56 protein-coding genes (1 of these 56 running past the window's edge) are annotated in these 57,089 nt (G+C 74.8%); 6 read left to right on the top strand and 50 right to left on the bottom strand.

Annotation, left to right across the window (positions count from 1 at the left end; all coding sequences use genetic code 11):
- The 12 genes from ACZ4MO_RS14750 to rpsB all read right to left on the bottom strand — a co-directional run.
- Positions 1–714, bottom strand: the 5' portion of a protein-coding gene (locus tag ACZ4MO_RS14750; protein ID WP_255437331.1) for a GNAT family N-acetyltransferase. Its footprint begins 168 nt before the window's first position; 714 of the gene's 882 nt are visible here — the first part of the coding sequence; the start codon lies at positions 712–714; its stop codon lies beyond the left edge, outside the window.
- Positions 715–805: 91 nt separating this feature from the next.
- Positions 806–1,945, bottom strand: a complete 1,140-nt coding sequence (gene ispG, locus ACZ4MO_RS14745) for a flavodoxin-dependent (E)-4-hydroxy-3-methylbut-2-enyl-diphosphate synthase (RefSeq protein ID WP_021482273.1) — start codon at positions 1,943–1,945, stop codon at positions 806–808.
- 248 nt (positions 1,946–2,193) lie between these two features.
- Positions 2,194–3,504, bottom strand: coding sequence for a site-2 protease family protein (locus tag ACZ4MO_RS14740; RefSeq protein ID WP_175009602.1), 1,311 nt, complete (start codon positions 3,502–3,504; stop codon positions 2,194–2,196).
- Between the two features lie 58 nt (positions 3,505–3,562).
- Positions 3,563–4,762 carry a 1-deoxy-D-xylulose-5-phosphate reductoisomerase gene (gene dxr, locus ACZ4MO_RS14735; protein WP_175009603.1) on the bottom strand — a complete coding sequence of 400 codons (1,200 nt, stop codon included), beginning with the start codon at positions 4,760–4,762 and terminating at the stop codon, positions 3,563–3,565.
- A gap of 60 nt (positions 4,763–4,822) precedes the next feature.
- Entirely contained in the window at positions 4,823–5,038 is a 216-nt protein-coding gene (locus ACZ4MO_RS14730) for a hypothetical protein (RefSeq protein ID WP_186810470.1), read from the bottom strand.
- A gap of 271 nt (positions 5,039–5,309) precedes the next feature.
- Complete coding sequence (locus tag ACZ4MO_RS14725; RefSeq protein WP_175009604.1) at positions 5,310–5,861, bottom strand: DivIVA domain-containing protein; 552 nt, start codon at positions 5,859–5,861, stop codon at positions 5,310–5,312.
- The gene (gene rlmN, locus ACZ4MO_RS14720; protein ID WP_074809987.1) at positions 5,858–7,003 is read right to left on the bottom strand and encodes a dual-specificity RNA methyltransferase RlmN; all 1,146 of its coding nucleotides are present in this window, start codon (positions 7,001–7,003) and stop codon (positions 5,858–5,860) included. Before rlmN ends, ACZ4MO_RS14725 begins: the two co-directional genes overlap by 4 nt.
- A gap of 59 nt (positions 7,004–7,062) precedes the next feature.
- A complete protein-coding gene (locus ACZ4MO_RS14715; protein WP_021482016.1) occupies positions 7,063–7,920 on the bottom strand; it encodes a phosphatidate cytidylyltransferase in 858 nt (285 codons plus the stop codon).
- A gap of 32 nt (positions 7,921–7,952) precedes the next feature.
- Positions 7,953–8,510 (bottom strand): ribosome recycling factor, encoded by a 558-nt coding sequence (gene frr / locus ACZ4MO_RS14710; RefSeq protein WP_074809986.1) that lies wholly within the window; start codon positions 8,508–8,510, stop codon positions 7,953–7,955.
- Between the two features lie 75 nt (positions 8,511–8,585).
- Complete coding sequence (gene pyrH / locus ACZ4MO_RS14705; RefSeq protein WP_085951303.1) at positions 8,586–9,332, bottom strand: UMP kinase; 747 nt, start codon at positions 9,330–9,332, stop codon at positions 8,586–8,588.
- Between the two features lie 172 nt (positions 9,333–9,504).
- On the bottom strand, positions 9,505–10,344 hold the full coding sequence (gene tsf / locus ACZ4MO_RS14700) for a translation elongation factor Ts (protein ID WP_034652463.1): 840 nt from the start codon (positions 10,342–10,344) through the stop codon (positions 9,505–9,507).
- 133 nt (positions 10,345–10,477) lie between these two features.
- Entirely contained in the window at positions 10,478–11,461 is a 984-nt protein-coding gene (gene rpsB, locus ACZ4MO_RS14695) for a 30S ribosomal protein S2 (RefSeq protein ID WP_034652460.1), read from the bottom strand.
- Positions 11,462–12,085: 624 nt separating this feature from the next.
- On the opposite strand from rpsB, the gene ACZ4MO_RS14690 reads away from it, so the two are divergent.
- The gene (locus tag ACZ4MO_RS14690; protein ID WP_499279145.1) at positions 12,086–12,595 is read left to right on the top strand and encodes a murein hydrolase activator EnvC family protein; all 510 of its coding nucleotides are present in this window, start codon (positions 12,086–12,088) and stop codon (positions 12,593–12,595) included.
- Positions 12,596–12,692: 97 nt separating this feature from the next.
- Here ACZ4MO_RS14690 and ACZ4MO_RS14685 read toward each other — a convergent pair whose 3' ends face one another.
- The 32 genes from ACZ4MO_RS14685 to ACZ4MO_RS14530 all read right to left on the bottom strand — a co-directional run bounded on the left by ACZ4MO_RS14685 (position 12,693) and on the right by ACZ4MO_RS14530 (position 49,017).
- Positions 12,693–13,667: a tyrosine recombinase XerC gene (locus ACZ4MO_RS14685; protein ID WP_499279143.1), complete on the bottom strand. Its 975-nt coding sequence runs from the start codon at positions 13,665–13,667 to the stop codon at positions 12,693–12,695.
- Positions 13,668–13,862: 195 nt separating this feature from the next.
- Complete coding sequence (dprA, locus tag ACZ4MO_RS14680) at positions 13,863–15,242, bottom strand: DNA-processing protein DprA (protein ID WP_255437332.1); 1,380 nt, start codon at positions 15,240–15,242, stop codon at positions 13,863–13,865.
- Positions 15,243–15,273: 31 nt separating this feature from the next.
- Entirely contained in the window at positions 15,274–16,812 is a 1,539-nt protein-coding gene (locus tag ACZ4MO_RS14675; protein WP_175009606.1) for a YifB family Mg chelatase-like AAA ATPase, read from the bottom strand.
- Entirely contained in the window at positions 16,812–17,171 is a 360-nt protein-coding gene (locus ACZ4MO_RS14670) for a YraN family protein (protein WP_021483325.1), read from the bottom strand. Before ACZ4MO_RS14670 ends, ACZ4MO_RS14675 begins: the two co-directional genes overlap by 1 nt.
- A gap of 113 nt (positions 17,172–17,284) precedes the next feature.
- Positions 17,285–17,584, bottom strand: a complete 300-nt coding sequence (locus ACZ4MO_RS14665) for a DUF2469 domain-containing protein (protein WP_024840525.1) — start codon at positions 17,582–17,584, stop codon at positions 17,285–17,287.
- Between the two features lie 50 nt (positions 17,585–17,634).
- A complete protein-coding gene (rnhB, locus tag ACZ4MO_RS14660) occupies positions 17,635–18,465 on the bottom strand; it encodes a ribonuclease HII (protein ID WP_499279141.1) in 831 nt (276 codons plus the stop codon).
- The gene (lepB, locus tag ACZ4MO_RS14655; protein ID WP_425458019.1) at positions 18,462–19,277 is read right to left on the bottom strand and encodes a signal peptidase I; all 816 of its coding nucleotides are present in this window, start codon (positions 19,275–19,277) and stop codon (positions 18,462–18,464) included. The genes rnhB and lepB overlap by 4 nt, the downstream gene beginning before the upstream one ends.
- A gap of 143 nt (positions 19,278–19,420) precedes the next feature.
- Positions 19,421–19,780 carry a 50S ribosomal protein L19 gene (gene rplS, locus ACZ4MO_RS14650; protein WP_074809982.1) on the bottom strand — a complete coding sequence of 120 codons (360 nt, stop codon included), beginning with the start codon at positions 19,778–19,780 and terminating at the stop codon, positions 19,421–19,423.
- Between the two features lie 274 nt (positions 19,781–20,054).
- Entirely contained in the window at positions 20,055–20,873 is an 819-nt protein-coding gene (gene trmD, locus ACZ4MO_RS14645; RefSeq protein ID WP_175009607.1) for a tRNA (guanosine(37)-N1)-methyltransferase TrmD, read from the bottom strand.
- Between the two features lies 1 nt (position 20,874).
- A complete protein-coding gene (rimM, locus tag ACZ4MO_RS14640; RefSeq protein WP_175009608.1) occupies positions 20,875–21,465 on the bottom strand; it encodes a ribosome maturation factor RimM in 591 nt (196 codons plus the stop codon).
- A gap of 137 nt (positions 21,466–21,602) precedes the next feature.
- The gene (locus tag ACZ4MO_RS14635) at positions 21,603–21,842 is read right to left on the bottom strand and encodes an RNA-binding protein (RefSeq protein WP_061268928.1); all 240 of its coding nucleotides are present in this window, start codon (positions 21,840–21,842) and stop codon (positions 21,603–21,605) included.
- A complete protein-coding gene (gene rpsP / locus ACZ4MO_RS14630) occupies positions 21,842–22,279 on the bottom strand; it encodes a 30S ribosomal protein S16 (RefSeq protein WP_021482888.1) in 438 nt (145 codons plus the stop codon). The genes ACZ4MO_RS14635 and rpsP overlap by 1 nt, the downstream gene beginning before the upstream one ends.
- A gap of 179 nt (positions 22,280–22,458) precedes the next feature.
- A complete protein-coding gene (locus ACZ4MO_RS14625; protein ID WP_175009609.1) occupies positions 22,459–23,580 on the bottom strand; it encodes an amidohydrolase family protein in 1,122 nt (373 codons plus the stop codon).
- Positions 23,581–23,727: 147 nt separating this feature from the next.
- On the bottom strand, positions 23,728–25,341 hold the full coding sequence (ffh, locus tag ACZ4MO_RS14620) for a signal recognition particle protein (RefSeq protein ID WP_074809977.1): 1,614 nt from the start codon (positions 25,339–25,341) through the stop codon (positions 23,728–23,730).
- Between the two features lie 111 nt (positions 25,342–25,452).
- Positions 25,453–27,300, bottom strand: a complete 1,848-nt coding sequence (locus ACZ4MO_RS14615) for a [protein-PII] uridylyltransferase (protein ID WP_175009610.1) — start codon at positions 27,298–27,300, stop codon at positions 25,453–25,455.
- Positions 27,301–27,316: 16 nt separating this feature from the next.
- Positions 27,317–27,655, bottom strand: coding sequence for a P-II family nitrogen regulator (locus ACZ4MO_RS14610; RefSeq protein ID WP_021483028.1), 339 nt, complete (start codon positions 27,653–27,655; stop codon positions 27,317–27,319).
- Positions 27,652–28,965 carry an ammonium transporter gene (locus ACZ4MO_RS14605; RefSeq protein ID WP_175009611.1) on the bottom strand — a complete coding sequence of 438 codons (1,314 nt, stop codon included), beginning with the start codon at positions 28,963–28,965 and terminating at the stop codon, positions 27,652–27,654. Before ACZ4MO_RS14605 ends, ACZ4MO_RS14610 begins: the two co-directional genes overlap by 4 nt.
- Before the next feature lie 149 nt (positions 28,966–29,114).
- Positions 29,115–30,296 (bottom strand): signal recognition particle-docking protein FtsY, encoded by a 1,182-nt coding sequence (gene ftsY, locus ACZ4MO_RS14600; RefSeq protein WP_175009612.1) that lies wholly within the window; start codon positions 30,294–30,296, stop codon positions 29,115–29,117.
- A gap of 29 nt (positions 30,297–30,325) precedes the next feature.
- On the bottom strand, positions 30,326–30,709 hold the full coding sequence (locus ACZ4MO_RS14595; protein WP_074809973.1) for a hypothetical protein: 384 nt from the start codon (positions 30,707–30,709) through the stop codon (positions 30,326–30,328).
- A gap of 151 nt (positions 30,710–30,860) precedes the next feature.
- On the bottom strand, positions 30,861–34,415 hold the full coding sequence (smc, locus tag ACZ4MO_RS14590; RefSeq protein WP_175009613.1) for a chromosome segregation protein SMC: 3,555 nt from the start codon (positions 34,413–34,415) through the stop codon (positions 30,861–30,863).
- A 135-nt stretch (positions 34,416–34,550) separates the two neighbouring features.
- Positions 34,551–34,970: a nucleoside-diphosphate kinase gene (gene ndk / locus ACZ4MO_RS14585; RefSeq protein ID WP_499279193.1), complete on the bottom strand. Its 420-nt coding sequence runs from the start codon at positions 34,968–34,970 to the stop codon at positions 34,551–34,553.
- A 110-nt stretch (positions 34,971–35,080) separates the two neighbouring features.
- Positions 35,081–35,575 carry a DUF4233 domain-containing protein gene (locus ACZ4MO_RS14580; RefSeq protein ID WP_342779604.1) on the bottom strand — a complete coding sequence of 165 codons (495 nt, stop codon included), beginning with the start codon at positions 35,573–35,575 and terminating at the stop codon, positions 35,081–35,083.
- Between the two features lie 4 nt (positions 35,576–35,579).
- Entirely contained in the window at positions 35,580–37,298 is a 1,719-nt protein-coding gene (locus ACZ4MO_RS14575) for a DHA2 family efflux MFS transporter permease subunit (protein ID WP_175009614.1), read from the bottom strand.
- A gap of 134 nt (positions 37,299–37,432) precedes the next feature.
- Complete coding sequence (locus ACZ4MO_RS14570) at positions 37,433–38,131, bottom strand: TetR family transcriptional regulator (protein ID WP_175009615.1); 699 nt, start codon at positions 38,129–38,131, stop codon at positions 37,433–37,435.
- 65 nt (positions 38,132–38,196) lie between these two features.
- Complete coding sequence (gene dhaM / locus ACZ4MO_RS14565) at positions 38,197–38,934, bottom strand: dihydroxyacetone kinase phosphoryl donor subunit DhaM (protein ID WP_175009616.1); 738 nt, start codon at positions 38,932–38,934, stop codon at positions 38,197–38,199.
- Complete coding sequence (gene dhaL / locus ACZ4MO_RS14560; protein ID WP_175009617.1) at positions 38,931–39,575, bottom strand: dihydroxyacetone kinase subunit DhaL; 645 nt, start codon at positions 39,573–39,575, stop codon at positions 38,931–38,933. Before dhaL ends, dhaM begins: the two co-directional genes overlap by 4 nt.
- Before the next feature lie 69 nt (positions 39,576–39,644).
- On the bottom strand, positions 39,645–40,640 hold the full coding sequence (dhaK, locus tag ACZ4MO_RS14555) for a dihydroxyacetone kinase subunit DhaK (RefSeq protein WP_175009618.1): 996 nt from the start codon (positions 40,638–40,640) through the stop codon (positions 39,645–39,647).
- 144 nt (positions 40,641–40,784) lie between these two features.
- Positions 40,785–42,089, bottom strand: coding sequence for a bifunctional folylpolyglutamate synthase/dihydrofolate synthase (locus tag ACZ4MO_RS14550; protein ID WP_499279192.1), 1,305 nt, complete (start codon positions 42,087–42,089; stop codon positions 40,785–40,787).
- Positions 42,090–42,202: 113 nt separating this feature from the next.
- Positions 42,203–45,760 (bottom strand): isoleucine--tRNA ligase, encoded by a 3,558-nt coding sequence (gene ileS / locus ACZ4MO_RS14545; protein WP_499279134.1) that lies wholly within the window; start codon positions 45,758–45,760, stop codon positions 42,203–42,205.
- Between the two features lie 152 nt (positions 45,761–45,912).
- On the bottom strand, positions 45,913–46,164 hold the full coding sequence (locus ACZ4MO_RS14540) for a hypothetical protein (RefSeq protein WP_175009620.1): 252 nt from the start codon (positions 46,162–46,164) through the stop codon (positions 45,913–45,915).
- Between the two features lie 356 nt (positions 46,165–46,520).
- Positions 46,521–48,089 carry a molybdopterin-dependent oxidoreductase gene (locus tag ACZ4MO_RS14535; protein WP_175009621.1) on the bottom strand — a complete coding sequence of 523 codons (1,569 nt, stop codon included), beginning with the start codon at positions 48,087–48,089 and terminating at the stop codon, positions 46,521–46,523.
- A gap of 88 nt (positions 48,090–48,177) precedes the next feature.
- A complete protein-coding gene (locus ACZ4MO_RS14530) occupies positions 48,178–49,017 on the bottom strand; it encodes an SDR family oxidoreductase (RefSeq protein ID WP_255437333.1) in 840 nt (279 codons plus the stop codon).
- Between the two features lie 195 nt (positions 49,018–49,212).
- On the opposite strand from ACZ4MO_RS14530, the gene ACZ4MO_RS14525 reads away from it, so the two are divergent.
- From ACZ4MO_RS14525 to ACZ4MO_RS14515, 3 genes are read left to right on the top strand one after another with little or no spacing between them, the layout of a single operon-like run.
- Complete coding sequence (locus ACZ4MO_RS14525) at positions 49,213–50,268, top strand: putative F420-0 ABC transporter substrate-binding protein (protein WP_175009623.1); 1,056 nt, start codon at positions 49,213–49,215, stop codon at positions 50,266–50,268.
- Complete coding sequence (locus tag ACZ4MO_RS14520) at positions 50,265–51,359, top strand: putative F420-0 ABC transporter permease subunit (RefSeq protein WP_186810471.1); 1,095 nt, start codon at positions 50,265–50,267, stop codon at positions 51,357–51,359. The genes ACZ4MO_RS14525 and ACZ4MO_RS14520 overlap by 4 nt, the downstream gene beginning before the upstream one ends.
- Positions 51,335–52,177 carry a putative F420-0 ABC transporter ATP-binding protein gene (locus ACZ4MO_RS14515; RefSeq protein ID WP_499279131.1) on the top strand — a complete coding sequence of 281 codons (843 nt, stop codon included), beginning with the start codon at positions 51,335–51,337 and terminating at the stop codon, positions 52,175–52,177. Before ACZ4MO_RS14520 ends, ACZ4MO_RS14515 begins: the two co-directional genes overlap by 25 nt.
- Positions 52,178–52,184: 7 nt before the next feature.
- Here the strand turns inward: ACZ4MO_RS14515 and ACZ4MO_RS14510 are convergent, their stop codons facing one another.
- The 4 genes from ACZ4MO_RS14510 to ACZ4MO_RS14495 form a co-directional block, all read right to left on the bottom strand.
- Positions 52,185–52,610 (bottom strand): TIGR03667 family PPOX class F420-dependent oxidoreductase, encoded by a 426-nt coding sequence (locus ACZ4MO_RS14510; RefSeq protein WP_175009625.1) that lies wholly within the window; start codon positions 52,608–52,610, stop codon positions 52,185–52,187.
- A 2-nt stretch (positions 52,611–52,612) separates the two neighbouring features.
- Positions 52,613–53,056, bottom strand: a complete 444-nt coding sequence (locus ACZ4MO_RS14505; RefSeq protein ID WP_209827548.1) for a CoA-binding protein — start codon at positions 53,054–53,056, stop codon at positions 52,613–52,615.
- A 66-nt stretch (positions 53,057–53,122) separates the two neighbouring features.
- Positions 53,123–53,590: an anthrone oxygenase family protein gene (locus ACZ4MO_RS14500; protein ID WP_175009627.1), complete on the bottom strand. Its 468-nt coding sequence runs from the start codon at positions 53,588–53,590 to the stop codon at positions 53,123–53,125.
- Positions 53,587–54,525: a Rossmann-fold NAD(P)-binding domain-containing protein gene (locus tag ACZ4MO_RS14495; RefSeq protein WP_222592413.1), complete on the bottom strand. Its 939-nt coding sequence runs from the start codon at positions 54,523–54,525 to the stop codon at positions 53,587–53,589. Before ACZ4MO_RS14495 ends, ACZ4MO_RS14500 begins: the two co-directional genes overlap by 4 nt.
- 137 nt (positions 54,526–54,662) lie before the next feature.
- Here ACZ4MO_RS14495 and ACZ4MO_RS14490 point away from each other — a divergent pair, with 137 nt between their 5' ends.
- Positions 54,663–55,613 carry a cupin domain-containing protein gene (locus ACZ4MO_RS14490; protein ID WP_175009628.1) on the top strand — a complete coding sequence of 317 codons (951 nt, stop codon included), beginning with the start codon at positions 54,663–54,665 and terminating at the stop codon, positions 55,611–55,613.
- A gap of 6 nt (positions 55,614–55,619) precedes the next feature.
- Here ACZ4MO_RS14490 and ACZ4MO_RS14485 read toward each other — a convergent pair whose 3' ends face one another.
- Positions 55,620–56,123: a YfcE family phosphodiesterase gene (locus tag ACZ4MO_RS14485; RefSeq protein ID WP_175009629.1), complete on the bottom strand. Its 504-nt coding sequence runs from the start codon at positions 56,121–56,123 to the stop codon at positions 55,620–55,622.
- A gap of 50 nt (positions 56,124–56,173) precedes the next feature.
- Here ACZ4MO_RS14485 and ACZ4MO_RS14480 point away from each other — a divergent pair, with 50 nt between their 5' ends.
- Complete coding sequence (locus ACZ4MO_RS14480) at positions 56,174–56,581, top strand: PNPOx family protein (RefSeq protein WP_175009630.1); 408 nt, start codon at positions 56,174–56,176, stop codon at positions 56,579–56,581.
- A gap of 55 nt (positions 56,582–56,636) precedes the next feature.
- Here ACZ4MO_RS14480 and ACZ4MO_RS14475 read toward each other — a convergent pair.
- Positions 56,637–57,089, bottom strand: a 453-nt coding sequence (locus ACZ4MO_RS14475) for a hypothetical protein (RefSeq protein WP_499279130.1), incomplete at its 5' end; no start/stop codon positions are given.

Raw genomic sequence — 57,089 nt, 5'->3', positions numbered from 1 at the left:
CATCCCCGGGGCGGCGAGACCCTGCCCGCGGTACCGCGGGTCGACCCACACGCCCTGCACCTGCGCCACGTGCGGCGTGACCGCGCCGAGCTCCGCCTTGAAGACCACGTGCGGCGAGCGGCCGGGCTCCGCGGTCGTGCGGACGAAGGACCGGCCCGCGAGCACGAGCGAGCGGACGCGCTCCTCGTACGCGCGGCCTCCGCCCTCGACCGGCGAGTAGCCGACCTCCTCGGTGAACATGCGCACGCACGCGGGGAGCACGACGGGGACCTCCGCCGGGACGGAGCGGCGCACGTGCGGGTCGGGCTCGACGTCGGGGTGGCGGTCGATCGCGAGCGACGGCTGGTTCGCCCGGATCTCGCGCGGCGCCGGCCAGTGCGGGGCGAGCAGCTCCCACAGCGCCAGCACGGCGTCGCGCTCGCCCACGACCGACGACGACCGCCGCCCCGCGTGCCGCGCGAGCGCCGCGAACGCGGCGACCGCTGCGCGGGCGCGATCGGCGTCGAGCGACGCCGGCACGACCGGCACGAGGTTCGCCCCGGCCCAGCACACCGCCTCGAGCGGGCCGACGGCGGGGAAGCCCCATGCCTGGCCGCCCGCCGCGTGCAGGCCGGCGTGCTGCGCCACGGCGAGCCGCGCCGCCGCGAGCGTCGACGCGACCGGGTCGTCCGCGCACACCGCGAGCGCCTCGGCGACCTCCGCGTCGGCGAGCACGCGGGCTCGCTCGGCTGCGTCGTCCCCGGACCCGGCGCGCGCCCGTGGCCGTAGTGCCGGGACGGACGGGCGCCAGCGGCTCACGAGGGGGTCAGCCGACCGTGACGACCGGCGGACCGGCCTGCGCGTCGTTCTCCGGCGTCATGGTCTCCGCGATGCGCAGCGCCTCCTCGATGAGGGTCTCGACGATGAGCGACTCGGGGACCGTCTTGACGACCTCGCCCTTGACGAAGATCTGCCCCTTGCCGTTGCCCGACGCGACGCCGAGGTCCGCCTCGCGCGCCTCGCCCGGGCCGTTGACGACGCAGCCCATGACGGCGACGCGCAGGGGCACCTCCATGCCCTCGAGCCCGGCCGTGACCTTCTCCGCGAGCGTGTACACGTCCACCTGGGCGCGGCCGCACGACGGGCAGGAGACGATCTCGAGCTTGCGGGGGCGCAGGTTGAGCGCCTGGAGGATCTGGTTGCCGACCTTGACCTCCTCGACCGGGGGCGCCGACAGCGAGACGCGGATCGTGTCACCGATGCCCTTGCTCAGCAGCGCGCCGAACGCGGTGGCCGACTTGATCGTGCCCTGGAACGCCGGGCCGGCCTCGGTCACGCCGAGGTGCAGCGGCCAGTCCCCCGCCTCCGCGAGCAGCTCGTACGCGCGCACCATGACGACCGGGTCGTTGTGCTTCACCGAGATCTTGAAGTCGTGGAAGCCGTGCTCCTCGAACAGCGACGCCTCCCACACGGCCGACTCGACCAGGGCCTCGGGCGTCGCCTTGCCGTACTTCGCGAGCAGGCGCGGGTCGAGGGACCCGGCGTTCACGCCGATGCGCAGCGACACGCCCGCGTCGGACGCCGCCTTCGCGATCTCCTTGACCTGGTCGTCGAACTTGCGGATGTTGCCCGGGTTCACGCGCACCGCGGCGCAGCCCGCGTCGATCGCGGCGAACACGTACTTGGGCTGGAAGTGGATGTCCGCGATCACCGGGATCTGCGACTTCTTCGCGATCGCGGGCAGCGCGAGCGCGTCGTCGGCGCTCGGCACCGCGACGCGCACGATGTCGCAGCCCGACGCCGTGAGCTCCGCGATCTGCTGGAGGGTGGCGTTGATGTCCGTCGTCGGCGTCGTCGTCATGGACTGGACGCTGATCGGCGCGTCGCCGCCGACGTCCACCTTGCCGACCTTGATCTTGCGGCTCTTGCGGCGCGGCGCGAGGACCGGCGGCGGCGCGGCAGGCATTCCGAGACTGATGGGTACGCTCACGCCCCCTAGTATCCCCCGCCGGGCGTCGAACGCGGCACCGCCGGCTGTCCGAGACGTCACCTTCCCGCGCGGTCCCGCACATCTTCGCGACCCCTCCACGCACGCCTCCCGCCGAGGTAGGGCCTCCGGGCACGAGGTAGACGTCGTCGGCTGCTACCTCGCGACCGGCGGCTCTACCTCGCGTGTGGTCCGCGGCGGGACCGCGGTCACGACGCCGCTCGCGGCTACGTGAGGCGGACGGGGTCGATGATGTCGGCGAGGATCAGCAGGGCGCCGACGCCGACGAGGACCACGAACATCACGTACGCGACCGGCATCATCCGCGCCAGGTCGGCCGGCCCCGGGCGCGGGCGGCCGCGGACGCGCGCGACGGTGCGCTTGGCGCCCTCGTACAGCGCGTTGACGACGTGCCCGCCGTCGAGCGGCAGGAGCGGGATGAGGTTGAAGACGAACAGCGCGACGTTGAGCGCGGCGAGCAGCAGCAGCATCGTGACGACGCGGTCGAGCACCGGGCTCTCGGCGCCCGCGACGTCCACCGCGACGCGACCGACCCCGACGACGCTCATCACGGAGTCCTGCCCCCGGGGCGCGTCGGTGAAAGCGGCCTGGGCGGCCTCGTAGACCTTGACCGGGAGCGTGACGATGATGCCGGCCGTGCCGCTCACCTGCTGCCACGTGGCCTCCGCGGCCACGCCGATCCCGGCGGGCGTGCGCTCGACGGTCGGCGCGAACCCGACGAACCCGGCGGGCTTCGTGACCGGCTCGCCGTCGTCGTCGACGACGGGCGTCCCGTCCTCGGCCACGACCTGGCGCTCCACGTCGACGGGCGTGATGGTGAGGTCGACCTGCTCGCCGTCGCGCTCGACGACGACGGGCGTCGCCTGCCCGGCGGCGCCGCGGATCATGCCGGAGAGCTGGTCCCACGAGGTGACGTCCTCGCCGTCGAACGCCACGATCGTGTCGCCCGGCTGGAGCCCCGCGGCGGCGGCCGGCGAGGGGTCGGCGCCGGCGGCGCACTCCTGCTCCTCGTCCGTCACGGCGGACGGGACGCACGCGTTCACCGAGCCGACCGTGGTCGTGACCGCGGGCAGGCCGATGCCGACGCACACGATCGCCATGAGGACGAACGCGATGAGGAGGTTCATGAAGGGGCCGCCCAGCATGACGACGACCTTCTTGGGTGCGGAGAGGTTGTAGAACGCGCGGTGCTCCTCCCCCGGCCGGATCTCCTCCGTGCTGGCGTCCCGCGCGTCGGCCACGACCTGGGAGAAGAACCCGCTGCCGCGGGGACGGGCGCCTGCGGGCGCGGGCGGGTACATGCCCACGAGGCGCACGTAGCCGCCGAGCGGGATCGCCTTGAGCCCGTACTCGGTCTCGCCCTTGGTCCGCGACCACAGGGTCGGGCCGAACCCGACCATGTACTGGCTCACGCGGACGCCGAACTTCTTCGCGGGCACCATGTGGCCGACCTCGTGCAGCGCGATCGAGACGACGATCCCGACCACGATCACCAGGATGCCGATCAGCGTGGCCATCGTTCCCTCTGCTCCCTCTCGACGTCCCGGGCGGCCCTCCCGCCCCGACGGTTGCTCGTCACCGGCGGTCCAGCACCTCGTGCGCGCGGGTGCGCGCCCACGCCTCGGCCTCCGCCACGTGCTCCAACGTCAGCGCGTGCGCAGGGGTTCCGTCGTGCGCCGCGAGCACGCGCTCGACCGTCGCCACGATGTCACCGAAACCTGCGCGTCCGCTGAGGAACGCCGCGACGGCCTCCTCGTTCGCCGCGTTGTACACCGCGGGGTGCGTCGCGCTCGCCGCCACGGCCGCACGCGCGAGGTTCACCGCGGGGAAGGCCGCGTCGTCGAGCGGCTCGAACGTCCACGACGTCGCGGCGGACCAGTCGCACGGCGGGGTCACCGGGTCGAGCCGGTCGGGCCACGACAGCCCGAGCGCGATGGGCAGGCGCATGTCCGGCGGCGACGCCTGCGCGATCGTCGAGCCGTCGACGAACTCGACCATCGAGTGCACGACGGACTGCGGGTGCACGACGACCGTGATGTCGTCGGCCGGCACGTCGAAGAGCAGGTGCGCCTCGATGAGCTCGAGGCCCTTGTTCATGAGGCTCGCGGAGTTCACCGTGACGACCGGACCCATGGCCCAGGTCGGGTGCGCGAGCGCCTGGTCGACGGTCGCGGCCTTGACCGCGTCGGCCTCCCAGCCGCGGAACGGGCCGCCCGAGGCGGTGAGGACCAGCCGGCGCACCTCCGGTCGCGTCCCTGACCGCAGGCACTGGGCGATGGCCGAGTGCTCGGAGTCCACCGGGACGATCTGGTCCGGGCGCTGCTGGGCCGCGCGGACGAGCGCTCCTCCGGCGACGAGCGACTCCTTGTTCGCGAGGGCGAGCGTCGACCCGGCCTGCAGCGCGGCGAGCGTCGGGCCGAGTCCCACCGACCCCGTGACCCCGTTGAGGACGACGTCGCTCCCCCGCCCCGCGAGCTCGGCGGCGGCGTCGGGCCCGGCGAGCACCTCGGGGGCGTCCCCGCGGCCGGCATAGGTCGCCGTGAGCGCCTCGCCGAGGGCCTCCGCACGGGTCGCGTCCGCCACCCCGACCGCGTGCACGCCCAGGTCGGCCGCCTGGCGCGCCAGCAGGTCCACGTCGCCGCCGCCCGCCGAGAGCGCCTCGACCCGGAACCGGTCGGGGTGGGCCCGGACGACGTCGATCGCCTGCGTGCCGATCGACCCGGTCGAGCCGAGGATCGTCACGGTGCGGGGGGTACGTGCGGGACTGTCGGGCATGGCTCCCATCCTTCCAGGCCGCGGGCGGTGCGCGGGCACCGCGCCGGTCGCGGCCTCAGGTCAGCGCGGGGCGGTCCGCTCGAGCGCGTACCGGAAGAACAGGCGACGGCGCACGCGCACGCCCGGCAGCAGCGCCCGGGCCGTGCGCCTGAACTCGTCGACGGAGTGCCGCGGGTCCCGGACCGGCATGCCCGGGGCGTCCGTCCCGGCGTCGCCCTGCCGCGCTCGGTGGGGGTGCTTCACGAGGCCCGCGAGCGGGTTGAGCGGCGCGGACACGACGTCGACGGCGAGGTCCGTGGGCGTGAAGACCCCTCGGCGGCCCCGCCCTGAAGCCGGCCGAGGAGCACGCCGGCGCCGCAGCCGACGTCGAGCACGACCCCGGCGTCGTGCGGCACGCGCCGCAGGACCCGGCCGTGGAAGTGCTCGTGGTGGTTCCAGGGGCGGCGGGCGGTTGGACGCCGCGAACCCGCCGACCGCGCGCCGCAGCGCCCTGCTCGACGCCTCGCGGGGGTCGGTGGGCACGCGCGGCGGGGCGCGCGGGACGGCGTCACTCGACGCCGAGCAGCACCTCGATGGCGCGCGCGAAGAACGCGTCGACCGGGCCCTCCGCGTAGCCGTCGCGCCCGCGCGCCCGGCCGAACGTCGCGGACCGGATCTCGGCCGCCGTGATGGGGACCTGGCGGTCGAAGTAGGCGACGAGCCGGTCGCACAGGTCGTCGACGTCGTCGATGTCGTAGGCGGGCTTGCCGCGCTCCGCGAGCGCGAACTTCTCGCCGTCCGGGCGACCGAGTCGCCCGTAGAGCGTCCGCGCGCGCTCCGCGAGCGCGTTCATCCACGCCTGCTGCCCGTGCGCCGCGACGTACTCGGCCCGCTGGCGCGCGATGAACGCGCCCTCGAGCCGGTCGAGGGCGGCGTCGACCTCGTGCGTGTCGTAGCCGCCACGGACCAGGTCGAAGACCGACGCCTGGATCTCGGTGCTCGTGAGCCGCTCCGGCACCCGGCCCTCGTAGACGTCACGAGCGTGCTCGAAGAAGTCGTCGACCTCCTCGGGGTCGTACCCGTTCCGGGTCTTCGACACCGTGGTGAACAGCGAACTCACTCGTCCTCCTCTGCAGCGAGCTGCCCGCAGGCGCCGTCGATGTCGCTGCCGCGGGTGTCACGGATCGTCGTCGGGATCCCGTGACCGCGCAATCGTGCCACGAACTCCGCCTCGACGGCAGGGTCGCTGGCCGTCCAGATCGATCCGGGCGTCGGGTTGAGCGGGATGGGGTTGACGTGGACCCAGCCGCGGCCGCGCGCGTCGAGCTTCTCGCCCAGGAGGTCGGCACGCCACGCGTGGTCGTTCATGTCCTTGATGAGCGCGTACTCGATGCTCACGCGGCGGCCCGTGACCTCGAAGTAGTGCCGGGCCGCGTCGAGGGTCTCGTCGACGCTCCACCGGGTGTTGATCGGCACGAGCTCGCTGCGCAGGTCGTCGTCCGGGGCGTGCAGCGACAGCGCGAGGGTCACCGGGATCCCCTCGTCGGCGAGCTTGCGCATCGCGGGCACGAGCCCGACCGTCGACACCGTGATGTTGCGGGCGGACATCCCGAGCCCGTCGGGCGCGGGGGCGACCAGACGGCGCACCGTGCCCATGACGGCCTTGTAGTTCGCGAGCGGCTCGCCCATGCCCATGAACACGAGGTTGTTGAGGCGCGTCGGGCCGCCGGGGATCTCGCCGTCCGCGAGCGACCGGGCCGCGGAGCGCACCTGCTCGACGATCTCCGCGACCGAGAGGTTGCGGGTCAGGCCGAGCTGGCCGGTCGCGCAGAACGGGCACGCCATCCCGCAGCCCGCCTGGCTCGACACGCACAGGGTCGAGCGCTGCGGGTAGCGCATGAGGACCGACTCCACCTTGGCGCCGTCGAAGAGGTGCCACAGCGTCTTCACGGTCGTGCCGCCGTCGGCCTCCATGCGTCGCGCCGCCGTGAGCAGCGGCGGGAAAAGCGCCTCGGCGAGGACGTCGCGCGTCGCCTTCGGCAGGTCCGTCATCGCCTCGGGGTCGCGCGTGAGGTGCGCGTAGTAGTGCGTCGCGAGCTGCTTGGCCCGGAACGGCTTCTCCCCGAGCTCGACGACGACGTCCCGCACCTCCTCGGGTGCGAGGTCGGCGAAGTGGCGCGGCGGCTTGCCGCGGCGCGGGGCCGACATGACGAGCGGCAGCGGCTTCGACTCCGCGGACGGGCGGACGGAACGGACGGTCATGAGGAGGTCCAAGCGTGGGGGGCGGTGCGGACGGGTGCGCCGCGCCGTGAGCCGGGCCGTCAGACGGCCAGAGCGAGCAGCACGTACACGAACGGGGCGGTGAGGAGCATGGAGTCGAGCCGGTCGAGGATGCCTCCGTGGCCGGGCAGGAGCGACCCCATGTCCTTCAATTCTAGGTCCCGCTTGATCATGGACTCGGCGAGGTCGCCGATCGTCGCCGTGAGCGGGGCCAGGACGCCCAGCGCGACGCCGAGCAGCGGGCTCGCGCCGAGCCCCACCACAGCGCCGACGACCCCGACGGCGGTCGCGAGGACGAACGACCCGGCGAGCCCCTCCCACGACTTCTTGGGGCTCACGGACGGGGCGAGCGGGTGCCGCCCGAACAGGACGCCCGCGACGTACCCGCCGACGTCGTTCGCGACCGCGAGCAGGATGAACAGCAGGACGCGCACCCGACCGTCCGGCGCGGCCAGCATGAGCATGACGAAGCCCGCCATGAACGGCAGGTACGCCGCCGCGAACGTCGCGGCGGCGGCGTCGCGCACGGCGGCCGTGCCCGACCCGTCGATCACGCGCCACACCACCGCCCCCGCCACCGTGAGCATGAAGGAGACGAGCAGCGCCTCGGGTCCCGAGTAGTACGAGGAGACGAGGATGCCGACCGTGCCCACGAGGAGCGGGAGCAGCGGGAGGTGCAGGTCGCGGCGCCGGAACGCCTGGGCGAGCTCCCACAGCGCCGCGCCCACCGCGACGGTCGCGAGCAGCACGAAGAGCTCGGGCCGGAAGGCGAGGCTGACCGCGACGAGCGCGAGCAGGCCGAGGCCCACCGCGATCGCCACGGGAAGGTTGCGGCCCGCCTTGGGTGCGCGCGCCGCGGTGGTGCCTTCGCCTGCGGCCGTCGAGGAGGTATCGGTCATCGGTGCGTGGAGGAGCTCGCCGAACGAGGTGCTCAGACCTCGAGCAGCTCGCTCTCCTTGCCCGCGAGGAGCGCGTCGACCTGGTCGACGTGCGTCTTCGTGAGGCCCTCGAGCTCCTTCTCGGCGCGCCCGACCTCGTCCTCGCCGGCCTCGCCGTCGCGCGCGATGCGGTCCAGCTCCTCCTTGGCCCGACGGCGGACGTTGCGGATCGCGACGCGCGAGTCCTCCGCCTTGGACTTCGCGAGCTTCACGAAGTCACGACGGCGCTCCTCGGTGAGAGCGGGCAGCACGACCCGGATGACGTTGCCGTCGTTCGAGGGGTTCACGCCGAGGTCGGAGTCGCGCAGCGCCTTCTCCACCGCGGTCATCGAGCTCTTGTCGAACGGCGAGACGAGGATCGTGCGCGCCTCGGTCACCGTGAACGACGCGAGCTGCTGCAACGGCGTCGGGGCGCCGTAGTAGTCGACCGTGATCTTGTTGAACATCGCGGCGTTCGCACGGCCGGTGCGGATCGCGGCGAAGTCCTCCTTGGCCACCTCGACGGCCTTGTCCATCTTCTCCTCGGCCTCGAGGAGGGTCTCGTCGATCACCAGTGCTCCTTCGTCGTTCGTCGTGGGTCGGTCCGTGCGGTCGCAGCCGGGGTCACCGGCGTGGGCGCACCGGTGTCAGTCGGTCGTGACCAGTGTGCCAATATTCTCGCCGACCAGGGCACGCGTGACGTTCCCCGGCTCGCTCATGCCGAACACGCGCATCCGCACGTCGTTGTCCCGGCAGAGGCTCAGCGCCGTCGCGTCCATGACCCCGAGGTCGTTGACGAGCGCGTCGGTGTAGGTGAGGTGGTCGAGCTTGGTGGCCGAGGGGTCCGTGCGCGGGTCCGCCGTGTAGACGCCGTCCACGCCGTTCTTGCCCATGAGGACCTCCTGGCAGTGCGTCTCGAGGGCGCGCTGCACGGAGACCGTGTCGGTCGAGAAGTACGGCATCCCGGCCCCGGCGCCGAAGATGACGACGCGGCCCTTCTCGAGGTGCCGGATCGCGCGCAGCGGGATGTACGGCTCGGCGACCTGGCCCATCGCGATGGCGGTCTGCACGCGCGTCTTCACCCCCGCCTGCTCGAGGAAGTCCTGGAGCGCGAGGCAGTTCATCACCGTGCCCAGCATGCCCATGTAGTCGGCACGAGCGCGGTCGAGCCCGCGCTGGGAGAGCTCCGCCCCGCGGAAGAAGTTGCCGCCACCGACCACGATGGCGACCTGGACGCCCTGCTCGACCGCGGCCGCGATCTCCTGGGCGACGCGCTGGACGACGTCGGGCGCGAGGCCGATCTGCCCGCCGCCGAACGTCTCGCCCGACAGCTTGAGGAGCACCCGCCGGTGCTCGGTCCCCGTCCGGGGCTCGGTCTGCTCGCCTGCCGTCACTGTCGACACCTGTCCTTCGTCCTGGCCCGGTGGGGCGGGGTGGTCGTGCTCCGCCGTCGTCCACCTGATGGTGCGGCACGTCGGCGGTCGTCGCGCGTCCGGGCCGGGCCCGGGTGCGCGGTCGGCCCGGACCCGCCGTCCACGAGACGACGGGGCCGGGCCGACGGGGGCGTCAGGCGCCGACGCGGTACCGGACGAACTCCGTGATGGTGCCGCCGGCCTCGGAGACGACCTGGCCGACCGTCTTCTTCGGGTCCTTCGCGAGCGGCTGGTCGACGAGGACGACGTCCTTGAAGAAGCCGTTGAGACGACCCTCGACGATCTTCGGCAGCGCGGCCTCGGGCTTGCCCTCGTTGCGCGAGGTCTCCTCGGCGATGCGGCGCTCGTTCTCGACCGTCTCGGCCGGGACCTCGTCGCGCGAGAGGTACGTCGGGGACATCGCGGCGACGTGCTGCGCGACGTCCTTCGCGACGGCCTCGCCCGCGGCGTCCGTGGCGACGACGACGCCGATCGACGGCGGCAGGTCGCGCGCGGTGCGGTGCAGGTACGCGGTGACGCGCTCGCCCGCGACGCGGGTCACGCGGCGCAGGACGATCTTCTCGCCGAGCGTCGCGGCCTGGTTGTCGATGACCTGCTGGACGGTCTCGCCGTCCGCGTCCGCGGCGAGCGCCGCGTCCGCGTCGCGCGCACCGGCCTCGGCCGCGGCCTTGAGCACGCGGTCCGCGAGGGAGATGAACGTGTCGTTCTTCGCGACGAAGTCCGTCTCGGAGTTCAGCTCGATGAGCGTCGCGACCTGGCCACCCTCGGTGTCGCGGATGTCGACGGCGACGAGGCCCTCGGAGGTCGAGCGGCCCTCGCGCTTGGCGACGCCCTTCAGACCCTTGACACGGATGATCTCGAGCGCCTTGTCCGCGTCGCCGCCCGCCTCGTCGAGAGCCTTCTTGACGTCGAGCATGCCGGCGCCGGTGCGCTCGCGCAGGGCCTTGATGTCAGCGGCGGTGTAGTTCGCCATGGTGGTTCCTCACTCGTGGTTCGTCACGGGTACTTCGTCACAAGCGACGTGCTGGCGGCACCGCGTCGGTGCCCGGTACGCCGGTGGTACGGCACGGGGTGCGCGACGGTCGCCCGTCGCGCACCCCGGGACGTCACTTGGTCTCGTCGGCCTCGGCGTCGGCGACCACGGCCTCGGCGTCCGCGACGACGGCAGCCTCGGCGGCGGCCTCCTCGACGACCTCGGCGGTGGCGTCGCCCGGCTCCTCGGCGGCGACCTCGGCGGCAGCCTCGGCCACGCCCTCGGCCGCGGCGGCCTCGACGTTCGCCTCGGCGGCCTTCTCGTCCGCCTCGAGCTGCTGCTCGGCGCCGGCGAGGAGCTCGCGCTCCCACTCGGCCAGCGGCTCGGCGGAGGCGCCCGCCTCGGCCTCCGCGCCCGAGCGGCCCGAGTGACGCTGGAGCAGACCCTCGGCGACGGCGTCCGCGATGACACGCGTGAGCAGCGTCACGGAGCGGATCGCGTCGTCGTTGCCCGGGATCTTGTAGTCCACGACGTCGGGGTCGCAGTTGGTGTCGAGGATCGCGACGATCGGGATGTGGAGCTTGCGCGCCTCGTCGACCGCGAGGTGCTCCTTGTTCGTGTCGACGATCCACACGGCGGAGGGGACCTTCGCCATGTCGCGGATGCCGCCGAGCGTGCGGGCGAGCTTGTCCTTCTCGCGACGCAGGACGAGGAGCTCCTTCTTCGTGAGCGCCGAGCCGGCGACGTCGTCGAAGTCGATCTCCTCGAGCTCCTTGAGGCGCTGGAGACGCTTGTGCACCGTGGTGAAGTTCGTGAGCATGCCGCCGAGCCAGCGGTGGTTCACGTAGGGCATCCCGACGCGCGCGGCCTGCTCGGCCACGGGCTCCTGGGCCTGCTTCTTGGTGCCGACGAAGAGGATGGAGCCGCCGTGCGCGACGGTCTCCTTGACGAACTCGTACGCGCGGTCGATGTACGACAGCGACTGCTGGAGGTCGACGATGTAGATGCCGTTGCGCTCGGTGAAGATGAAGCGCTTCATCTTCGGGTTCCAACGGCGGGTCTGGTGCCCGAAGTGGACACCGCTCTCGAGGAGCTGGCGCATGGTCACGACGGCCATGACACGTCCTTTCGCCGTGCGGCCCGGGATCCACCCGGTGCACGCACGCTTCTGGCGGCCCCTCCCGTGGGACGGGCCGCGGTGCGGTTGTCGGTGACGACCCTGGTGGTCGCACCCCTGGCGCCACCCGTGCCGACGCCTGCGACGCACCGTGGACGGTGCGAGCAGGACCGACGCCGGACGCGGCCCCGCCCGGGACCCGGACGGACCGGGAGACGAGGGCGAGGACGTGACGCGCGAAGTCGACCGGCTCCGTCCTCGGCCGAGGTGGTCCCTCGGGCCGGGCACGGCGAACGCGCCGGTCGCAGCGGCAAGTCTACCCGACGGCAGGGCCGACCACAGCCGCCGTCGTGCGCCGTCGCACGGACCGCTCGTCCACAGCCGGGGCCGCCGCGCCCGCGCCTGCTCGCGTTCCTCCGGCACGCTGGCGCAGTGACCGTCGACCACGCCCGTGTCCCGTCCGCCCGCTCGTCCGCCCGCGCGTCCGGCCGTCGCCCGGCGCATCCGCCCGATCGGCCGCGGGGCGGTGGCGTCGGGCGCTCGCACGGCCACCTGGCCGGCCTCCCGCCCGGCCGCGCCACCCGGCGTCGTGCCCGGGTGCGCGGGGCCGTCCTGGCGCTCGGCGTGATCGTCACCCTCGGCACGCCCGTCGCCGGGGCGGCGACGGCCCCGGACGCCGGGTCTGGAGCTGCGTCGACCGGGTGGGTCCCCCCGCTCGACCGGGACGTCGCCGACCTGGGCGTGCTCGCACCGTTCGACCCGCCCGAGCACGACTGGCTGCCAGGACACCGCGGCGTCGACCTCGCGGCCGCCCCCGCCGAGACCGTCCTCTCGCCTGCTCCCGGCGTGGTGTCGTTCACCGGGCCCGTGGCGGGCCGCGACGTGGTCGTCGTCCTGCACGACGACGGGCTGCGCACCTCGCTCGAGCCGGTGACGGCGTCGGTCGGGCGCGGCGAGCGTGTCGCGCCCGGCTCCGTGCTCGGCACGGTGCAGCGCGCGGAGAGCGCCCCGGGGAGCCACTGCGCCGCCACGTGCGTGCACTGGGGCGTGCGTCGCGGCGAGCGCTATCTCGACCCGCTGGCTCTCCTCGGCGACCGGCCCCCGATCGTGCTGCTGCCCCTCGGTGAGGGCTGACCGGGCCGTCCGCGACGACGCGCTCACGCGCGCGGGAACCCCGGGCGTGCTGCTCCGCCCTCGGCGACGGCCGACCGGGGCTCCCACGAGGACGCGCTCAGGCGCGCGGAAACGCCTGCTCGAACGAGCTGCGCAGCCGCTCCGCCGTCACGTGCGTGTAGCGCTGCGTCGTCGCGAGCGAAGAGTGCCCGAGGATCTCCTGCACGCTGCGCAGGTCCGAGCCTCCCGCGAGGAGGTGCGTCGCGGCGCTGTGCCGCAGGTCGTGCGGAGCGACGTCGTCGACGCCCGCGGCCGCCGCGAGGCGGTGCACCGCCTCGCGGACCTGCCGCTGCCCCCAGCGTCCGCCGCGGTCGCCCAGCAGGAGCGCGGCGCCCGAGCGCGCGGTGACGAGGGCGGGCCGGCCCACGTCGAGCCAGCGGGTCACCGCGCGCGCCGCCGGCACGCCGAACGGCACGACACGCTCCTTGTCGCCCTTCCCGAGCACGCGTACCACCCGCTGCGCGAGGTCCACGTCGTCGACGTCGACCCCCGCGAGCTCGCCGACGCGGATCCCCGCCCCGTAGAGGAGCTCGACGGCGGCCCACTCGCGCAGCCGGGCCGGCTCGCCCTCGACGGCGGACTCGCGTGCGGCGTCGAGCATGCGCGCCGCCGCGTCGACCGCGAGGACGGTCGGCAGGGTGCGGGGCACGCGCGGGCTCGCGAGCCGCGCCGCCGGGTCGGAGTCGACGCGTCCGGTGCGCCGCGCCCAGTCGAAGAACGCCCGCGCCGCCGCACCACGTCGGGCGAGGGTCGCGCGAGCCAGCCCGCGCTCCGACTGCGTGGTGAGCCACGCACGCAGCGCCGCGAGGTCGACGTCACGCGGCACCGACGCACCGTGGCGGACGGCGTGCCGAAGCAGCGACTCGACGTCGCCGGTGTAGGCGCGGACCGTGTGCGCCGACGTCCCCTGCGCCACCTCGAGGTACACCGCGAAGTCCGCGAGCGCGGCACGCATCGCCTCGGGCAGCGCGACGCCGGGCGCCGCGGTGCGCTCGTCCGCGGCACGTTCCTCGGTGGGGTCGGCTCGTGTCACTCCCCCAGTCTCGCGCGCGGCGGGCCCGGGCCCGCGGAGGCGCTCCGCTCACCGTGCACTGCTCACCACCCGTGGCTCACGGCGCACCGCCTACGACAGTCTGCCCGCGAGGCGCCGCGCGGCGCGAGGCACGAGGCGGCGCGAGGCGCGAGGCACGAGGCGGCGCGAGGCACGAGGCGGCGCGAGGCGCGCGGCTCATGGCTCACGCACCCGCCGCCAGCCGACAGGCGCCCGCTCGGCGAGGCCGCGGGCCTCGAGTCTCCCCAGCGCACCGACCACGTCCGTCACGGCAAGACCGGCGGCGCGAGCCATCGCCTCGGTCGTGGCTCCGGCACGCAGCGGGAGCGCGTCCCAGGTACGTGTCTCGACAGGGTCCAGGTCGTCGTACGGGGCGGAGTGCGCCGCACGCCACGAGCTCGGGGCGGGTGCGGCCGGTGCCGCGTCCCGCGCGAGGTCGCCCGCGAGCTCGACGACCTCGTCCACGTCGGTGACGCACACCGCCACGCCGTCGCGCAGCAGCCGGTGGCACCCGGTCGACGCCATCGACGTCACGGGCCCGGGCACGGCACCCACCGGTCGCGAGAGCTCCGCGGCGCGCGACGCCGTGCTGAGCGAGCCCGAGCGCCAGGCCGCCTCGACGACGACCGTCGCGCTCGCGAACGCCGCGATCAGCCGGTTGCGCAGGAGGAACCGCACCCGGCTCGGGACCGATCCGGGCGGGACCTCCGAGACGACCGCGCCGCCCGCCTCGACGACCGAGCGGAGCAGGTCGGCGTTCCCGGCCGGGTAGAACCGGTCCGCGCCGCCCGCGAGGAACGCGACCGTCGGTCCGCCGGAGAGGATCGCCGCCCGGTGCGCCGCCGCGTCGATACCGTACGCACCGCCGGACACGACGGTGAAGCCCCGCGCCACGAGCCCCGCCGCGATCTCACCCGTCACGTGGCGGCCGTAGTCGGTGCAGGCGCGGGCGCCGACCACCGCGACCGAGCGCGCGGCGAGGTCCTGCACCCCCGCGCTCCCTCGCACCCACAGCGCGAGCGGGCGCACGGGGCCGAGGTCGTCGAGGCCGGATGGCCACCGGTCGTCGCCCGGCACGACGAGAGTGCCGCCGAGGCGATCGAGCACGCGCAGCTCACGGCGAGGGTCCAGCCCGTCGAGGCGCGGCGCCCACCGCCCGACGGCGCGCAGGAGCCGGGCCACCGACCGGGCGCGCGGGTCGTGCTCCGTCACGCGCGCGTCGGTCGACCGGCCCACCGGGTCGCGCGCGGTCACTCCCGGGTCGGTCGAGCGCACCACCGGGCCGGTCCCGTCCTCGCACGTGTCGGGAGCGGGTCCGACCGCGGGGACGCTCGTCGGCCCTTCCCGGGCCGGAGGGAAGCCGCCGGGCGCGCCGTCGTCCGCGAGCCGGACCAGCGCGCGACGCGCACCGGCCGGGTCACGGGCCGCCTCGTGGAGCCACTCGAGCGCGGGACCGGCGCCGAGCTGGTCGACGAGCGCGACCGCGACCTGGTCGCCCGGTTCCGCGACGCGCGACCACGCCGCGCGCGCGAGGCGTTCGTCGAGGACGTCGAACACCGGGCGCCCGTCCCCGGTGCCCGACCCGCGCTCAGGCACGGTAGCCCCGGGTGCGCAGCGCGAGCCCGGTCCCGACGTCCGCCCGGGTGGGCGCGGCGCGCCCGGCCAGGTCGGCGACGGTCCAGGCGAGGCGCAGGACGCGGTCCGCGCCCCGCAGGCTCAGTGTGCCGCGGTCGAGCGCGCGGTCCACGTCCGCCAGGAGGCCGGAGTCGGGGCCGAGCTGCTCGCGCAGCCAGGTGCCGGGCACCTCGCCGTTGGTGCGCCACGGCGTGCCGCCGAGGCGGGACGCGGCCGCCTCCCGGGCCGCGGCGACCCGCGCCGCGACGACCGCGCTCGGCTCCGGGGCCGCTGCTCGCGCGCGCTCGACCCGGGTCACCGGCCGGACCTCGACCTGCACGTCCACGCGGTCGAGGAGCGGGCCGGAGAGCCGCCCGAAGTACCGTCGCTGCGCCACCGACGAGCACGTGCACTCGAGGCCCTTGCCGACGCCCTGGCCGCACGGGCACGGGTTGGCGGCGAGGACGAGCTGGAAGCGTGCGGGGTAGCGCGCCGTCCCGCCCGCCCGGTGGATGACGAGCTCGCCGTGCTCGAGCGGCTGGCGCAGCGTCTGGAGGACGCGGGCGCCGAACTCGGGTGCCTCGTCGAGGAAGAGCACGCCCCGGTGCGCGCGCGACGCGGCCCCGGGGCGCGGCAGGCCGCTGCCCCCGCCGACGATGGCGGCGGGCGTCGCGGTGTGGTGCGGGTCCTCGTACGGCGGGCGGTGGACCAGCCCCGCGCCGGGGTCGAACACCCCGGCCACCGAGTGGACGGCGGTGACCTCGACCGCCTCGCTCTCCGTGAGGTCCGGCAGGATCCCCGGGAGCCGCGACGCGAGCATCGTCTTGCCCGCACCCGGCGCCCCGACGAGCAGCAGGTGGTGGCCGCCCGCGGCCGCCACCTCGAGCGCGTGCCGCGCCTCGTCCTGCCCGACGACCTCCGAGAGGTCCCCGGGGCGGGCCACGGGCACGACGGGGCGCGGGACCACGACCGGCGCGGCCGCCTCGTCCGCACCCTCCAGCGACGCGCCGTGGAGCCGCGCGACGTCCGCGAGGCTCGCCGCCCCGACCACCCGGGCACCGGGAACGAGGCGCGCCTCCGCCACGTCCGCCGCCGGCACCACGACGTCCGGGAACCCGGCGGCGACCGCCGCCGCCACGGCCGGCAGGACCCCGCGGACCGGCTGGAGCCGGCCGTCGAGCCCGAGCTCGCCCAGGTGCACGACGCCGTCCGCCGCACCCGCGGGCAGCACCTGGGCACCGGCGAGCAGCGCGACGGCGATCGCGACGTCGAAGCCCGTCCCGGACTTGGGCAGCGCCGCCGGCGAGAGGTTGATCGTGACCTTGCGCTGGGGCCACGCGATGCCCGAGGAGGTCACCGCCGCGCGCACACGGTCGCGCGACTCGCTCAGGGCGGTGTCCGGCAGCCCCACGAGGACGAAGCCGGGGACGGACGCCGCGAGGTGGGCCTGCACCTCGACGACGTGACCGGAGAGCCCGACGAGCGCGACCGCGCGTGTGGTCCCGAGCCCCATCAGGCGCTCACCCCGACGAGGTGCTCGACCCGTGCCGCACCGGCACGCGCCACGAGGACCGCGACGACGTCGATCCGGACCGATCGGGCGCGGACGTCGTGCGTCGCGAGCCACTCCCCCGTGAGCCGGCGCAGGCGGCCGAGCTTCGCGGGCGTGACGGCCTGGGCCGGGTGCCCGAACCCCGTGCCGCGCCGGGTCTTGACCTCGACGGCCACGAGCACGTCCCCGTCGAGCGCGACGACATCGAGCTCGCCGCGCGTCCCGCGCCAGTTGCGGTCGAGGAGCGTCCAGCCCGCCTCGACCAGGTGGGCCGCGGCCACCTTCTCCCCGTACCGCCCGACGGCGTCGTTCGCTCCCATGGGCTCACCTCCGCGGCCCACCGTGGGGCAGGGCGCGGGGGCGGCGCCAGGGGCGCCGGGCGGCCTGTGGAGCCGCCGTCAGGCAGCGGTCCTGTGCACGGCCACGACGGGCGTCAGAGCTGGAGCTCCGCCTTCGCGAGCTCCTCGACGTTCACGTCCTTGAACGTCACGACGCGCACCGACTTCACGAACCGCGCGGAGCGGTAGACGTCCCAGACCCACGCGTCGGCGAGCCGCAGCTCGAAGTAGACCTCACCGGCGGCGGATCGCACCTGCAGGTCGACCTGGTTCGCCAGGTAGAAACGGCGTTCGGTCTCCACCACGTACGAGAACAGGCCCACCACGTCGCGGTACTCGCGGTACAGCGCGAGCTCCATCTCGGTCTCGTAGTTCTCCAGGTCTTCGGCGCTCACGGCTCCATCATGGACCATCGGCGGCCACCGGACCGGTCGGAGGGCACCGCTCAGCTCGTCGGCAGACCGGCCTCGGGGTCGAGCTCGAGCACGTCGACCGGGTCGCCGTACGCGGGGACGTCGATGCCCGCGTCACCGCGCTCGGGCAGCCGCCAGGACCGCCGGTGCTGCGGCGTCGGACCGTGCTCGCGCAGCGCCTCGACGTGCGCCGCCGCCCCGTAGCCCTTGTTCTGGTCCCACCCGAAGGCCGGGTACTGGCGCGCCAGGCTCGTCATGAGGCCGTCGCGCTCGGTCTTCGCGAGCACGCTCGCGGCAGCGACCGACGCGCACTGCAGGTCCGCCTTCACGAGGGTGCGCACGCGCGGGTCGACGAGCCGGACGTCGTCGTGCGGGTCGAGGTCGAACGCCTCGAAGAGGTCGACCGCCGAGGGGCGGCTCAGCCAGTCGTGCTTGCCGTCGAGCAGGACCGCGTCGACGTCGCCGACCGTCCGGCGCACCTGAGCGAGCGCACGGCGGCCCGCGAGCCGGAGCGCGCCCACGATCCCGTGCGCGTCGATCTCCGCCGGACCCGCGTGACCCACGGCCCACGCGACGCACCACGAGCGCGCGAGAGGCACGAGCGCCTCGCGCGCCGCCGCGGTGAGGAGCTTGGAGTCGGTGAGCCCGGGCGGGCAGGGCTTCGTCGCGAGGTCGACGACGACGACCCCGACCGACACAGGCCCGGCGAGCGCGCCACGACCGACCTCGTCCATCCCGGCGACGAGCCGCGCGCCGTCGCGGAGCATGGCGCGCTCCTGGCGCAGGTCGGGCCGACGACGGGCGGGTGCCCGGCGCGCCGGAGCCCGCGCGGGCTCCGACCGGGCGACGGCGTCGAGCGTCACGGCTCCACCTCGGGGACGTCGGCGAACACGTCGCCGGGGTTGCGCAGCAGACCGACGTGCGACAACGGCCACACCTTGACGAACGCCGTGCCCACGACGTTGCTCATCGGCACGAACCCACCCCCGGGCTTGCCGGTGTTGTAGCGCGAGTCCGCGGAGTTCTGCCGGTTGTCGCCCATGACGAACAGCATGTCGGCAGGGACCGTGTGGTCGAACGCGTCCTGGCTGGGGATCGACCCCGGCTTGATGTACGTCTCGTCGATGGGCACGTCGTTGACGCTCACGCGGCCCTCGGCGTCGCAGCACACGACGTGGTCGCCCGGGACGCCGATGACGCGCTTGATGAGGTGCTCCCCCGTGTCCTGCGGCAGGAGTCCGACGAACGTCAGCGCCGCGCGGACGGCCTCGGACACCGGGCTCTCGTCCTGCTGCTCCTGCGGCGGCAGCCAGCCGCCCGGGTCCTTGAACACGACGATGTCGCCGCGGTGCACGTCGAACGCGCCGGGCACGAGACGGGAGACCATCACGCGGTCGCCCTCGACGAGCGTGTCCTCCATCGAGGCGCTCGGGATGAAGAACGCCTGCACGAGGAACGTCTTGATGAGCAGGGAGAGCACGAGCGCGCTGACCACGATGATCGCGGTCTCGCGCAGCAGCGACGACTTGCGCGGGCGCTCGCGCGGGGCGCTCTCCGCCCCCTCGGCCGCCAGGTGCTGGCCGTGCGGGGAGCGCCCGTCGTCCTCGGGGCCGAGCGCCGCGCGCTCGGTGCCGGCGTCGGGCTGCGGGCCGCGGGGCGGGGCGCTGTCGGTCACGCGTTCACAATGCCACCTCGGGCCGCGATCCGGGAAACGGAACCGGCCCGCGGACGGCGGACGGCGGGTACGCCGACGGCGGCCGCCCCGGGAGGGACGGCCGCCGTCGGACGAGCGGAGCGGCGGTGTCGGTCGACAGCCGATCAGCGGTTGGGCGCGGTGTCGCGCTTCTCCTTGATCTTCGCCTTCTTGCCGCGCAGCGCGCGCAGGTAGTACAGCTTGGCGCGACGCACGTCACCGCGCGTCACGACCTCGACGGAATCGATGGACGGCGAGTGCACGGGGAACGTGCGCTCGACACCCACGCCGAAGCTGATCTTGCGGACCGTGAACGTCTCGCGGACGCCGCTGCCCTGACGGGCGATGACGACACCCTGGAACGCCTGGACGCGGGAGCGGGTGCCCTCGACGACCTTGACGTTGACCTTGAGCGTGTCGCCGGGACGGAACTCCGGGACGTCGCTGCGCAGCGATGCTGCGTCGACGCTGTCCAGCGTGTGCATGGTGCTTCTCCTCGCCCGCCACAGGTCGGACGCGTGCTCGTGGGCCCGGACAGGCCGGGCCGTCGTCGAATCGGTGGGGTGTGCCGTGCTGCGCGTGGACGGTCGTCGACCTCGCGGTCGTCGGGTCCGTCGTGCCAGTCCGCCCGAGGATCGGGCGCGGGCTCCCCTGTGGCAGAGATCCGGGGCGGCACACACCGATCGACCATTCTGCCACACCGGAGGGTCGGCGTGGCAGCCGCGGACGACCGCGCGTGCCCGCGCCGCACGGCCCGGCTCAGCGCGCGTCGTCGGCGGGGCGCTCCAGGTGTCCGTCGACGACGTCCCATCCGACCTCCGCGAGGACCGCCAGGTCGTGCCGGTCGAGGGCCGCGACGTCGAGCGCGCGCACCATGTCCGGGCGGCGGCCGGCGGTACGACGCAGGGCCTGGTCCCGGCGCCAGCGCCGGATCCGGGCGTGGTGCCCGGACAGCAGGACGTCGGGCACCTCGAGGTCGTCCCACACGGGCGGCTTCGTGTAGACGGGGTACTCCAGGAGCCCCGCGGCCCCGTGCGACTCCTCGACGAGCGACTCCGGGTTGCCCACGACGCCGGGCAGCAGCCGCCCGACGGCCTCGATCATCACGAGCGCCGCCACCTCGCCGCCGTTGAGCACGTAGTCGCCGATCGAGAGCTCGCTGACGCGCATCCCGGCGGCACGGTAGTGCTCCGCCACGCGCGCGTCGATGCCCTCGTAGCGTCCGCAGGCGACGACGAGGTGCTCCTCCGTCGCGAGCTCCTCCGCGGTGCGCTGGGTGAAGGTCGCGCCCGACGGCGTCGGCACGACCAGGTGCACCGCGCTCGCCTCGCCCCCGGGCGCCTCGGCCGACAGGCCGGACACGTCGTCGATCGCCCGCCCCCACACGTCGGGACGCATGACCATGCCCGCGCCGCCGCCGAACGGCGTGTCGTCGACCGTGCGGTGCCGGTCCGACGTCCAGTCGCGCAGGTCGTGGACGCGCAGGTCGAGGATCCCGGCCGTGCGTGCCTTGCCGACGAGCGACAGGTCCAGCGCGGCGAGGTAGTCGGGGAAGATCGTGACGACGTCGATCCGCACGTCAGGCCTCGCCGTCGGCCGGGGCGTCCTGCGGCCCGGGCGCGTCCGCCGCGTCGCCGGCGCTCGGCGCCGCGACCTCCAGGCGCTCCACGTCCGACGCGAGCAGGCCGCCCGGCGGGTCGAGCACGACCCGGCCGCCGGCCACGTCGACGACGGGCACGATCTGCCGGACGAAGGGCACGAGGGTGCGGGCGCCGTCCGGCTCGCGCAGCACGAGCACGTCGTGCGCGGGCAGGTGCTCGAGGCCCTCGACGCGCCCCAGCACGCGCCCGTCCGTGCTCTCGGCACGCAGCCCGGCGAGCTCGTGCGGGTACCACGCGTCCTCCTCGTCGGAGGCCTCGACCTCGACGACGAGCTCGATGCCCCGCAGCGCCTCGGCGCCCGTGCGGTCGCGCACGCCCTCGAAGCCGACGAGCCAGCGGCCCTGGTGGACGCGCACGGTGGCGACGGTGAGGGGGCCGGCGTCGGCGGGTCGCGTCTCCAGACGCTCCCCCACCGCGAGGCGCTCCTCCGGCTCGTCGGTGCGCAGGTCGAGGGCGACCTCGCCTCGCAGCCCGTGCGCCTTGCCGACGCGCGCGACGGTCAGCTCCATCGTCGTGACTCCTCGTGTGGTCCTGGTCGGGACGGGTGTGCGCCGGTCCTCCGGCGGCGGACGCAGGAAGGCCCGGCCCGCCGGTGGCGGACCGGGCCTTGCCCGTCGCCCCTCGCGGGGCGTCGTCGGTGCGGGCCTCAGCGGCGGTCGACGTCCACGACGTCGACGCGGACCGGCCCGTCGGTCGCGAGCGCGCCGATGACCGTGCGCAGGGCACGGGCGGTGCGCCCGCCGCGACCGATGACGCGGCCGAGGTCCTCCGGGTGCACCCGGACCTCGAGCAGGTCACCGCGACGCAGCGTCTTCGTGGCCACGCGGACGTCGTCCGGGTTGTCCACGATGCCGCGCACGAGGTGCTCGAGGGCCTCGGCGATCATCAGGCCTGCTCGTCGGCAGCGGCCTCGTCGGCCGCGTCGGCGGTCTCCTCGGCCGGAGCCTCGGTCTTCTTCTCGGCAGCCTTGGCCTTGACCTTCTCGGCGTCCGCGGCGGCGGCCTCGATGGCGGCGGTCGGGTCGACCTTCTCGCCCTTGACCTTGAGCGTGCCCTCGGCGCCGGGCAGGCCCTTGAACTTCTGCCAGTCGCCGGTGACCTTGAGGAGCGCGAGCACCTGCTCCGTCGGCTGCGCGCCGACGCCGAGCCAGTACTGGGCGCGGTCCGAGGTGATCTCGATGAACGAGGGCTCCTCGGTGGGGTGGTACTTGCCGATCTCCTCGATCACACGACCGTCGCGCTTGGTGCGCGAGTCGGCGACGACGACACGGTAGTACGGCGCACGGATCTTGCCGAGACGCTTCAGACGAATCTTGACGGCCACAGTGGTGGTCTCTCCTGGTTCTGGTTCGGGCGAACCCGCGATCGTCCCGTGGGGACAGGACGAGGAAGGGGTTCAGGACACGGCACGCGCCGGAGAGAGGGGCCGGGGCACGCCGAGTACCGGGACATTGTGCCAGAAGGCGAGGGCATCGACCAACCTGCGGGCGACGCCGGACCCCGTCAGGTGGCGGGCGCCACGATCTCGCCGCGCAGCACGACGGCGGTCGGGGCGCGCAGGACGCCGACGTCCTGGCGCGGGTCCTGCGGGTAGACGACGAAGTCGGCCGACGCGCCCTCGACGAGCGACGTGTAGCCGAGGTACTCCCGGCCCTGCCAGCTCGCGGCCGCGACGACCGCGGCGTCGGGGATGCCCGCGGCGACGAGCTCGGCGCACTCGTCGGCGAGGCGACCGTGCCCGATCGTCCCGCCCGCGTCGGTGCCGACGAGGATCTGGATGCCGGACTCGTACAGCGCCCGCGCCTGCTCGTACCGCCGCTCGTGCAGGCGCCGCATGCGGGCCGCGAACACCGGGTAGCGGGCGTCGGCCTGTCGCGCGATGTTCTCGAACTGCCCGATCTGGAGCAGGGTCGGGGTGACCGCGACGCCCCGCTCGGAGATCTCGTACATGAGGTCGGGGTGGATCCCCGTGCCGTGCTCGATCCCGTCGACGCCCGCGGCGAGCAGCGACGGGATCACCTCGTCGGAGAACGCGTGAACGGTCACACGGGCGGCCTCGGCGTGCGCGGCCGCGACCGCCTCGGCGAGGACGTCGTCGGGCCACAGCGGTCGCAGGTCGCCGTCCGCGCCGAGGTCGCGGTCGATCCAGTCGCCCACGATCTTGACCCACCCGTCGCCCTGGCGCGCCTCGCGGCGCACGGCCTCGGGGAGCTGGGCGACGTCGTCGAGCTCGAGCCCGTAGTGGCGCAGGTAGCGCTTGGGCCGGGCGAGGTGGCGGCCCGCGCGCACGAGGCGCGGCAGGTCACGACGGCCGTGCACCCACCGCGTGTCGAGCGGCGAGCCGGCGTCGCGCACCAGGAGAACCCCGCTGTCGCGGTCCGTCAGCGCCTGCTCCTGCGCGGTCGTCGCGTCGACGGCGCCCTGGGCGCCCAGCCCGACGTGGCAGTGCACGTCGACGAGGCCGGGCAGGGCCCAGCCCTCGAGCTCGACCATGTTGGTGCCCTGCGCCGACGGCCGGGTGAGGCTGATCCGCCCGTCCTTGACCCACAGGTCGCCCACCTCGCGGTCGTCGCCGACGATGACGTGGCCGCGGACGTGCAGCGTGGGGCCTTCCAGCGCGGACATGCGGCTCCTGGGTGAGGACGGACGGGACGGGAGACGGCCCGGTCGGGGGCGCGGTGCGGCACCGGGCGGGTGCCACGGACATAACCTAGCGCCCGGGCGGCTGCGGGTCGCACCCGGGCGCGGGCGGCTGTCCGGGACGGCCGCGGCTCAGCGGCCGCCGAGCAGCTTCTCGAAGCCGGGCGGCAGCTGCAGGTCGTCCGGGGTGGCGGACGGCGGCGCGTCCGTGGGCCCGACGCCGAACGCGGAGCCCGACGGCGCCGCGGGACCGGTGAGCTCCCCCGCCGCGCGCGCGGCGGCCGCGCGCTCCTGCGCGGCCCGCTTCGCCGGGTTGCCCGACTTGCCCTTGACCTTGCGCTGGGGCGCCTGGCGGCCCCGGGCCTTCTTGCCGCCCATGCCCGGGAGGCTGCCCATGCCCGGCATCCCCGGCATCCCGCCGCCGCGGCTCATCTGCCGCATCATCTTCTGCGCCCCGGCGAAGCGCTCGAGAAGCTGGTTGACGTCGCTCGTCGTCACGCCGGAGCCGCGCGCGATGCGCGCGCGCCGCGAGCCGTTGATGATCTTGGGGTTGTCCCGCTCCGCGGGGGTCATCGACCGGATGATGGCCTCGATGCGGTCGACCTCGCGCTCGTCGAAGTTCTCGATGGCCTCGCGCATCTGGCCCATGCCCGGCAGCATGCCGAGCATCTTCTTCATCGAGCCCATGTTCTTCATCTGCTGCATCTGCACCAGGAAGTCCGCGAGCGTGAAGTCCTGCCCCGTGGCGACCTTCTCGGCCATCTTCGCGGCCTGCTCGGCGTCGAACGCCTTCTCGGCCTGCTCGATGAGCGTGAGGACGTCACCCATGTCGAGGATGCGCGACGCCATGCGGTCCGGGTGGAAGGCCTCGAAGTCGGTGAGCTTCTCACCCGTGGAGGCGAAGAGGATCGGGCGGCCGGTGACCCCGCGGACCGACAGCGCGGCACCACCGCGCGCGTCGCCGTCGAGCTTCGTGAGCACGACGCCCGTGAAGTCGACGCCTTCCTCGAAGGCCTTCGCGGTCGCGACGGCGTCCTGTCCGATCATCGCGTCGATGACGAACAGGACCTCGTCGGGCTGCACGGCGTCGCGGATGTCCGACGCCTGCTGCATGAGGACGGCGTCCAGGCCGAGGCGGCCCGCGGTGTCGACGATGACGACGTCGTGCTGGCGCTGGCGCGCCGTCTCGACGCCCTCGCGCGCGACGGCGACCGGGTCGCCGATCACGTCGTCGACCTCGACGCCGCTCTGGTTGCCGGGGTGCGGCGCGAACACGGGGACGCCGGCGCGCTCGGCGACGACCGAGAGCTGGGTGACGGCGTTCGGGCGCTGCAGGTCGGCGGCGACGAGGAGCGGCGTGTGCCCCTGCTCACGCAGGTGCAGGGCGAGCTTGCCCGCGAGCGTCGTCTTCCCGGCACCCTGGAGGCCCGCGAGCATGATGACGGTCGGCGGTGTCTTGGAGAACCGCAGCCCGCGGCTCTCGCCGCCGAGGATGCCGACGAGCTCCTCGTTGACGATCTTGACGACCTGCTGCGCCGGGTTGAGCGCGCCCGAGACCTCGGAGGAGAGCGCGCGCTCGCGCACCGTCGCGCTGAACTCGCGCACGACGGGCACCGCGACGTCGGCGTCGAGCAGCGCGCGCCGGATCTCCCGGATCGTCGCGTCGATGTCCGCCTCGGACAGCCGGCCCTTCGCACGCAGGTTCTTGAAGGTCGAAGTCAGTCGGTCCGACAGCGTGTTGAACACCGCGTCATCCTCACCAGTCGTCGGAAGTCTCGTGCGCGTCGGCCCTCCGTCGTCCCCGCTCCCCGGCAGACGTGGGGCGGGCACGGGACGGGCCGTCCGCGAGGGTCCAGCCTACCCGGCGGCGCCCGGTCCCCCCGGCACGGCGCCCAGCGCGCGGAGCGTCTCCCCCACGAGGTCGTCCACGAGGCGCGCGCGCCACGCCGTCCACGCGCTCGGGCCGAGCGACGACGCGTCCGCCTCCGTGAGCGCGCGCAGCACCACGAGCAGGTCGGCGCGGTGGTCGACGGCGTCCGCGAGCTCCGCGACCGTCGCCGGGTCGTCGGGGTCCTCGCTCACGGCGAGGCGCGAGAGGGTGAGGTGGTGGCGGACGAGGCGCTCGACGTCGGCCACGACGTCCGGCTCGAACCCCATGCGGCCGAGGATCGCGGGCACGAGCCGCGCGCCCTCGACGGAGTGGTCGGCGGCTCCGGCGCGCTTGCCGATGTCGTGCAGGACCGCGGAGAGCAGCAGGAGGTCGCTGCGCTCGACCTCCTTGCGGGCGCGCGCGGCGCGCGCCACGACCTCGACGAGGTGCCGGTCGACGGTGTGCCGGTGGACGGCCGCGCGCTGCGGCCGGTTGCGCACGCCGGCCCACTCGGGGATCCACGTCGTGACGACGCCCGCGAGGTCGAGCGCCTCCCAGACCGCGACCTGCGCCTGACCGGACCCAAGCAGGGCGAGGAACGCGGACCGCGCGGCGCGCGGCCACGGCTCCGGCAGGGCGGGGCAGCGCGCGAGGCTGGCGACGGAGACGGGCGAGAGCGTCAGCCCCGTGCGCGCCGCCGTCGCCGCGGCGCGCAGCGACAGGAGCGGGTCCGCCTCCGGGTGGGCGTCCACGGCGAGCACGAGCTCGCCGTCGTGCTCGACGAGCCCGTCGCCGACGGACCGCAGCCGTGGCGCCGCGCGTCGTCCCCGCACGAGCACCGGGCGGCGCGCGACCGACGGCCGCTGGAGCGCCTGCCGCGCCCGGCGGACGGTGGTGTCGAGCGCGTAGGAGATCTCGCGGCCCGCCGCGGCGAGGCTCGCGAGCAGCTCGTCGGGGTCGTCGTACCCGGACAGCGCGGCGACCTCGTCGAGGTCGGCGAGCAGGAGACGGCTCGTGTGGCGGCCCGTGACGACCTGGAGCGTGTCGCGGACGTCGAGCAGGTGGGCGTGCGCCCGGTCGACCGTCCCGTGCGGGCGGTCGGTGAGCCACGTCGCCGCGAGCGCCGAGAGCACGACCGCGTCCCGGATGCCGCCGCGCGACTCCTTGAGGTCGGGCTCGATGAGGTAGGCGAGCTCGCCGGACCGCTCGGCGCGCTCGCGCGTCGAGGAGAGCAGGTCGGGCAGGCGGCGGCGCGAGGCGGACCGCCAGTCGGTGAGCACGGCGGAGGACGCGCGGTGCACGACGAGCGCGTCCCCCGCGACCGCGCGCACGTCGAGCCACCCGACGGCGGCGGGGACGTCCTTCGACGCCACCTGGCGGCACTGCGAGAGGGAGCGCACGGCATGGTCGAGGTCGACGCCCGCGTCCCAGAGCGGATACCAGAGCCGCTCGGCGACGTGGGCGACCTCGTCCGGGGAATGGGTACGGCCGTCGTGGACGAGGACGAGGTCGAGGTCGCTCGCGGGGCCCATGTCGCCCCGCCCGAGGCTCCCGACCGCGGCGAGCGCGAGCCCCTCGGGCGCGACGCCGTCGGTCGCGTCGAGCCAGAGGCCCGCGAGCGAGGAGGTGACGAGGTCGACGACGGCGGCGCGGCGCGCGACCCCGCTGCGGCCGGGTCCGCTCATGGACCGCGCGACGTCGAGCATCCGCGCACGCAGGTCCCGCACCCCCTCGGGGTGCGGGACCTGCGTGCCGTGCTCACCCGGCCCTGCCGGGCGCCCCGCCGATCCCCCTGCGACCCCGCCCGTGGTCGGGGTGTCGGCGTGGTGGGTCATCCGATGGTCCGTCTCCTCACAGGGCGCCGGGGCCGTGCTCGCCCGTGCGCACCCGGGCGACGTCGTCCACGGTCACCGTCCAGACCTTGCCGTCGCCGATCTTGCCGGTCTGCGCCGCCTTGACGATCACCTCGGTGACCGCGGTGGCGTCGGCGTCGTCGACGAGGACCTCGATGCGGACCTTGGGGACCAGGTCCACCGTGTACTCGGCCCCGCGGTAGACCTCGGTGTGGCCCTTCTGACGGCCGTACCCGCTGGCCTCGCTGACCGTCATGCCCCGCACGCCCGCGGCCTCGAGCGCCGACTTCACGTCGTCGAGCCGGTGCGGCTGGATGATTCCCGTGACGAGCTTCATGCCCGCACCTCCCTGATGACGCTGCCCTGCTGGATGGACTCGTACGCCGTCTCGCCGTGGACCGCGAGGTCGATGCCGCCGACCTCGGCGTCCTCGCTCACGCGCCAGCCCATCGTGACCTTGAGGATCAGGCCGATGACCGTCGTCGTGATCGCGGTGAAGACGATCGCGACGAGCGCGATGAGCACCTGGACGACGAGCTGCTGCGCGCCGCCCCCGAAGAAGAGGCCCGTGTCGGTCGCGAGGAAGCCGATCGCGACGGTACCCCAGAGACCGGAGACGAGGTGGACGCCGACGACGTCGAGCGAGTCGTCGTAGCCGAAGCGGTACTTCAGGCCGACCGCGAGCGCCGAGAGCGCGCCGGCGACGACGCCCAGGACGATCGACGTGACCGGGTTGAGCGCGCCGGCCGCGGGCGTGATCGCCACGAGGCCCGCGACGACGCCGGACGCGGCACCGAGCGACGTGGCGTGACCGTCGCGGATCTTCTCCGTGACGAGCCAGCCGATGATGCCGGCCGCCGTGGCGCTCGTGGTGTTGATCCAGGCGAGGCCGGCCGTCTCGTTCGCGCCGAACGCGGAGCCCGCGTTGAAGCCGAACCAGCCGAACCACAGCAGGGCCGCGCCCAGCATGACGAACGGCAGGTTGTGCGGGCGCATCGGCTCGGTGCCGAAGCCCTTGCGCTTGCCGATGAGGAGCGCGAGCACGAGCGCCGCGACACCGGCGTTGATGTGGACGACGGTGCCGCCCGCGAAGTCGATCGGCGCGACCGTGGCGGCGCCGTCGGTCACCCCGAACACCTTCGCGGCGAGACCGTTCTCGTTGGCCGAGAGGAAGCCGCCGCCCCACACCATGTGGGCGAGCGGGAAGTACGTGACCGTGACCCAGATCGCCGTGAACGTCAGCCACGTGCCGAACTTGACGCGGTCGGCGAGCGCACCCGAGATGAGCGCGACCGTGATGATCGCGAACGTCACCTGGAACGCGATGTCGACCACGTTCGGGTAGTTGCCGAGCGTGCTCGCGACGGCGCTGCCGTCGGCGTCCGTGATCGCCCCCTGGAGACCGAACTGCGCGAACGGGTTGGCGAACAGGCCACCCGTGCCGGCCTCGCCGTAGGACATCGACCAGCCCCACAGCACGTAGACGACGCCCACGACGGCCATCGCGCCGAACGACATCATCATCATGTTCAGCACGGACTTGGCGCGGACCATGCCGCCGTAGAAGAACGCCAGTCCGGGCGTCATCAGGAGCACGAGGGATGCTGAGGTCAGCATCCACGCGGTCGCCCCGGTGTCCCACTCCATCGGATCATCTCCCCTCGCCGGCCGGGCGGCCGGTCGGGGACTACGGTGGTGCGGGCGGGTTTCCCCGGCGGTGTCGCCGCGTTACGTCGGCGTGACAAGGGCGGCCCGGACGTAAACGTTCGGTTTCGCCGCACCGCGCGGCCGGTGCCTCAGGCCCCGAGGAGACCGTCGACGAACTGCTCCGGGTCGAACGGGGCGAGGTCGTCGGGCCCCTCCCCCAGGCCGACGAGCTTGACGGGCACGCCCAGCTCGCGCTGGACCGCGACGACGATGCCGCCGCGCGCCGTGCCGTCGAGCTTCGTCAGCACGATGCCCGTGACGCCCGCGACCTCGCCGAAGACGCGCGCCTGGTTGAGGCCGTTCTGGCCCGTCGTCGCGTCGAGCACGAGGAGCACCTCCGACAGCGGGGCCTCCTTGGTGATGACGCGCCGGATCTTGCCCAGCTCGTCCATGAGGCCCTGCTTGTTCTGCAGGCGCCCGGCGGTGTCGACGAGCACGACGTCCGCACCCTCGGTGCGGCCGCGGCGCACGGCGTCGAACGCGACCGCCGCCGGGTCGGCGCCGTCGCGGTCGGACCGGACGGTCGGGACCCCGACGCGCGAGCCCCACGTCTCGAGCTGGTCGGCGGCCGCGGCGCGGAAGGTGTCCGCCGCGCCCAGCACCACGCTGCGGTCCTCGGCGACGAGCACGCGCGCGAGCTTGCCGACGGTCGTCGTCTTGCCGGTGCCGTTCACGCCGACGACGAGCACCACGGCCGGCACCGTCGACCCGTCCTCGGCGGTGCGCGGGGAGGTCGCGAGCGAGCGGTCGAGCGTCGGGTCGACGAGCGCCACGAGCTCGGTGCGCAGGAGGTCGCGCACGCTCGCGGCGTCGCGCACCCCGAGGACGCGGACCTTGGTGCGCAGCGCGTCGATGAGCTCGCCGGCCGGCCCGGCGCCGACGTCCGCGAGGAGGAGCGTCTCCTCGAGCTCGTCCCAGTCGTCCTCGGTGAGGTGGTCCCGGGAGAGGACGGAGAGCAGGCGCGCCCCGAGCGGCGAGCCGGAGCGCGCGAGGCGCTCGCGCAGGCGGACGAGCCGGCCGCCGACGGGCTCCGGGCGCTCGAGCGCGGGCGGGGCGGCGACATCTGGCTCCGGCGGCGCCGCGGTGGTCGCCGTGCCGGGCGGTGCCTCGACGGCGTCGGGCGCCGTCGCGGGAGGCGCGGCGGGGGCCGTGGGCGGGGGCTCGACGAGGTCGCGGCGACCGCGGCGACGGACCGACACGGTCCCGGCGGTGACGAGGCCGACGACCAGGAGGACGCCGAGGACGATCCAGAGCGGGAGGAGGTCGTTCACCCCGGAAGTCTCTCAGACCGGCGCGGTGCTCACGCCTCGGGAGGACGCTCCCCCGGGTGCAGCGGGCGCACGCGCTCGCGCGCGCGGTGCAGGACGTCGGTGAGCTCCTCGGCGTCGACGTACGCGTTGGACGTCACCTGCGTGGCGGTGAAGAAGTCGTCGATGCTCGTGTCCACGGGCCGCGGCATGCGCACGGTCGCGACGTGCTGGCCCGGGTTGTCGCCGCGACGACGGCGTCGTCTCAGCCCCGAGCGGAAGTCGCGCCAGAACGCGCGCATCCCCTGCTCGCCGTCCCGTCGGTCACCCGTCGCACCGGTCGACTGCGCCTCGGCGCGCGCGACGACGCTCGCGAACAGGAACACGACCGCGGCGACGCCGAGCGTGAGTCCCAGCCACACGAACATCCAGACCATGTCTTCCAGTATCCGGGCGCCGCAACCTGCCGCGACCGCAGCCACGCCGGGCCTCGGCGATCAGCACCACATCTTCACAAGGCCCGGAATTGCAACGATCCTGGAGGTTCCGCCCAGGTCCGGACGAGGCGGACGGACCGCCCTGCGACGGTCAGGCGAGGACCCCCTCGCGGGCCTCCGACATGCGCTGGCTGATGACCGTCGTGACGCCGTCGCCGCGCATCGTCACCCCGTAGAGCGCGTCGGCGATCTCCATGGTGCGCTTCTGGTGCGTGATGACGATGAGCTGCGAGTCCTCCTGGAGCTCGCGGAAGATCTCGAGCAGACGGCCGAGGTTCACGTCGTCCAGGGCCGCCTCGACCTCGTCCATGACGTAGAAGGGCGAGGGCCGCGCCTTGAAGATCGCGACGAGGAGCGCGACGGCCGTGAGCGAGCGCTCGCCACCGGACAGCAGCGACAGGCGCTTGACCTTCTTCCCCGCGGGGCGGGCCTCGACCTCGATGCCGGTGGTCAGCATGTCGTCGGGGTCGGTGAGCACCAGGCGGCCCTCGCCACCCGGGAACATGCGCGCGAACACGCGCTCGAACTGCTCGGCGGTGTCGCGGTACGCGTCCGAGAACACCCGCTCGACGCGCTCGTCGATCTCCTTGACGATCTCCAGCAGGTCGGCGCGCGACTTCTTGAGGTCGGCCAGCTGGTCGGCGAGGAACTTGTGCCGCTCCTCCAGCGCGGCGAACTCCTCCAGCGCGAGCGGGTTCACCTTGCCGAGCCGACCGAGGTCGCGCTCCGCGGCGCGCAGCCGCTTCTCCTGCTGGGCGCGGTCGTACGGGATCGTGCGCGGCTCGTCGTCGTCGGAGGGGACGGGGACCTCGCGGTGCGGGCCGAGCTCCTCGACCAGGACGGCCGGGTCGATCCCGAGCTCGTCGACGCTGCGCGCCTGGAGCTGCTCGATGCGCAGCTGCTGCTGCGCGCGCGCCACCTCGTCGCGGTGCGCGACGTCGGTCAGCTCGCGCAGGCGCGACGCCAGGTCGTCGACCTCGCGACGCGCAGCCGTCACCGCGGTGTCGCGCTCGGCCCGCGCCGCCTCGGCGGCGTCCCGCTCCGCGGCCGCCCGGGCCAGCGACCGGTCGATCGCGGCGAGGGCGAGCGTCGCGCCGTCGCGCACGGCGGACGCGCGCCCTGCCTGCCGCACCCGCGCGGCCTCACGCCGGGCGGCCCGCTCGCGCGCGTCGCGCTCCGCGGCGGCCGCCCGCGCGAGCGACTGCGCCCGACCGGCCACCGCGCGCGAGCGCTCCTCGCTCGTGCGCAGGGCGAGCCGCGCCTCGGTCTCGGCCGTGCGCGCGGCCGAGGCGCGCGCGAGAAGACGGTCACGTTCGGCGCTCGCCTCCGCCACCGCGTCCTCGGACTGCTCCGGCGCCGCCTCCGCGACCTCGAGCCGCTCGACGAGCCCCGCGAGCGTCTCGCGCGTCTCGTCGAGACCCTGGGACGCCCGCTCCAGCGACGCACGCACGCGCTCCGCCTCCGCGGCGGCCGAGCGCGCCGTCGCCCCCAGGTGCCCGAGCTGCTCGGCGACCGCGGCGAGCTGCGCGTCGGACTCGTTGAGCCGGTCGAGCGTGTCCTCGTACCGCGCGCGCGCCTCCTGCGCCGCCTCGCGCGCGCCCACGAGGGCGAACCGGGCGCGCTCGGCGCGGGCCGTCGCGTCGGCGTGCGCGGTGCGCGCCTCGTCGAGCGCCGACTGCAGGTGCAGCACGCTCGGCGCCGACGCCGACCCGCCCCATGCGCGCGTCGTCGCGAGGAGGTCCCCGCCCCGCGTCACGACGGCGACGTCCGGGTGTCGCGCCACGAGCGCGCGGGCCTGGCCCAGGTCGTCCACGACGGCCACGCCCGCGAGCAGCGACCGCACCGCCTCGCCGACTCCCCCGGCGGCGGTGACGACGTCGACGGCCCAGCGCGCGCCGTCGGGCAGGTCGACGGCGGCGGGGTCGGGCCCGGTCTCCCCGGTCGCCACGACGAGGCCCGCGCGCCCGGCGTCCTCGGTGCGCAGGTACCGCAGCGCGTCGACCGCGGCGTCGACCGACTCGACCGCGACGGCGTCCGCGGCCGGGCCCAGGGCCGCGGCGACCGCGTCCTCGTAGCCCGCCTCGACGCCGAGCAGGGCGGCGAGCGACCCCACGACGCCGACGCCGTCCGCCGCGAGGAGCGCCCCCGCGCCGTCCTTGCGGTCGAGGCTCAGCTCGAGCGCCTCGATGCGCGCGCTCCACGTCGCGCGCTCCTGGTCCGCGGCGGACGCGTCCGCCTCCAGGCCCCTCACGGCGGCGGTCGTGCGCTCGACCGCGTCCGCCGCCGCCTCGTGCTCGGCGTCCAGGCCCTCCTCGCCCTCCTCGGCGCCGACCACCTGGGTCTCGAGCACCGCGAACTCGGTGCGCGCCTGGGTGCCCCGGTGCTCGGCCTCCGCGAGCGACTCGCGCAGCCGCCCGATCTCGGCCTCCGCGGCCTCGACGCGCGTGCGCTGCGCCGCGACCTGCCCCGCGAGCCGCGCGAGCCCCTCGCGGCGGTCCGCGGCACCGCGCAGCAGCGTCGCGACCGCCCGCTCGGCCTCGCCCGCGGCCTGCTCGGCGTCCTCCCGGTCGGTGACCGCGGCGGCGAGCGCGTCCCGCGCGCGGGCGACCTCCGCCTCGAGCTCCGCCTCGGTCGCGCGCACGCGCTCCGCCTGCGCCTCGAGCTCGTCCGGGTCCTGCCCGCGGGGCGCCGCCTCGGGGCGCCCGAGGAGGCGGACGCGCTCCTCGGCGAGCGTCCGCGTGCCGCGCAGCCGCTCACGCAGCGACGACAGCCGGAACCAGACGTCGGTCACGGCCCCGAGCGCGGGCGCGGCCTCCGCGGCCTCGCGCTCGAGCCGCCCGAGCGTGTCGCGCGCCGTCGCGAGCGCGCGCTCGACCTCCGCCTGCTGCGCACGCAGGGCCGCCTCGTCGGCGATCTCCTGCTCGAGCGTCGCGGTGAGCTGGGCGAGGTCGTCGGCGAGCAGGCGGGCCCGCGCGTCGCGCAGGTCGGCCTGGATCGTGGCCGCCTTGCGCGCGATCTCCGCCTGCCGTCCCAGCGGGCCGAGCTGGCGTCGGATCTCCGTCGTGAGGTCCGCGAGCCGCGTGAGGTTGGCCTGCATCGCGTCGAGCTTGCGGAGCGCCTTCTCCTTGCGCTTGCGGTGCTTGAGGACGCCCGCGGCCTCCTCGACGAAGCCGCGGCGGTCCTCGGGCGTCGCGCGCAGGACGGCGTCGAGCTGCCCCTGCCCGACGATCACGTGCATCTCGCGGCCGAGGCCCGAGTCGGAGAGGAGGTCCTGGATGTCGAGCAGGCGGCACGCGCTCCCGTTGATCGCGTACTCGGACCCGCCGCTGCGGAACAGCGTGCGGGAGATCGTCACCTCGGTGTAGTCGATCGGCAGGGCGCCGTCGGTGTTGTCGATCGTCAGGGACACCTCGGCGCGCCCGAGCGGGGGCCGGCCCGACGTCCCGGCGAAGATGACGTCCTCCATCTTGCCGCCGCGCAGGGTCTTGGCGCCCTGCTCCCCCATCACCCACGCGAGCGCGTCGACGACGTTCGACTTGCCCGAGCCGTTCGGCCCGACGACGCACGTCACGCCGGGCTCGAAGCTCAGCGTCGTCGCGGACGCGAACGACTTGAAGCCGCGCAGCGTCAGGGTCTTGAGGTGCACGGACCCGAGCCTAGTGCGGCGCTCCCACGATCCTGCGGACGTCCGGGACCGGTCGTGGCGGACCGCGGTCACCGCTGCGGGGACGCGAACGCCCCGCCCCGGAGCACCGGGACGGGGCGGGAGCGGGCGTGCGGGTCAGCCGAGCTCGGGGAACCAGAGCGCGATCTCGCGCGCGGCGGACTCGGGCGAGTCCGACCCGTGCACGAGGTTCTGCTGGACCTTGAGGCCCCAGTCGCGGCCGAGGTCGCCGCGGATCGTGCCGGGCAGCGCCTCGGTCGGGTTGGTCGCGCCGGCGAGCGAGCGGAAGCCGGGGATGACGCCCTGGCCCTCGGCCACGACCGCGAGGACCTTGCCCGAGAGCATGAAGTCGACGAGCGGCTGGAAGAACGGCTTGCCCTCGTGCTCGGCGTAGTGGGCGGCGAGCAGCTCGGGCGTCGCGTCGAGCAGGCGCACGGCGGTGAGCGTGTAGCCCTTGGCCTCGACGCGCCGGAGGATCTCGCCGGACAGGCCGCGGCGGACGCCGTCGGGCTTGACGAGGATGAGGGTGCGCTCGATGGTCTCGGTCAGTGCGGGTGCGACGTCGGTCATGGTCGCCGAGCCTACCGGCCGCCGGGACGTGGGCCGCGCGCGGCGGGCGGCCGCCCGCCGCGTGCGCGCCGTGCGGGTCAGCCGGCGTTGGGCGCGGTCTCGGGGTGCTCGGCGTCGTAGGCCGCGCGCTCGCGGTCGATGCGCCCGCCGAGGCGGATCGAGACGATCCACAGGACGACGAAGAGGCCGCCCACGAGGAACATCATCGGCACGACCAGCCCGAGCGCGAGCACGGGCACCTGGACCACGGACCCGGCGACGTACCCGCCGGGGGTCCCCACCGTGCGCGACAGCACGACGAGCACGACGGCGAGCACCCCGCCCACGACCCAGATCGACGACGCGGAGGGCAGCTCGAGCGGGCCGCGCGAGTACGGGACGTCGCGCAGGCCGTAGGCCACGAGCGTCGCGAACACGACGAGGAACGCCTCCAGCAGGAGCGTGGTCGACGCGAACTGGACCTTCGCGGGCTTCTTGGGCTTGATGCGGTCGCCCGGGGACGGGCGCACCGGGCCCGCCGCGCGGCCGTGGCGGGACGGCTGCGCGGCGGGCTGCGACGGCGAGGTGCTCACCCGGTCAGGATACCGGCGCGTCGTCGCGCTCCCGGCTGCCGGGGCGCTCGTCGTCCGGTCCCCCACCGCCCGCGGGCACGACGACCGCGGCGCCCTCGGCGTCGCCCGTCGCGGGGGCGTCCTCACGCAGGTCGCCGTGGTCGGCGACGGCCTCGCCGCGCGCGACCATCCCGGCGACGTCGGAGAGCTTGACCTCGCGCAGGAACAGCGCGAGCACGAACCCGACGAGGACGAGCGGGACCAGGTACCAGAACGCGGGGGCGAGCGCGTCGGTGAACGCGTCGACGACGCCCGTGTGGATCGGCTCGGGGAGCTGCTGGACCATCTCGGGCGTGAGCGACGAACCCTCGGCGCCGGCCGGGGCACCCCCCGGCACGCCCCCGAAGACCCCCTCGAGGTTGTCGGCGAGCCGCGACGTGAAGATGGTGCTGAACAGCGCCGTCCCGACGGCCGCGCCGATCTCGCGGAAGAAGTTGTTCGCGCTCGTGGCGGTCCCGATCTCGTGCGGGTCGACCGAGTTCTGCACGGCGAGCACGATCGTCTGCATGACGAGGCCCATGCCGGCGCCCATGACGAAGATCATCGCGCCGAAGAGCCACATCGACATGTCGCCCGTGATCCGCGTGAGCCAGACCATCCCGGCCGCGGTGATCGCGAGACCGACCACGGGGTAGATCTTGTACCGCCCGGTCTTCGTGATCGCGACACCGGACCCGATCGCCGTGATCATGACGCCGACCATCATCGGGAGCATGAGGAACCCGGACTCGGTGACCCCCGCGCCCGTGGACATCTGGAGGAACGTCGGCAGGAACGCGAGCGCCGAGAACATGCCCATGCCGAGCACGAGGCCGATGAGCGTCGCGATGGTGAAGGTCCGGTTCTTGAACAGGTGCAGCGGGAGCAGCGGCTCCTCGGCGCGGTTCTCGACGAGGACGAACGCGGCGACCGACACCACGACGGCCGCGACGAGGCCGAGCAGCCACGGGTCGGACCAGTCGTAGCCCGACGACGTCGTGAGCGACTCCCAGCTCGTCACCAGGACGATGCCGGACGTCGCGACGACGAGGAAGAAGATGCCCGCGACGTCGATCTTGCGGCCCGCGCGGTGCGACGGGAGCTTGAGCGCGACCCAGGCCACCACGAACGCGGCGACGCCGATGGGGACGTTGATCCAGAAGGCCCAGCGCCAGCCCGGGCCCTCGGTGAACCAGCCGCCCAGGAGCGGGCCGATGACCGCGGCGATGCCGAAGAGCGCGCCCATGGGGCCCATGTACTTGCCGCGGTCCTTGGCGGGCACGATGTCGGCGATGATCGCCTGCGACAGGATCATCAGGCCGCCGCCGCCGAGGCCCTGCACACCGCGCCAGGCGACGAGCTCCGGGAACGACTGCGCGAACCCGGCACCGGCCGACGCGACCGTGAAGAGGCCGATCGCGACGAGGAACGGCCAGCGGCGGCCCCAGAGGTCGCCGAACTTGCCGTAGAGCGGCATGACGATGGCGATCGCCAGGATGTAGGCGGTGATGACCCAGCCCTGGTGCTCGACGCCGTGGAGCTCGCCGACGATCGTCGGCATCGCCGTGCCGACGATGGACTGGTCGAGCGAGGACAGGAACATCGACGCCATGAGCGCGCCGAAGATCACCCACACGGTGCGCGGGGTGAGCACGACGAGCGGCTTGCCGCCGTCGACGGGTGGTGCTGCGGTGGAGGAGGCCATGAGGATCCGGTTCGGTCGGGACGGACGGGCGCACGCCGACGGGCGCGGCCCGTCGTCGGGTGGGGGCTGGTGAGGTGCGGGAGGTCGGGTGGGAGACCCGAGCGGTGGTGTCCCCGGGCGGGGCGAGGAGGCGGTCAGGTGCCCGCGGGATCGGGGGCGCGCGTGTCGTGGAGCAGCGCGCGGAGCTGGTCGACGACGCCGGCCAGGTGGTCCACCGGCTCGTCCTCGCAGCCCTGCTGCTGCCACTCGACCGTGCTCGCCCGCAGGAGGCTCATGACGACGAGCGCCAGGAGCTCGGGGTCGGGGACGAACGGGCGGACCGCGCGTCGTGCGACGAACATCTCGACGAGCTCGGCGCGGTGGCCCTCGACCCACGCGACGTGGCGGGCGACGAGGTGCGGCTCGCGCTGCACGAGCTCGAGCGTGCGCGCCATGCGCTGCGGGGTGACGACCTCGTGCGCGAGCACGTCGGCCACGACGACCTCGAGGTCGTCGAGGAGCGCGCCCGTCGGACCGCCCGCGACGAAGGCCGCGACGACCTCCGGGCGGACCGAGAAGTCCTCGAGGCCGAGCACGGCGTCGTCCTTGGCGGGGAAGTAGTTGAAGAACGTGCGCGGCGAGACGCCGACGGCCGCGCAGATGTCCTCGACCGTCACGGCGTCGAGGCCGCGCTCGAGGACGAGGGTCTGCGCGGCGTCGACGAGAGCCTCGCGGCGCGCGCGCTTCTTGCGCTCCCGGAGCCCGCCGGACGACGGCGCGAGGCACGCCGCGGCCCGCTCGGCCACCGAGGGGCGAGCGGGCACGTCAGGCGGGGTCGTCGGCACGAGGACCATTCTTGCATCCTCTGCAATTTTGCATCAACTGCAACATCGGGTGACGGAGGTCACACCGCACCGGGTCAGACCTCGCCGAACCCGCCCTCCACGGCCTCGACGACCGCGCGCACGGCGTCCGCGGCCTGCGGCCCCTCCCCCGTGACCGTCAGCTCCTGCCCCCCGGTCGCGCCGAGCTTCATGAGCTCGAGGACGCTCGCCCCGTTGACGCCGTCGATCGCGACGCTCGCGTCGAACCCCGCGACCAGGCGGGCGAGCACGGCGGCGGGCCGGGCGTGCAGGCCGAGCGGGTTGCGCAGCGTCACGACGGCGCGGGCCTCCCCCGCCGGTACGGTGCCGTCCGCCGCGGGCTCCTCCCCGGCCTCCGGCGCGGCGGCGGGGACGGCGAACGTGCCGCCCGCGTGCTCCGCGGACGCGAGGACCTCCGCGACGTCGCCGCCGCCGTGCGCGGTGACGGCCGCCGCGACGGCACCCTCGACGAACGGCGCGTCCGCGAGCAGCACCCGGCCGTCGAAGCCGTCCTCCAGGTCCAGCACGGACTCGACCGTCATCACGGCCGACCCCAGGTCCGCGAGCACGACGACGCCGTCCGCGACGCGCAGCGCCTCCTCGATCGCCCCGGAGACGCAGTCGTAGCTCGTGCCGAGACCGCCGTCGTCCGTCCCGCCCGCCGCGAGCAGCAGGACCCCGGGGGCCATCTGCGCGGACAGCTCGACGGCCCCCTGCGCGAGGCGCTGCGAGTGCGAGACGAGGACGAGCGCGACCCGGGCCCGGGTGCCGACCGGTCCGGCCACGCCGCTCACGCCGCCGCCGCGTCGCGCGCGGCCTCGAGCAGGATCGCGGTCGACGTCGCGCCCGGGTCCTGGTGGCCCGCGCTGCGCTCGCCGAGATAGCTCGCCCGGCCCTTCGTCGCGACGAGCGGCGCGGTCGCCTCGGCGCCCTCGCGCGCGGCCCGGGCAGCGGCGGCGAGGACGTCGGCCGTCGAGCCGCCGGCGTCGGCCGCGGCCTCCGCCGCGTCGACCGCGGGCTGCCAGGCGTCGACCATCGTCTTCTCGCCGACCTGCGCCTTGCCGCGCGCGGAGATGCCCTCGAGCGCCCCCTCGAGCAGCGCGACGACGCCGTGCGCGTCGAGCTCCGCGAGGCCGGTCACCTTCGCGGCGCGCAGGTACGCGGTCCCGTAGAGCGGACCCGAGGCGCCGCCGACCGACGACATGAGCGTCGTGGCCACGAGCTTGAGCACGTCGCCGATCTGGCCGGGCGGCTGCTCCGCGGCGGCCGCCCCGTCGAGCTTGGCGACCACCGCGCGAAAGCCCCGGTCGAGGTTCTCGCCGTGGTCGCCGTCACCGATCTGGCGGTCCAGCTCCGTCAGCTCGTCCCGTGCCGCCGCGATCCGCTCCGCGCTCAGCCGGGTCCATCGCTCGGCCCAGGCCACGTCCAGCGTCATGCCCCACCTCTCCTCGCCGTCGAGCCGGCGGTGCGCCGGCTCCCGGAGACTGCACGAAAGGGCACCCGCTCACCAGCGCAGCGCAGCCGTGTGGACGGGAGCGTCCCACAGGGCGGTGAGCTCGTCGTCCAGGCGCAGCACGGTGACCGACGCACCCTGCATCTCCAGCGACGTGACGTAGTTGCCGACGAGCGAGCGCGTCACGCGTACGCCGCGCCCTTCGAGCAGCCTCCTCGCCTGACGATAGACGACGTACAGCTCGGACAGCGGGGTACCGCCCATTCCGTTAACGAACAGCAACACGTCCTCGCCGTGGGCGAGGCCCAGGTCGTCCGCCACGGGGTCGACCAGCCGCTGCGTGATCTCGTCCGCCGACGCGAGCGGGATCCGGTGCCGCCCGGGCTCGCCGTGGATCCCGATGCCGATCTCCACCTCGTCGTCGGCGAGGTCGAAGCTCGGCCGGCCCACGTGCGGCACCGTGCACGCGGTGAGCGCGACGCCCATCGAGCGCACGTTCGCCACGACGCGCCCCGCGATCTCCGTCACGGTGCCGAGGTCGTCGCCGCGCTCGGCCGCCGCGCCCGCGATCTTCTCGACCGCGACCGTCCCGGCGACGCCGCGCCGTCCCGCGGTGTAGAGCGAGTCCTCGACCGCGACGTCGTCGTTGACGAGGATGCTCGTGACCTGCGTGCCCTCCGCCTCGACGAGCTCGACCGCAGTCTCGAAGTTCAGCACGTCGCCCGTGTAGTTCTTGACGATCGCGAGCACGCCGGCGCCCGAGTCGGCCCCGAGGATCGCCGGCACGATCTGGTCGGGCGTCGGCGAGGTGAACACCGCGCCCGGGACCGCGGCGTCGAGCATGCCCGGGCCGACGAAGCCCGCGTGCAGCGGCTCGTGGCCCGAGCCGCCGCCCGAGACCAGCCCGACCTTGCCGGCCACCGCGCCGCCGGCGCGCGACACGTACGGGGGCGCGAGGTGCACCTGCACGAGGTCGGCGTGCGCCTGGCCGAAGCCCTCGAGGGACTCCGTCACCGCGTCCTGGGGATCGTTGAGCAGCTTCTTCACCGGTCATCCCTCCATCGGTCCGTGCGCCCGGTGCTCCGGGCGCCCACAGCCCCCGCGACGTCGGCTGGCCGCGCCCGGCGCGCCCGCCGCCGTCGTCGCCTCCATCAAACACCCGGCCGCCGCGCGCCGCGCGGCGGCCGGGCGTCAGCCGCGACCGAGCAGGACGCGCGCGTCGGCCACCGTCACGACCGAGCCCGTGACCAGGACGCCCGTGCCCGTGCCGACGCCCACGGCGTCGTCGCGCTCGACGAGGTCGACCGCCACCTGGAGCGCCTCGTCGAGGCGCTCGGTGCTGTGCACGCGGTCCTCGCCGAAGACGTCGGCGGCGAGCTCGGCGAGCTCCGTCGGGTCGGCCGAGCGCTCCGAGCTGTTGCGCGTCACGACGATCTCCGCGAGCACCGGCTCGAGCGCCGCGAGGAGCGGCTCGGCGTCCTTGTCGGCCATGATCGCGACGACGCCGACGAGGTGGCGCAGGTCGAACGCCTCGCCGAGCGCCGTCGCGAGCGCCTCGGCCCCCGCGGCGTTGTGCGCCGCGTCGACGAGGACGGTCGGGCTGGACCGCACGACCTCGAGCCGGCCGGGCGACGTGACGTCCGCGAAGGCCGCCTCGACGAGCGGGCCGTCGAGCGCCCGGCCGCCGAGGAACGCCTCCACCGCGCCGAGCGCGAGCAGCGCGTTGTGCGCCTGGTGCTCGCCGTGCAGCGGGAGGAACACCTCGGTGTAGAGCGCCGCGGGCGTGCGCAGGTCGAGGAGCTGGCCGCCGACCGCGACCTGGCGCGCGGCCACGTCGAGGTCGACGCCCTCGCGCAGCAGGCGCGCGCCGACGCGCTCCGCCCGGGCGCGGAGCACCTCCTCGACCTCGGGGCGCTGCGCCGCCGAGACGACGGTCGCGCCCTCCTTGACGATGCCCGACTTGACCGTCGCGATCTCCTCGAGCGTGCTCCCGAGCCACCGCTCGTGGTCGAGCGCGACGGGCGTCACGACGGCGACCTCCGCGTCGACCACGTTGGTCGAGTCCCACTCGCCGCCCATGCCGACCTCGACGATCGCGACGTCGACGGGCGTGTCCGCGAACGCGGCGAACGCCACGGCCGTGAGGACCTCGAAGAAGCTGAGCTGCGACTGCCCGGTCTCCGCGAGCTCCGCGTCGACCACCTGCACGTACGGGTAGACGTCCTCCCACACCTCGACGAACCGGCGCGGCGAGAGCGGCTCGCCGTCGACGACGATCCGCTCGGTGACGCTCGTCAGGTGCGGGCTCGTGAACAGGCCGGTGCGCAGGCCGTGCTCGCGCACGAGGCGCTCCGCGACGCGCGCGGTGCTCGTCTTGCCGTTGGTCCCGGTGAGGTGGATCGTCCGGAACGCGTGCTGCGGGTCCCCCAGCAGCTCGAACAGACGCCGGACGCGGTCGATCGTCGGGTCGAAGTCGTGCTCGGGAGCACGCGACACGATGTGCTGGTAGACGCGTTCCAGGTCCGCCTGGGCGGCGGCGTCCTCCGCGGCCGCACGGGCGTCCTTCGTGCTCTGCCGGCGTGCGGCGCCGGGGTCCTTGCGCGCGGCGCTCACAGGTTCGCCTCCTCGACGGGGCCAGCGTCCGGGACGGTGCCGTCGGCCTTCTCGACGCGCACGGAGCGCACGTCGGTCGGCGACGTCTCGACGACGACCTCGACCGCGAGCGTCTCGCGCGCGACGAGGTCACGGTGCTCCTCGACCGCCGCGAGCCACTCGCCGGGCACGTCGAGCCAGAGCCGGATGCGGTCCGCGACGTCGAGCCCGGCGGCCTTGCGCGCGTCCTGCACGTCGCGGATGACGTCGCGCGCGTACCCCTCGGCGAGCAGCGCGTCGTCGAGCGCGAGGTCGAGGACGGCGAACCCGCCGCTCGCGAGCACCGCGGCGGCGACGCTCGGCGCCTCGCCCGCAGCGACGCCGCGGTCGGCGACCACCGTCGTCAGCTCGTACTCCGCCGGCAGGAGCGCGATGTCGCCGTCGTCCGTCGTCACGACGACCTCCCCGGCGTCGTCCACGCGCCACGCGCCGGCCTTCGCGGCCTTGATGACGGCCTGGACGCCGCGGCCCAGGCGCGGGCCCGCGGCGCGCGCGTTGACCGCGAGGCGCTGCGTGATGCCGAAGCGCTCCGCGGCGTCCGAGTCGGTCGACTCGAGCTCGACGGCCTTGACGTTGAGCTCGCGCGCCAGCAGGTCCGTGTAGGGCGCGAGCGCCTCCGGGTCGTCCACGACGACCGTGAGCCGCGCGAGCGGCTGGCGCACCCGGAGCTGGTGCGCCTTGCGCAGGCCGAGCGCGGCCGACGCGACGGCGCGCACCTCGTCCATCGCGGCGACGAGCGCCGGGTCGGCGACGAGGGACGCGTCCGGGACGTGCCGCACAGCCCCGGCGGACGAGCCGTCCTCGCCGACGAGCCGCTCCCCGACCTCCTCGGTGGACGCCGGCCAGTCGGTGAGGTGCACCGAGCGCCCGCCGGTCAGGCCGCGCCACACCTCCTCCGCGAGCAGCGGGGCGAGCGGCGCCATGACGCGCGTGAGCGTCTCGAGCGCCGTGTACAGCGTGTCGAACGCGTCCGCGTCCTCGGACCAGAACCGGTCGCGCTGGGTGCGCACGTACCAGTTCGTCAGGACGTCGAGGTGCTCGCGCACGGTCTCGCACGCGCCCGCGATGTCGTACGCGTCGAGCTGCCCGGTCACGCGCACCACGAGGTCGTGGGTGCGCGCGAGCAGGTAGCGGTCGAGCGCCGGGAGCCCGGCCACGCGCTCGGGCGCCACGCGCTGCGCGACGTACCCGCCGCCGTCGGGCACCGCGCCGCCGCTCCGGGCCTGCGCCTTCGACGTGTTGGCGTACAGCGTGAAGAAGTAGTACGTGCTCCACAGCGGCAGCAGCACCTGGCGCACCGCGTCGCGGATCCCGTCCTCGGTGACGACGAGGTTGCCGCCGCGCAGGATCGGCGAGCTCATGAGGAACCAGCGCATCGCGTCGGAGCCGTCGCGGTCGAAGACCTCGTTGACGTCCGGGTAGTTGCGCAGCGACTTGCTCATCTTGCGGCCGTCGGAGCCCAGCACGATGCCGTGCGAGACGGCCGAGCGGAACGCCGGGCGGTCGAACAGCGCGGTCGCGAGGACGTGCAGCGTGTAGAACCAGCCGCGCGTCTGGCCGATGTACTCGACGATGAAGTCGCCGGGGTTGTGGTGCTCGAACCAGTCGGTGTTCTCGAACGGGTAGTGCACCTGCGCGTAGGGCATCGACCCCGAGTCGAACCAGACGTCCATGACGTCCTCGACGCGGCGCATGGTCGAGCGGCCCGTCGGGTCGTCCGGGTTCGGCCGCGTGAGACGGTCGACGAACGGGCGGTGCAGGTCCGGCTCGCCCTTCTCGTTGCGCGGGAGCGTGCCGAAGTCGCGCTCGAGCTCGGCGAACGAGCCGTACACGTCGACGCGCGGGTGCTGCGGGTCGTCCGAGCGCCACACCGGCACCGGGCTGCCCCAGAACCGGTTGCGCGTGATCGACCAGTCGCGCGCGTTCTCCAGCCACTTGCCGAACTGGCCGTGCTGGATGTGCTCGGGCGTCCAGGAGATCTGCTCGTTGAGCTCGACCATGCGGTCCTTGAACTTCGACACCGCGACGAACCACGACGACACGCCCATGTAGATGAGCGGCTGCCGGCAGCGCCAGCAGTGCGGGTAGGAGTGCGCGTACGACTCGCGACGCAGCAGCACCGTGCCCGGGCTCGTGGCACCGAGGGCCATGTCCGGCGCCGCCTCCCCCTGCGCGGCCGCGGCGTCGTGCCGCGTCCGACCCTTGAGGTGGTCGATGATGAGCGCGTTCGCGTCGAAGACCTGGAGGCTCTCGTAGTCGACGACGGGGAACACGAACTTGCCGTCGGACGCGACCGGCAGCACCGGCTCGACGCCCTCGCGGTCCGAGACGACCTTGTCCTCCTCGCCGAACGCGCCGGCGTTGTGCACGAGCCCGGTGCCGTCCGTGGTCGTGACGAAGTCCGCCTCGACGACGCGGTGCGCGCCGGCGTGCCCGGCGAAGTAGGAGAACGGCGGCGTGTACGACCGCCCGACGAGGTCGGCACCCGTGAGCCGCTCCACGACCTGCGTCGTCACGTCCTCGACGCCCTCGTCGGCGAGCTCGCGCGCGTACGCGCCGAGGCGCTCCGCCGCGATGACGTAGCGCTCCTTCACGCCCGTGAACGACGACTCCACGACGACGTACTCGACGTCGGGCCCGACCATGACGAACAGGTTGGACGGCAGCGTCCAGGGCGTCGTGGTCCAGATGAGCGCGAGCTCGCCCGTCTCGAGCCGGAAGCCGACGGTCACCGCGGGGTCCTGGCGGACCTGGTACACGTCCTCGTCCATGCGCAGCTCGTGGTTGGACAACGGCGTCTGGTCGTTCCAGCAGTAGGGCAGCACGCGGAAGCCCTCGTAGACGAGGCCCTTGTCGTAGAGCTGCTTGAACGCCCACAGGACCGACTCCATGAACGTCGGGTCGAGCGTCTTGTAGTCGTGCTCGAAGTCGACCCAGCGCGCCTGGCGGGTCACGTAGTCCTGCCACTCGCTCGTGTACTTGAGCACCGACGCGCGGCACGCGTCGTTGAACCGCTCGATCCCCAGCTCGAGGATCTCCTCCTTGGTCTTGATCCCCAGCTGGTCCATCGCCTCGAGCTCGGCGGGCAGGCCGTGCGTGTCCCAGCCGAAGCGACGCTCGACGTGCTTGCCGCGCATCGACTGGTAGCGCGGCACGACGTCCTTCGCGTAGCCCGTGAGCAGGTGCCCGTAGTGGGGCAGGCCGTTGGCGAACGGCGGGCCGTCGTAGAAGACGAACTCGTTGCTGCCGTTCTCCCCGGCGGGGTTGCGCTCGACCGAGGCACGGAACGTGTCGTCCGCCTCCCAGTAGGCGAGGACCTCGCGCTCGATCGCGGGCAGGTCCGGGGAGGCGGGGACGCCGAACGCGGCTCCGGGGTGCGCGTCGGCGGCGGACGAGGGTGCGCGGTGCAGCGGATAGGCCATGGTCTCGAGGGCTCCGGTGAGGTAGCGGTCGGCGGGGTGTCCGCCGTGGTGGTACGGGTCGGTCGTGCTCTCCTGCGAGGACGACTCCCCCACCTGGGGCGGGCTCGCCGCGGTACCACCTCGCTTGCCGGCGCCGTGCCCGCGGGTGCCCGACGGCGTCGGGCACCACGGGCGGTCGCCGACCGCTCGTCGCAGGCTGTGACGGGCCCACCCGTCCGGGTCTAGTGAGGACCTGCCGCGGGCCGTCAGGCCTGCCCCGCGGCGGGGTTCCCGTTCTTCCGGAGGCTCACCGGTGATGGCCGGGTCGACGCCTGTGCCTCCATGGTAGCCGCCGCCCGGCGGCGCGCGGTGTAGGCGTCGATGTCGCGCGCGACGAGCCACTCGAGCGTGAGCGGCGGCCCGGCGGCGGCCGACGGGGCGGGAGCGGCGGGGAGGGCGGGCGCCGACGACGGCACCGTGGTCGGGCGGTAGCGGGGGAAGTGCGGGGGAACGTACATGGTGGTCTCGCGTCCTGTGCTCGGCTGGCGTCCGTGGGTGCAGACCCGGTCGTGGCGTCGGACTCATCGCTGAGCCGTGGCGCGGGACCGGCGACCGTCACGCCCCGTCGCAGGGAGGGAGGGGCGGGAGGCTGCTCGCGGACACCAGGTCGAGGCTGCGCAGGGCGCCGCGAGCCCTCAACAACAGGTGGCGGAGACGACCCGCGGGCGCGCGAGGACGAGCGTGCTGCTCGTGGGGCGCGCGGGGGTCACGAGCACATGGTGCCAGCGCGTCCGCGGCGGGACAACCTCCGGTCCACCACCCGGACCCGGAGGCGCTCCGTCGTGCCGTGCGCCCGGCCCTTCGCCCGGGCCGCTCACCGCACGCGGACGGCGACCTCGTGCCAGCCCGACGCGCCGTCGGGCGCGGGCGGGGCGACGTCGGCCGTCTGGGTGCGCCCGTCGGCGTCCGTGGCGCGGACCGTCAGCCGGTGCTCCCCCGGCGTCGCGTCCCACGCGTACGACCACTGCCGCCACGTGTCCGGGCCGACGGTGGCGGCGAGCATCGCGGCGCGCCACGGGCCGTCGTCCACGCGCACCTCGACGCCCTCGACGCCCGTGTGCTGGGCCCACGCCACGCCCGCGACGACGACGTCCCCCGCGTCCACGGCCGCACCGTCGCGCGGCGTGTCGACGCGCGACGCGAGCTTGATCGGCCCGCGCTCCGACCACCCGCGCGTGGACCAGTAGGCGACGTCGTCGGCGAACGTCGTGACCGTGAGCTCGGTGACCCACTTCGTCGCGGACACGTAGCCGTACAGCCCGGGCACGACAAGCCGGGCGGGGAACCCGTGCTCGGCCGGCAGCGCCTCGCCGTTCATCCCGACGGCGAGCAGGCTCGCCCGGTCGGGGTCGGTGAGGGCGTCGAGCGGCGTGCTCGCCGTCCACCCGTCGGCGCTCGTGGACAGCACCATGTCCGCGCCGTCCTGCACGCCCGCGCGCGCGAGCAGCTCGCGCACCGGGTACCCGAGCCACCGCGCGTTGCCCACGAGGTTCCCGCCGACCTCGTTGGACACGCACGTGAGCGTGAGGTGGTGCTCGACGAGCGGGAGCGCGAGCAGCTCGTCGAGCGTGATCTCGAACGGGTCGTCGACGAGCCCGGAGACGCGCAGCGTCCACGACGCTGGGTCGACCTGGGGCACGCGCAGCGCCGTGTCGATGCGGTAGAAGTCCGCGTTCGGGGTGACGTACGGCGCGAGCCCGGGGACGCGCAGGTCCGCCCCGGCGGGGACGGCGGGGGCCGGGGTCGCGGGGGCGGGCAGCCGCAGCGCGTCGCGCGCTGCCGTCACGGCTCGCGAGCCGGCGGACACCGCGCGCGACGTCGCGAGCGCGACGACGCCCGCCGCCGCGGCCAGTCCCGTGACGAGGAGGAACCGGCGGCGGTCGAGGCCGCCGGGCGTCGTCGTCGCGTCGTCGGAGCCGGAGAGCGCGGCCGGGCCGCGCAGCGTCCGGAGCGTCGCGCGCAGCAACAGCACGGCGACCCCCACGCCGACCAGGCTCGGCAGCGCCCAGGCCACGTTCCCGCCCGGCCGGGCGGCGGCGACGACCGCCCCGACCGCCCCGACGGCGGCGAGCAGCAGCGTGCCGGACGGCGGACGGCGCAGCTCGAGCCAGCCGCTCAGGGCCGCGCCCGCGGCGAGCACGACGCCCATGACCCCGAGCAGCACCGCCTTGTCCGCGGTGCCGAAGGTCGCCACGGCCCAGTCCTTGAGCGGCCCCGGCACCGCGTCGACGACGCCCGCCCCGGCGGCGAACAGCGGGCTCGACCCGGGCGCGACCACCGCGGCGACGAGCTCGGCGACGGCGAACCCGACGGCCGCCGCGACGACGCCCGCGAGCGCCGCCCGTCCGCCCGCGTGCCCTGCTGCCTGCCGCTGCCCCGTCATGCGCGTCCTCCCGTGGTCCAGTAGACGCCGGGCCGGCCCCGAGCGCCATCGTCGGTTCGGAGCGGCACCGCTCCCGGACGGGTCGGGGTCAGCGGGCGGGCGGGTCGGCGTCGGGCACGGGCTCCACGCCCTTCGGGACGAGCGGCGCGCGCCACAGGGAGTACGTGGAGGCCTGCGCGACGGGCCGCAGGATCAGCGAGTCGATGTTGACGTGGTGCGGGCGCGTGACGGCGAACGTCACGACGTCCGCGACGTCGTCGGCGGTGAGCGGGTCCACGACGCCCGCGTAGACGGCGTCGGCCCCGGCCTGGTCGCCGTGGTAGCGGTTGAGCGAGAACTCGGGCGTGTGCACGAGGCCGGGCGCGATCTCGATGACCCGGATCGGCTCGCCCACGAGCTCGAGGCGGAGCGTCTTCGCGACGCCGAGCAGCGCGTGCTTGGACGCGACGTAGCCGGAGCCGCCGACGTACGTGTCGTGGCCCGCGGTCGACGTCATGAGCACGATGTCGCCGCGGCGCGACGCGCGCAGGAGCGGGAGGAACGCCTGGGTCACGCGCACGGTGCCGAGCACGTTCGTCTCGTACATCGCGCGCCACTCGTCGATCTTCGCCTCGTCGACGGGGTCGACGCCGAGGCCGAAGCCCGCGATGTTGAGCAGCGCGTGCACGGGCCCGCGGGCCCCCGCCTCGGCGACGAGGCGCGCGACGTCGTCGTCGGAGGTCACGTCGCCCACCACGGGGTGGGCGCCCGTGCGCTCCGCGACCTCGGCGAGCCGGTCCGCGCGGCGCGCGAACGCGACGACGTCCCAGCCGCGGGCCCGCAGGAACCGCACGCACGCCTCCCCGATGCCCGACGACGCGCCGGTCACCACGGCGCGCAGGGGCGAGGTCGCAGGGGCGGGGGCGGGCGGGTTCGACGGCTCGGTCACGACGCACACTCTGTCACGGTCGCGTGTGTAGGCTGGACGACGGACCGCGAACCCCTCGATCGTTCGCCGGAGCGACCTCGTCCTTGGGTCGCGGGTCCGCCCGACGCGAGATGGCGCGTCCGACCTGGAGAGCCCGCGTCCCCGCCCGGGGACCGCCGTCCGGCTCTCTCCCCGCCTCGCCCCCGGAGCAGCTCCGTGCCCTCGCGCCTCACGCCGTCCCCTGCCCCTCGCCGACCCGTCCGCGCCGCCGTCGGCGCGGCGGCCCTCGCCCTCGCGCTCGCCGCCTGCTCGTCGGGCACGACGCCCGGAGGCGACCCGACCGGGGAGGGCGGCGCGACGTCGTCGGGCACGCCCGGGAGCACCACGTACCCGCTCACGCTCGACGACTGCGGGTTCGAGGTGACGTTCGACGCCGCGCCCGAGCGCGTCGTGACGATCAAGTCGAGCACCACGGAGATGCTGCTGGCGCTCGGGCTCGGCGACCGGATCGTCGCGAGCGCGTTCGCCGACGGGCCCGTGCCCGAGTCGCTGGCCGACGCCGCCGCGGACGTCCCCGCGGTCGCGGAGCCGCTCTCGGACCAGGTCCCGGGCGCGGAGGCGGTCCTGGAGACCGAGCCCGACCTCGTCTACGCCGGCTGGGAGTCCAACCTCACGGCCGACGGCGCGGGCGACCGCGAGACGCTCGCGCAGCTCGGCGTCGCGACCTACGTGTCCCCCGCCGCGTGCAAGGCGCCGGAGTACATGCCGGACCCGCTGACGTTCGACGACGTGTTCGCCGAGATCACCGAGGTCGGCACGATCTTCGACGCGCAGGACGCCGCGGCGGACCTCGTCGCGGAGCAGCGCGCGACGCTCGACGGCGTCGTCCGCGACGACCGCGGGCTGACCGCCCTGTGGTACTCGTCGGGCGACGACATCCCGTACGTCGGGGCGGGCATCGGCGCGCCGCAGATGATCCTCGACGCGGTCGGGCTCGAGAACGTCGCGGGCGACGTGCACGACACCTGGACGTCGTACGCGTGGGAGGAGGCGGTCGCCGCCGACCCGGACGTGCTCGTCCTCGTCGACGCCGCCTGGAACACCGCCGAGGCGAAGATCGAGCGGCTCGAGTCCAACCCGGCCACGGCCGAGATGACGGCCGTGCGCGAGGGCCGCTACCTGACGATCCCGTTCCCGGCGACCGAGGCGGGCGTGCGCAACGTCGACGCCGTCGTCGACCTCGCCGCGCAGCTGGAGGCGCTCGACCTGTGACGACCCTGCGCACCCGGCCCGCACCCGCCGCGGCCGACCGTCGCCCGGACCGCACCGGCCCGGCCGGTCGCGCGCGGCGCGGCGCGGCCTGGTGGGTGCCGGCCGGCGTCGTCGCGCTCGTCGCCACGGTGCTCGTCACGGTGACGATCGGGCCCGCCGACCTCGCCGTCGGCGAGGTGTGGCGCTCGGTCGCGACGCACCTCGGGCTCGGCGGGCTGCTGGGCCTGGAGCCGCTCGGCGCCCTGCAGGACGGCATGGTGTGGCAGCTGCGGCTCCCCCGCGTGCTCACCGCCGCGGCCGTGGGGGCCGGGCTCGCCGTGTGCGGCGTCGTCATGCAGTCGCTCACGCGCAACCCGCTCGCCGACCCCTACCTGCTCGGGCTGTCGTCCGGCGCGTCGCTCGGCGCGGTGCTCGTGCTCGTCGCGGGCTGGACGGTCCTGCTCCCGGTCGCGGCGTTCGGCGGCGCGGTGCTCGCGCTCGTCGCCGCGCTCGGGCTCGCGGGCGCGCTCGGGGCGCTCACGCCCACGCGGACCGTGCTCGCCGGGCTCGCGGTGAGCCAGCTCGCGGCGGCCGCGACGAGCTTCGTCATCTTCTGGTCGGCCACCGGCGACTCGTACCGCGAGATCCTGTCGTGGCTCATGGGTTCGGTCGCGGGCGCGACGTGGACCTCGGTCGCGGTCGCGGGCGGCGCGACGCTCGTGCTCGGGACGCTGCTCGCGTCGACCGGCTCGGTGCTCGACGCCTTCACGTTCGGCGACACCGCGGCCTCCGCGCTCGGGGTCGACGTCGCGCGCGTGCGCTGGACGCTCCTCGTGGGCGTCGCGCTGCTCACCGGCGCGCTCGTGTCCCAGTCGGGGTCCATCGGGTTCGTCGGCCTGATCCTGCCGCACGCGGTGCGGCTCCTCACCGGCGCCCGGCACCGGCTGCTCCTGCCGCTCTCGGCGCTCTTCGGCGCGACGTTCCTCGTCTGGGCCGACACGCTCGCGCGCACGGTCTTCGCGCCGCGCGAGCTGCCCGTCGGCATCGTCACCGCCGCGATCGGCGCCCCGGTGTTCGCGCTCCTGCTGTGGCGTGGCCGGAGGGTCGCGTGAGCGCCCCCGCGGTCGTGGGGACGGCCGGGCTCGACGCGGAGCGCGTGTCCTGGTCGGTCGACGGTCGCCTCATCCTCGACGGCGTCGACTGCACCGCGCCCGCGGGGTCGGTGAGCGGGCTGCTCGGCCCGAACGGCTCCGGGAAGTCCACGCTCCTGCGCGTGCTCGCGGGCGTCCGGCCGCCGTCGACGGACCCCGACCGGGACGGCGCCCGCGTGCGGTTCGACGACGCCGACCTGCTCGCGCTGCCGCGCCGGCAGCGGGCCCGGGTGCTCGCGCTCGTCGAGCAGGACGCGACGACCGACCTCCCGCTCTCCGTGCTCGACGCGGTGCTGCTCGGCCGCATCCCGCACCGCTCGCTCCTCACGGGCGACTCCGCGACCGACCGCGAGCTCGCCCGGGCGGCGCTCGCGCGCGTCGGGATGGCGGGGTTCGCGGACCGCGAGGTCGCGACGCTCTCCGGCGGCGAGCGCCAGCGCGTGCACCTCGCGCGCGCCCTCGCGCAGGAGCCCGCGCTCCTGCTGCTCGACGAGCCGACCAACCACCTCGACATCGCCGCGCAGCTCGACACGATGCGCGTGCTGCGCGACCTCGCCGACGACGGCGTCACCGTCCTCGCCGCGCTGCACGACCTCAACCTCGCGGCCCAGACGTGCGACCACGTCGTCGTGCTGGCGGACGGCCGGGTCGTCGCGGCGGGCGACGTGCACGACGTGCTCGTGCCGGACGTGCTGGACCCGGTCTACGGCGTGCGGTGCGAGGTGCTCACGCACCCGCGCACCGGCAGGCCGGTGCTGACGTTCGAGCCCCCGGTCTGAGGAACCCTCAGAAGCCGCGCAGTCGTTCGAGGCGCACGCGCAGCGTCACGGCGTAGTCGTCGTGGAAGCCGTCGGGCGTCGTGCCGAGGCCGCGGATGCCGTCGTCGTACTTCGCGTCGTACGCCGCGCGCTCCGCGGCCGAGAGACCGTCGTCGTCGACCGACGCCGTGCCGGTGAGCACCACGACGTCGCCGCCCGACGCCGTGCTGTTGAGGTGCACCGCGACGCGGGGGTTCGCGCGGACGTTGCGCAGCTTGGCCGTGCGCGGCTGGGACTTCACGACGATCTCGTCGGCACCGTCCCAGCGGAACCAGACCGGCGTCGGCTGCGGCGTGCCGTGCGGGTCCACGGTGGCGAGCCACACGACCTGCTCGTCGGCGAGCCGCGCCGCGGCGCGTGCGCCGAAGCGCGTCGCGGTGTCGACCGTCGGCACCGTCAGGCCTCCTCGGACGCGGCGAGGCGGGGCAGCTCGATCGCGGGGCAGCGGTCCATGACCATGTCGAGCCCGGCGTCGCGCACGCGCCGCGCGGCGTCCTCGTCGATCACGTCGAGCTGGAACCACACCGCCTTCGCGCCGATCGCGATCGCCTGGTCGGCGACGTCGCCCGCGAGCTCGGAGCGCACGAACACGTCGACGACGTCGACGGGGAACGGGACGTCCGCGAGGCTCGCGTACCCCTGCTCGCCGTGGACGGTCTCCGCCGACGGGTGCACGGGCACGACGCGCTTGCCGTGCTGCTGCAGCACGCGCGCGACCCCGTAGGCCGCGCGCGCGGTGTTGTCGGACAGGCCGACGACGGCCCAGGTCTCGGTGCCCTCCAGGACCCGACGGACGGTGTCCTGCTCGTCGGCCGGCGCGGCCGCTGTGACGTCGCTCATGTCGTGCGCAACCGGGTCCCGCCCGCGGCTATTCCGGGCGGGACCCGAGGCCCGCATCCGGCCACCTCAGACCAGCGCGAGGGCGAGCAGCGCGGTGGACGCCGCGCCGGCCACCGTCCGCACGTGGTTCCACGCGAGCCAGCGGGGCAGGAACGCCGCCCACACCGCCGCCAGGTCGCCCTCGCGTGCCGCGGCGTCCAGGCGCTCGTTGAGCGGGACGTTGCCCACGGCCGTCACGCCGAGGATCCCGACGAGCGCGACGACCGCGCCCGCGAGCGCCCACCCCGCCCCGGCCGCGCCGGTGACGAGCCCGACGACGGCCGCCGCCGCCGGGAGCAGGACGCTCGCCGCGAGCAGCAGCATCAGCGGCGGCCGGAGCGCGTCGCGGTTGATCGCGACCATCGCGCCGCCGCCCTCGCCCGGCGGGAGACGGCGCAGCCCGCCCGTCACGAACGTCGAGAACGCGAAGAGCACGCCGCCCGCGAGCCCCGTCGCGACGGCGGCCGCGACGACGAGCGCCGCGAACGCGGTCACGGCGTGGTCTCCGCAGTGCGGGTGCCGGCGCTGCTGCCCGAGGCCCACGCGCCTGCCTCCCGCGACGCGAACTCGCGGAAGTCCCGCGGCTCGCGGCCGAGCGCCGCGCGGACGCCGTCGGTCACGGGGGTCCCGCGCCCGTCGAGCACCTCGGTGAAGAGGTACCGCATGAGGTCGACGACGTCGTCGGGCAGCCCGGCCGCGGCGAGGCCCGCGACGAACGCGTCCATGCCGACGGGCTCGTAGCGGACGTCGTGCCCGCTCGCGGCGGCGATCTCCGCGACCGCCTCGCGAAACGTCAGCGCGCGCGGCCCGGTGAGCTCGAGGACGCGGCCCGCGAGGGCGTCGCCCGTGAGGGCCGCGACCGCGACGTCGGCGACGTCCTCGAGGTCGACGAACGGTTCCGCGACCTGGTCGACCGGGAGGGCGAGGACGCCGTCGAGCACGGGCTCGAGGAGGAAGCTCTCGCTGAAGTTCTGGTCGAAGAACGCGCACCGGACGACCGTGCGCGCCGGGAACGCCGCGCCGACGAGCTCCTCCGCGCGCTGCGCCTCCTCCTCGCCGCGCCCGGAGAGCAGCACGAGGCGGTGCACGCCGGCGTCGTGCGCGCGCGCCGCGAGCCGGGCCACGGTCTCCGGCGCGCCGGGCACCGCGAGGTCGGGCGCGTACGCGACGTACACGGCCGCGGCGCCCGCGAGCGCAGGACCCCACGTCGTGTCGTCGTCCCAGTCGAAGCGCACGTCGCCGGAGCGTGACGCCCGACGCACAGGGACGCCGGCCGCGTCGAGCCGGTCGGCGACCCGGCGGCCGGTCTTGCCGGTCGCGCCGAGCACGAGCACGGTCCCGGACGCGGGTGCCGGTGCGGCGGAGGGCGCGGCCGCGCGGGCGGGAGCCAGGGTCGGGGTGGTGGCGGTGGGCGGGGTCGAGGCAGTCATGGTGTCTCCCGAGGTGCGGCGGCTGGAGCGGTACGGGTCCCACCCAACCCGCCCACCGCGAGACGTTCCATGGCCGTCCGGCTCGCCCGCATACGCGATCGTCTCGTCGTGCGGGGTGAGCGGCGTACGCTGGCGCGATGGACGTCGTCGCCGGGCTGCTCGACGGGCCGCGCGCCCGCGGGGCCTTCCTCCTGCGGAGCCACCTGCGCGCGCCGTGGGGCATGCGCATCGAGGACGAGGCGCCGCTGACGATCGTGCCCGTCCTGCGGGGCTCCGGCTGGGTCGGGCCCGGGGTCGGGGGCACGTCGTCCGACCCGGGAGAGCACGTCAGCGCGGGCGACGTCGTGCTCCTGCGCGGCCCGGACCACTACGTCGTCGCCGACGCGCCGACCACCGCGCCCCAGGTCGTCGTCGGCCCGGCGTCGGACATGTGCCGCGCGGTCGACGGCGGCCCCTCCCCCATGACCGTGCTCGGCGTGCGGTCGTGGGGCAACGACCCGGACGGCGAGACCGTCATCGTCACGGGCACGTACCCGCTCGACGGCGAGGTCGGGCGCCGGGTGCTGCGCGTGCTGCCCCAGCGCGTGGTCCTGCGCCGCGGGGACGTGGACGGGACGCTCGTGGAGATGCTCGCGCGGGAGGTCGTGCAGGACCTCCCCGGCCAGGAGGCGGTGCTCGACCGGCTCCTCGACCTCCTCCTCATCTCGTGCCTGCGCACCTGGCTCTCGCGCGACGACGCGCCGGGCTGGTACCGGGCCGACGCCGACCCCGTCGTCGGGGCCGCGCTCCGGCTCGTCCACCACGACCCGGCGCGCGCCTGGACCGTCGACACGCTCGCGCGGGAGGTCGGGCTGTCGCGCGCCGCGTTCTCGCGCCGCTTCACGGCGCTCGTCGGCGAGCCGCCGATGGGCTACCTCACCGGCTGGCGCCTGGACCTGGCCGCCGACCTCCTCCTCGAGCCGGACGCGACGCTCGCCTCGGTCGCGCGCGCCGTCGGGTACGCGACGCCGTTCGCGCTGAGCGCCGCGTTCAAGCGCGTGCGCGGCGTGAGCCCGGCGGCGCACCGGGCGCGCGCCGGCGCGGCGTGAGGTCGTTCAGCGCGCGACGGGCACGAGCTCGACGTCCCGCAGCGCACCGTCGTCGACGACGGCCGTGAGGAACGTCCCGACCGGCTGCCGGCGGCGGTCCGTCGGCGAGCCGGGGTTGAGGAGACGCAGGCCGCCCGGCGACGTCGTGTCCCAGGGGATGTGGCTGTGCCCGAACACGAGCACGTCCACGTCGGGGAACGCGGCGTCGGCGCGACGTTCGCGCCCGTCCTTCCCGCCCGTCTCGTGCACGACGGCGAGCCGCAGCCCCTCGACCGTGGTGCGCGCGACCTCGGGCAGGCGCGCGTGCAGGTCGGGGCCGTCGTTGTTCCCCGCGACCCCGACGAGGCGCGCCGCGCGCGCCTCCAGCGCGTCGAGCAGCTCGGCGCTCACCCAGTCGCCCGCGTGCACGACGACGTCCGCGTCGTCGACCGCGCGCCACACCTGGTCCGGGAGCGCCCGGGCGCGGACCGGGACGTGCGTGTCGCTGAGCAGCAGGAGTCGGGTGGGCACGCCGCCACGATAGGTCGCGGTCCCGGGGCGCGCCGGGTGACGATGGGCCCATGCCGATCCCGCACTGGGTGACCCGCAGCAACAAGCGCTTCCTCAATCCCGTCGTGCTCCGCGTCGCGACGGGCGTCGGGCCGATGGCCGTCGTCCGCCACGTCGGTCGGCGCAGCGGTCGCGAGTACCGCACGCCCGTCTTCGCGTTCGCCTACCGCGACGGCCCGACCGGTCCGGTGCGCGTCGCGTTCGCCCTCACCTACGGCCCCGACGTGGACTGGGTCCGCAACGTCGAGGCGGCCGGGGAGTTCGTCCTCGAGCGCCGCGGCGTGGAGTACGCCGTCGACGACGTGCGTCGCGTGACCGGCGCGGACGGCCTGCGGCTCCTGCCCGGCTGGACGAGCGCGATCCTGCGGCGCGCGGGCGTCGACGAGTTCCGGACCGGACGGCTGCGCCGGGCATCTTGACGGAAGGACGTAGTCAAGTCCGCTGCCCGCAGCGATGTTGTCAGTTCTGGGGCCGCTAAGAAAGGCCGATCGGCGTTGGCGCCAGCACGGACGCGACGAGTTGTTCCGCGTCAGTGCCCCCGGCCTGCACCAACCCTGCCGATGACGTCTCGGTCTTCAGAAGCTCCGGCTGCGCCAACTTCTTCATTGCATCGATCACGTCAACCACGGGATATTGGCGCCGATCGGCGAGGTAACGCGCGACCTGTCGCGCAGCTGGACGCGGAAGATCAACTTCCTTCGGAAGTTGGGCATCCGCATAGATAAACGCGGTCACGACCTCCCACGCCATGTAAAACGTCTCGACGAACGCGCCGTCGTACGGAACGGGGCAAATAACCAGGTCCCGGCGTTCGTCTTTTCGAACCGCATCCGGGACTGCTGCAGGAACGGTTGACACTCCATCTGCGGGACGAGGTCCTGCTGGAAGGATGTCGTTGTGCCTAAGAAGTTCCCGCCTGAGTTCAAG

The sequence above is a fragment of the Sphaerisporangium cinnabarinum genome (assembly GCF_055567015.1).
This window is presented reverse-complemented; position numbering and strand designations above follow the sequence as displayed.

Coding starts and splice junctions, on each gene's coding strand:
- ACZ4MO_RS14540 (WP_175009620.1), bottom strand. CDS start 46,164: ATGTACGTTCCCCCGCACTTCCCCCGCTACCGCCCGACCACGGTGCCG.
- ACZ4MO_RS14495 (WP_222592413.1), bottom strand. CDS start 54,525: ATGACTGCCTCGACCCCGCCCACCGCCACCACCCCGACCCTGGCTCCC.
- ACZ4MO_RS14490 (WP_175009628.1), top strand. CDS start 54,663: ATGGACGTCGTCGCCGGGCTGCTCGACGGGCCGCGCGCCCGCGGGGCC.
- ACZ4MO_RS14610 (WP_021483028.1), bottom strand. CDS start 27,655: ATGAAGCTCGTCACGGGAATCATCCAGCCGCACCGGCTCGACGACGTG.
- ACZ4MO_RS14675 (WP_175009606.1), bottom strand. CDS start 16,812: ATGGGGCTCGGGACCACACGCGCGGTCGCGCTCGTCGGGCTCTCCGGT.
- ACZ4MO_RS14605 (WP_175009611.1), bottom strand. CDS start 28,965: ATGGAGTGGGACACCGGGGCGACCGCGTGGATGCTGACCTCAGCATCC.
- dxr (WP_175009603.1), bottom strand. CDS start 4,762: ATGCCCGACAGTCCCGCACGTACCCCCCGCACCGTGACGATCCTCGGC.
- ACZ4MO_RS14575 (WP_175009614.1), bottom strand. CDS start 37,298: ATGGCCTCCTCCACCGCAGCACCACCCGTCGACGGCGGCAAGCCGCTC.
- rimM (WP_175009608.1), bottom strand. CDS start 21,465: ATGGAGCTGACCGTCGCGCGCGTCGGCAAGGCGCACGGGCTGCGAGGC.
- tsf (WP_034652463.1), bottom strand. CDS start 10,344: ATGGCGAACTACACCGCCGCTGACATCAAGGCCCTGCGCGAGCGCACC.
- rpsB (WP_034652460.1), bottom strand. CDS start 11,461: ATGGCCGTCGTGACCATGCGCCAGCTCCTCGAGAGCGGTGTCCACTTC.
- ACZ4MO_RS14505 (WP_209827548.1), bottom strand. CDS start 53,056: ATGAGCGACGTCACAGCGGCCGCGCCGGCCGACGAGCAGGACACCGTC.
- ACZ4MO_RS14480 (WP_175009630.1), top strand. CDS start 56,174: ATGCCGATCCCGCACTGGGTGACCCGCAGCAACAAGCGCTTCCTCAAT.
- ACZ4MO_RS14740 (WP_175009602.1), bottom strand. CDS start 3,504: ATGGCCACGCTGATCGGCATCCTGGTGATCGTGGTCGGGATCGTCGTC.
- ACZ4MO_RS14615 (WP_175009610.1), bottom strand. CDS start 27,300: ATGACCCACCACGCCGACACCCCGACCACGGGCGGGGTCGCAGGGGGA.
- ispG (WP_021482273.1), bottom strand. CDS start 1,945: ATGCCTGCCGCGCCGCCGCCGGTCCTCGCGCCGCGCCGCAAGAGCCGC.
- rplS (WP_074809982.1), bottom strand. CDS start 19,780: ATGCACACGCTGGACAGCGTCGACGCAGCATCGCTGCGCAGCGACGTC.
- ACZ4MO_RS14595 (WP_074809973.1), bottom strand. CDS start 30,709: ATGGTCTGGATGTTCGTGTGGCTGGGACTCACGCTCGGCGTCGCCGCG.
- ACZ4MO_RS14715 (WP_021482016.1), bottom strand. CDS start 7,920: ATGACCGATACCTCCTCGACGGCCGCAGGCGAAGGCACCACCGCGGCG.
- ACZ4MO_RS14625 (WP_175009609.1), bottom strand. CDS start 23,580: ATGTCCGCGCTGGAAGGCCCCACGCTGCACGTCCGCGGCCACGTCATC.
- dhaL (WP_175009617.1), bottom strand. CDS start 39,575: ATGACGCTGGACGTGGCCTGGGCCGAGCGATGGACCCGGCTGAGCGCG.
- ACZ4MO_RS14635 (WP_061268928.1), bottom strand. CDS start 21,842: ATGATCGCCGAGGCCCTCGAGCACCTCGTGCGCGGCATCGTGGACAAC.
- ACZ4MO_RS14535 (WP_175009621.1), bottom strand. CDS start 48,089: ATGACGGGGCAGCGGCAGGCAGCAGGGCACGCGGGCGGACGGGCGGCG.
- ACZ4MO_RS14570 (WP_175009615.1), bottom strand. CDS start 38,131: ATGGTCCTCGTGCCGACGACCCCGCCTGACGTGCCCGCTCGCCCCTCG.
- ACZ4MO_RS14670 (WP_021483325.1), bottom strand. CDS start 17,171: ATGGGAGCGAACGACGCCGTCGGGCGGTACGGGGAGAAGGTGGCCGCG.
- rlmN (WP_074809987.1), bottom strand. CDS start 7,003: ATGACCGTCCGTTCCGTCCGCCCGTCCGCGGAGTCGAAGCCGCTGCCG.